The organism is Alkalihalobacterium sp. TH-98, from assembly GCF_057473385.1.
This window is the reverse complement of the sequence record NZ_JBYCKM010000045.1, coordinates 173015-230685: the sequence shown is the minus strand read 5'-3', so window position 1 is coordinate 230685 and position 57671 is coordinate 173015. Positions and strand designations below refer to the sequence as shown.

At 36.9% G+C, this 57671-nt stretch carries 58 protein-coding genes (2 of these 58 running past the window's edge); 21 read left to right on the top strand and 37 right to left on the bottom strand.

Translation table 11 applies throughout. The features are described from left to right. The 3 genes from AC2VNP_RS16745 to mecA form a co-directional block, all read right to left on the bottom strand. On the bottom strand, positions 1 to 1008 hold the 5' portion of the coding sequence (locus AC2VNP_RS16745) for a competence protein CoiA (protein ID WP_486918431.1). The gene continues 171 nt to the left of window position 1, outside the view; the window shows 1008 of its 1179 coding nt (coding positions 1-1008); the start codon lies at positions 1006 to 1008; its stop codon lies beyond the left edge, outside the window. A gap of 115 nt (positions 1009 to 1123) precedes the next feature. Further along, positions 1124 to 2635 carry a cardiolipin synthase gene (cls, locus tag AC2VNP_RS16740; protein WP_486918430.1) on the bottom strand — a complete coding sequence of 504 codons (1512 nt, stop codon included), beginning with the start codon at positions 2633 to 2635 and terminating at the stop codon, positions 1124 to 1126. Positions 2636 to 2916: 281 nt separating this feature from the next. Then, positions 2917 to 3612, bottom strand: a complete 696-nt coding sequence (mecA, locus tag AC2VNP_RS16735) for an adaptor protein MecA (protein WP_486918429.1) — start codon at positions 3610 to 3612, stop codon at positions 2917 to 2919. A gap of 374 nt (positions 3613 to 3986) precedes the next feature. On the opposite strand from mecA, the gene AC2VNP_RS16730 reads away from it, so the two are divergent. Beyond that, positions 3987 to 4664: a TerC family protein gene (locus AC2VNP_RS16730; RefSeq protein ID WP_486918428.1), complete on the top strand. Its 678-nt coding sequence runs from the start codon at positions 3987 to 3989 to the stop codon at positions 4662 to 4664. A gap of 51 nt (positions 4665 to 4715) precedes the next feature. Here AC2VNP_RS16730 and spxA read toward each other — a convergent pair whose 3' ends face one another. Beyond that, positions 4716 to 5111 (bottom strand): transcriptional regulator SpxA, encoded by a 396-nt coding sequence (spxA, locus tag AC2VNP_RS16725; protein WP_486918427.1) that lies wholly within the window; start codon positions 5109 to 5111, stop codon positions 4716 to 4718. A gap of 378 nt (positions 5112 to 5489) precedes the next feature. On the opposite strand from spxA, the gene AC2VNP_RS16720 reads away from it, so the two are divergent. Beyond that, complete coding sequence (locus AC2VNP_RS16720) at positions 5490 to 6716, top strand: efflux RND transporter periplasmic adaptor subunit (protein WP_486918426.1); 1227 nt, start codon at positions 5490 to 5492, stop codon at positions 6714 to 6716. A gap of 8 nt (positions 6717 to 6724) precedes the next feature. After that, entirely contained in the window at positions 6725 to 9793 is a 3069-nt protein-coding gene (locus tag AC2VNP_RS16715; protein ID WP_486918425.1) for an efflux RND transporter permease subunit, read from the top strand. 190 nt (positions 9794 to 9983) lie between these two features. On the opposite strand, the gene AC2VNP_RS16710 is transcribed toward AC2VNP_RS16715, so the two are convergent. Beyond that, entirely contained in the window at positions 9984 to 10112 is a 129-nt protein-coding gene (locus AC2VNP_RS16710) for a hypothetical protein (RefSeq protein WP_486918424.1), read from the bottom strand. Positions 10113 to 10137: 25 nt separating this feature from the next. Beyond that, positions 10138 to 10707 carry a GNAT family N-acetyltransferase gene (locus AC2VNP_RS16705; RefSeq protein ID WP_486918423.1) on the bottom strand — a complete coding sequence of 190 codons (570 nt, stop codon included), beginning with the start codon at positions 10705 to 10707 and terminating at the stop codon, positions 10138 to 10140. Between the two features lie 301 nt (positions 10708 to 11008). On the opposite strand from AC2VNP_RS16705, the gene AC2VNP_RS16700 reads away from it, so the two are divergent. Next, complete coding sequence (locus AC2VNP_RS16700) at positions 11009 to 11188, top strand: hypothetical protein (RefSeq protein WP_486918422.1); 180 nt, start codon at positions 11009 to 11011, stop codon at positions 11186 to 11188. 205 nt (positions 11189 to 11393) lie between these two features. Here AC2VNP_RS16700 and AC2VNP_RS16695 read toward each other — a convergent pair whose 3' ends face one another. Beyond that, complete coding sequence (locus AC2VNP_RS16695) at positions 11394 to 12605, bottom strand: putative glycoside hydrolase (protein WP_486918421.1); 1212 nt, start codon at positions 12603 to 12605, stop codon at positions 11394 to 11396. A gap of 58 nt (positions 12606 to 12663) precedes the next feature. After that, on the bottom strand, positions 12664 to 12894 hold the full coding sequence (locus AC2VNP_RS16690) for an excisionase family DNA-binding protein (protein ID WP_486918420.1): 231 nt from the start codon (positions 12892 to 12894) through the stop codon (positions 12664 to 12666). A 214-nt stretch (positions 12895 to 13108) separates the two neighbouring features. On the opposite strand from AC2VNP_RS16690, the gene AC2VNP_RS16685 reads away from it, so the two are divergent. After that, positions 13109 to 13645, top strand: coding sequence for an HD domain-containing protein (locus tag AC2VNP_RS16685; RefSeq protein ID WP_486918419.1), 537 nt, complete (start codon positions 13109 to 13111; stop codon positions 13643 to 13645). Positions 13646 to 13916: 271 nt separating this feature from the next. Beyond that, on the top strand, positions 13917 to 14912 hold the full coding sequence (locus tag AC2VNP_RS16680) for a sodium:calcium antiporter (RefSeq protein ID WP_486918418.1): 996 nt from the start codon (positions 13917 to 13919) through the stop codon (positions 14910 to 14912). A gap of 349 nt (positions 14913 to 15261) precedes the next feature. On the opposite strand, the gene AC2VNP_RS16675 is transcribed toward AC2VNP_RS16680, so the two are convergent. Then, the gene (locus AC2VNP_RS16675) at positions 15262 to 15819 is read right to left on the bottom strand and encodes a peroxiredoxin family protein (RefSeq protein ID WP_486918417.1); all 558 of its coding nucleotides are present in this window, start codon (positions 15817 to 15819) and stop codon (positions 15262 to 15264) included. Positions 15820 to 15893: 74 nt separating this feature from the next. On the opposite strand from AC2VNP_RS16675, the gene AC2VNP_RS16670 reads away from it, so the two are divergent. After that, a complete protein-coding gene (locus AC2VNP_RS16670) occupies positions 15894 to 16061 on the top strand; it encodes a hypothetical protein (RefSeq protein ID WP_486918416.1) in 168 nt (55 codons plus the stop codon). Positions 16062 to 16066: 5 nt separating this feature from the next. On the opposite strand, the gene AC2VNP_RS16665 is transcribed toward AC2VNP_RS16670, so the two are convergent. Continuing rightward, on the bottom strand, positions 16067 to 17194 hold the full coding sequence (locus AC2VNP_RS16665; RefSeq protein ID WP_486918415.1) for an MGDG synthase family glycosyltransferase: 1128 nt from the start codon (positions 17192 to 17194) through the stop codon (positions 16067 to 16069). Between the two features lie 204 nt (positions 17195 to 17398). Here AC2VNP_RS16665 and trpS point away from each other — a divergent pair, with 204 nt between their 5' ends. Continuing rightward, complete coding sequence (gene trpS / locus AC2VNP_RS16660) at positions 17399 to 18388, top strand: tryptophan--tRNA ligase (RefSeq protein WP_486918414.1); 990 nt, start codon at positions 17399 to 17401, stop codon at positions 18386 to 18388. An 862-nt stretch (positions 18389 to 19250) separates the two neighbouring features. On the opposite strand, the gene AC2VNP_RS16655 is transcribed toward trpS, so the two are convergent. The 3 genes from AC2VNP_RS16655 to AC2VNP_RS16645 form a co-directional block, all read right to left on the bottom strand. Beyond that, positions 19251 to 19997 (bottom strand): DUF3603 family protein, encoded by a 747-nt coding sequence (locus tag AC2VNP_RS16655; protein ID WP_486918413.1) that lies wholly within the window; start codon positions 19995 to 19997, stop codon positions 19251 to 19253. A gap of 102 nt (positions 19998 to 20099) precedes the next feature. Beyond that, positions 20100 to 20315 (bottom strand): YuzI family membrane protein, encoded by a 216-nt coding sequence (locus AC2VNP_RS16650; RefSeq protein ID WP_275117251.1) that lies wholly within the window; start codon positions 20313 to 20315, stop codon positions 20100 to 20102. Positions 20316 to 20419: 104 nt separating this feature from the next. After that, positions 20420 to 21253, bottom strand: coding sequence for a DUF2268 domain-containing putative Zn-dependent protease (locus AC2VNP_RS16645; protein ID WP_486918412.1), 834 nt, complete (start codon positions 21251 to 21253; stop codon positions 20420 to 20422). A 132-nt stretch (positions 21254 to 21385) separates the two neighbouring features. Between AC2VNP_RS16645 and AC2VNP_RS16640 the strand changes: the two genes are divergently transcribed. Then, on the top strand, positions 21386 to 21661 hold the full coding sequence (locus AC2VNP_RS16640; RefSeq protein WP_486918411.1) for a hypothetical protein: 276 nt from the start codon (positions 21386 to 21388) through the stop codon (positions 21659 to 21661). 19 nt (positions 21662 to 21680) lie between these two features. On the opposite strand, the gene AC2VNP_RS16635 is transcribed toward AC2VNP_RS16640, so the two are convergent. Continuing rightward, a complete protein-coding gene (locus tag AC2VNP_RS16635) occupies positions 21681 to 22565 on the bottom strand; it encodes a diacylglycerol/lipid kinase family protein (RefSeq protein WP_486918410.1) in 885 nt (294 codons plus the stop codon). A 539-nt stretch (positions 22566 to 23104) separates the two neighbouring features. On the opposite strand from AC2VNP_RS16635, the gene AC2VNP_RS16630 reads away from it, so the two are divergent. Both AC2VNP_RS16630 and AC2VNP_RS16625 read left to right on the top strand, forming a co-directional pair. Further along, entirely contained in the window at positions 23105 to 23470 is a 366-nt protein-coding gene (locus tag AC2VNP_RS16630) for a Na-translocating system protein MpsC family protein (RefSeq protein WP_486918409.1), read from the top strand. A gap of 140 nt (positions 23471 to 23610) precedes the next feature. After that, positions 23611 to 24621 carry a sodium-dependent bicarbonate transport family permease gene (locus tag AC2VNP_RS16625; RefSeq protein ID WP_486918408.1) on the top strand — a complete coding sequence of 337 codons (1011 nt, stop codon included), beginning with the start codon at positions 23611 to 23613 and terminating at the stop codon, positions 24619 to 24621. Positions 24622 to 24899: 278 nt separating this feature from the next. On the opposite strand, the gene AC2VNP_RS16620 is transcribed toward AC2VNP_RS16625, so the two are convergent. Both AC2VNP_RS16620 and AC2VNP_RS16615 read right to left on the bottom strand, forming a co-directional pair. Continuing rightward, positions 24900 to 25970, bottom strand: coding sequence for a D-alanyl-D-alanine carboxypeptidase family protein (locus AC2VNP_RS16620; RefSeq protein WP_486918407.1), 1071 nt, complete (start codon positions 25968 to 25970; stop codon positions 24900 to 24902). A gap of 140 nt (positions 25971 to 26110) precedes the next feature. Next, positions 26111 to 26923, bottom strand: a complete 813-nt coding sequence (locus tag AC2VNP_RS16615; protein ID WP_486918406.1) for a CAP domain-containing protein — start codon at positions 26921 to 26923, stop codon at positions 26111 to 26113. A gap of 367 nt (positions 26924 to 27290) precedes the next feature. Here AC2VNP_RS16615 and AC2VNP_RS16610 point away from each other — a divergent pair, with 367 nt between their 5' ends. Next, entirely contained in the window at positions 27291 to 27884 is a 594-nt protein-coding gene (locus AC2VNP_RS16610) for a cell wall hydrolase (protein ID WP_486918405.1), read from the top strand. Between the two features lie 52 nt (positions 27885 to 27936). Here the strand turns inward: AC2VNP_RS16610 and AC2VNP_RS16605 are convergent, their stop codons facing one another. Together AC2VNP_RS16605 and AC2VNP_RS16600 are read right to left on the bottom strand one after the other, a co-directional pair. Continuing rightward, the gene (locus AC2VNP_RS16605; RefSeq protein ID WP_486918404.1) at positions 27937 to 29535 is read right to left on the bottom strand and encodes an aspartate:alanine exchanger family transporter; all 1599 of its coding nucleotides are present in this window, start codon (positions 29533 to 29535) and stop codon (positions 27937 to 27939) included. A 209-nt stretch (positions 29536 to 29744) separates the two neighbouring features. Next, on the bottom strand, positions 29745 to 30083 hold the full coding sequence (locus AC2VNP_RS16600) for a DUF3221 domain-containing protein (protein ID WP_486918403.1): 339 nt from the start codon (positions 30081 to 30083) through the stop codon (positions 29745 to 29747). A 151-nt stretch (positions 30084 to 30234) separates the two neighbouring features. Between AC2VNP_RS16600 and AC2VNP_RS16595 the strand changes: the two genes are divergently transcribed. From AC2VNP_RS16595 to AC2VNP_RS16565, 7 genes are all read left to right on the top strand, one after another. After that, positions 30235 to 31134 (top strand): ABC transporter ATP-binding protein, encoded by a 900-nt coding sequence (locus AC2VNP_RS16595; RefSeq protein ID WP_486918402.1) that lies wholly within the window; start codon positions 30235 to 30237, stop codon positions 31132 to 31134. Continuing rightward, a complete protein-coding gene (locus tag AC2VNP_RS16590; protein ID WP_486918401.1) occupies positions 31127 to 31957 on the top strand; it encodes an ABC transporter permease subunit in 831 nt (276 codons plus the stop codon). The genes AC2VNP_RS16595 and AC2VNP_RS16590 overlap by 8 nt, the downstream gene beginning before the upstream one ends. A gap of 100 nt (positions 31958 to 32057) precedes the next feature. Next, positions 32058 to 32705, top strand: coding sequence for a hypothetical protein (locus AC2VNP_RS16585; RefSeq protein ID WP_486918400.1), 648 nt, complete (start codon positions 32058 to 32060; stop codon positions 32703 to 32705). A gap of 48 nt (positions 32706 to 32753) precedes the next feature. Further along, positions 32754 to 35327 (top strand): CBS domain-containing protein, encoded by a 2574-nt coding sequence (locus AC2VNP_RS16580; RefSeq protein WP_486918399.1) that lies wholly within the window; start codon positions 32754 to 32756, stop codon positions 35325 to 35327. A 76-nt stretch (positions 35328 to 35403) separates the two neighbouring features. Next, positions 35404 to 35934, top strand: a complete 531-nt coding sequence (gene sigY / locus AC2VNP_RS16575; protein ID WP_486918398.1) for an RNA polymerase sigma factor SigY — start codon at positions 35404 to 35406, stop codon at positions 35932 to 35934. After that, positions 35921 to 36259, top strand: a complete 339-nt coding sequence (locus tag AC2VNP_RS16570) for a YxlC family protein (protein ID WP_486918397.1) — start codon at positions 35921 to 35923, stop codon at positions 36257 to 36259. The genes sigY and AC2VNP_RS16570 overlap by 14 nt, the downstream gene beginning before the upstream one ends. After that, positions 36252 to 36467, top strand: coding sequence for a sigmaY antisigma factor component (locus AC2VNP_RS16565; RefSeq protein WP_486918396.1), 216 nt, complete (start codon positions 36252 to 36254; stop codon positions 36465 to 36467). The genes AC2VNP_RS16570 and AC2VNP_RS16565 overlap by 8 nt, the downstream gene beginning before the upstream one ends. A 24-nt stretch (positions 36468 to 36491) precedes the next feature. Here AC2VNP_RS16565 and AC2VNP_RS16560 read toward each other — a convergent pair whose 3' ends face one another. Then, on the bottom strand, positions 36492 to 37778 hold the full coding sequence (locus AC2VNP_RS16560) for an acetyl-CoA hydrolase/transferase family protein (protein ID WP_486918395.1): 1287 nt from the start codon (positions 37776 to 37778) through the stop codon (positions 36492 to 36494). A gap of 218 nt (positions 37779 to 37996) precedes the next feature. Here AC2VNP_RS16560 and AC2VNP_RS16555 point away from each other — a divergent pair, with 218 nt between their 5' ends. Further along, positions 37997 to 38986 carry an LCP family protein gene (locus AC2VNP_RS16555; protein WP_486918394.1) on the top strand — a complete coding sequence of 330 codons (990 nt, stop codon included), beginning with the start codon at positions 37997 to 37999 and terminating at the stop codon, positions 38984 to 38986. 65 nt (positions 38987 to 39051) lie between these two features. Here the strand turns inward: AC2VNP_RS16555 and fabF are convergent, their stop codons facing one another. Then, the gene (gene fabF, locus AC2VNP_RS16550; RefSeq protein WP_486918393.1) at positions 39052 to 40290 is read right to left on the bottom strand and encodes a beta-ketoacyl-ACP synthase II; all 1239 of its coding nucleotides are present in this window, start codon (positions 40288 to 40290) and stop codon (positions 39052 to 39054) included. A 58-nt stretch (positions 40291 to 40348) separates the two neighbouring features. After that, complete coding sequence (locus AC2VNP_RS16545; protein ID WP_486918875.1) at positions 40349 to 41281, bottom strand: beta-ketoacyl-ACP synthase III; 933 nt, start codon at positions 41279 to 41281, stop codon at positions 40349 to 40351. Between the two features lie 480 nt (positions 41282 to 41761). Here AC2VNP_RS16545 and AC2VNP_RS16540 point away from each other — a divergent pair, with 480 nt between their 5' ends. Then, positions 41762 to 42058 (top strand): hypothetical protein, encoded by a 297-nt coding sequence (locus AC2VNP_RS16540; protein ID WP_486918392.1) that lies wholly within the window; start codon positions 41762 to 41764, stop codon positions 42056 to 42058. 258 nt (positions 42059 to 42316) lie between these two features. On the opposite strand, the gene AC2VNP_RS16535 is transcribed toward AC2VNP_RS16540, so the two are convergent. From AC2VNP_RS16535 to ctaG, 16 genes are all read right to left on the bottom strand, one after another. Beyond that, positions 42317 to 42613 (bottom strand): penicillin-binding protein, encoded by a 297-nt coding sequence (locus tag AC2VNP_RS16535; protein ID WP_486918391.1) that lies wholly within the window; start codon positions 42611 to 42613, stop codon positions 42317 to 42319. 84 nt (positions 42614 to 42697) lie between these two features. Beyond that, complete coding sequence (locus tag AC2VNP_RS16530) at positions 42698 to 42886, bottom strand: ComZ family protein (RefSeq protein ID WP_486918390.1); 189 nt, start codon at positions 42884 to 42886, stop codon at positions 42698 to 42700. Between the two features lie 17 nt (positions 42887 to 42903). Next, positions 42904 to 43860, bottom strand: coding sequence for a BMP family ABC transporter substrate-binding protein (locus AC2VNP_RS16525; RefSeq protein ID WP_486918389.1), 957 nt, complete (start codon positions 43858 to 43860; stop codon positions 42904 to 42906). Positions 43861 to 44197: 337 nt separating this feature from the next. Then, the gene (locus AC2VNP_RS16520; RefSeq protein ID WP_486918388.1) at positions 44198 to 45112 is read right to left on the bottom strand and encodes an NAD-dependent epimerase/dehydratase family protein; all 915 of its coding nucleotides are present in this window, start codon (positions 45110 to 45112) and stop codon (positions 44198 to 44200) included. Positions 45113 to 45252: 140 nt separating this feature from the next. Further along, positions 45253 to 46008, bottom strand: a complete 756-nt coding sequence (locus AC2VNP_RS16515) for an alpha/beta hydrolase family protein (protein WP_486918387.1) — start codon at positions 46006 to 46008, stop codon at positions 45253 to 45255. A 101-nt stretch (positions 46009 to 46109) separates the two neighbouring features. Then, a complete protein-coding gene (locus tag AC2VNP_RS16510) occupies positions 46110 to 46232 on the bottom strand; it encodes a hypothetical protein (RefSeq protein ID WP_486918386.1) in 123 nt (40 codons plus the stop codon). A gap of 170 nt (positions 46233 to 46402) precedes the next feature. Then, positions 46403 to 46582, bottom strand: coding sequence for a YjzC family protein (locus AC2VNP_RS16505; RefSeq protein ID WP_216828324.1), 180 nt, complete (start codon positions 46580 to 46582; stop codon positions 46403 to 46405). 230 nt (positions 46583 to 46812) lie between these two features. Beyond that, entirely contained in the window at positions 46813 to 47772 is a 960-nt protein-coding gene (argF, locus tag AC2VNP_RS16500; protein WP_486918385.1) for an ornithine carbamoyltransferase, read from the bottom strand. Positions 47773 to 47784: 12 nt separating this feature from the next. Next, positions 47785 to 50961, bottom strand: a complete 3177-nt coding sequence (gene carB / locus AC2VNP_RS16495) for a carbamoyl-phosphate synthase (glutamine-hydrolyzing) large subunit (RefSeq protein WP_486918384.1) — start codon at positions 50959 to 50961, stop codon at positions 47785 to 47787. Beyond that, complete coding sequence (locus tag AC2VNP_RS16490; protein ID WP_486918383.1) at positions 50954 to 52033, bottom strand: carbamoyl phosphate synthase small subunit; 1080 nt, start codon at positions 52031 to 52033, stop codon at positions 50954 to 50956. Before AC2VNP_RS16490 ends, carB begins: the two co-directional genes overlap by 8 nt. A 109-nt stretch (positions 52034 to 52142) precedes the next feature. Further along, positions 52143 to 53276 carry an acetylornithine transaminase gene (gene argD / locus AC2VNP_RS16485; RefSeq protein WP_486918382.1) on the bottom strand — a complete coding sequence of 378 codons (1134 nt, stop codon included), beginning with the start codon at positions 53274 to 53276 and terminating at the stop codon, positions 52143 to 52145. Beyond that, positions 53273 to 54052 carry an acetylglutamate kinase gene (gene argB / locus AC2VNP_RS16480; protein ID WP_486918381.1) on the bottom strand — a complete coding sequence of 260 codons (780 nt, stop codon included), beginning with the start codon at positions 54050 to 54052 and terminating at the stop codon, positions 53273 to 53275. Before argB ends, argD begins: the two co-directional genes overlap by 4 nt. 23 nt (positions 54053 to 54075) lie before the next feature. Next, the gene (gene argJ / locus AC2VNP_RS16475; protein ID WP_486918380.1) at positions 54076 to 55311 is read right to left on the bottom strand and encodes a bifunctional ornithine acetyltransferase/N-acetylglutamate synthase; all 1236 of its coding nucleotides are present in this window, start codon (positions 55309 to 55311) and stop codon (positions 54076 to 54078) included. Positions 55312 to 55342: 31 nt separating this feature from the next. Then, entirely contained in the window at positions 55343 to 56383 is a 1041-nt protein-coding gene (argC, locus tag AC2VNP_RS16470) for an N-acetyl-gamma-glutamyl-phosphate reductase (protein WP_486918379.1), read from the bottom strand. A gap of 359 nt (positions 56384 to 56742) precedes the next feature. Continuing rightward, positions 56743 to 57375, bottom strand: coding sequence for an SCO family protein (locus AC2VNP_RS16465; RefSeq protein WP_486918378.1), 633 nt, complete (start codon positions 57373 to 57375; stop codon positions 56743 to 56745). Between the two features lie 72 nt (positions 57376 to 57447). After that, positions 57448 to 57671: the final stretch of a cytochrome c oxidase assembly factor CtaG gene (ctaG, locus tag AC2VNP_RS16460; RefSeq protein ID WP_486918377.1), read on the bottom strand. Its footprint extends 706 nt past the window's final position; only the last 224 of its 930 coding nucleotides appear in the window; its start codon lies off the right edge, out of view — the gene reads right to left on this strand; the stop codon is at positions 57448 to 57450.

Genomic DNA, 57671 nt, shown 5'->3' with positions numbered 1-57671 from the left:
ATCGAAATAGGTCAGTGTTCTTGTACTGCATACTCCTCTTTCTATTAACTCTTTCATAAAGCGGTAAACATCTTTAAAAGTAAAATGGGTTTCAATTGCGTAGGTGGAAAGGTGAATGAGGATCAACGTCTGCCAGATATGAGGTGAAGTCTCGATCCATTGATGATTTTTAGTCGGCCAGCCGGCTTCGATTGGGTATAGGTAATGGGATATCTTTTGTTGTAAACAGTATTGACGAAAAAACTTCTGAGGGCCAGTCGGATAAGGTGTAACGCTATAGCGCCATTTCTTTTTAATCGTGAGCCATAATTCGTTCGAGGGTTGTTCCAGTGAGAATTCGCCTTTAAGTATCGTTTGAAAAGGAACTTCACGGATTTTTCTTGTAACTAGATGAGATAACGTAGATTGGGATGACAGTGACTTACTGTTCATTAAGGACAAAAATTGCTTTGTGTCAGGACAATAATAGTGCAGAAAATTATTCAATTTAGCATGAGGCTGTAGTGCTGCCCATTCAATGGGAGATAGTGAGAAGAGTGATGAGGATTTACGTGTGATGCGATTACCGCCAAAAATCCAAATGGGGATTATATCTTGTTGTAAGTAGCCATGTGTTCTTTTTTCAAAAGTAGTAAGAGGGAGAGGTGAACATTGATATTCGATCGCGTAGTATCGTCCGTCATAATGAACGAAAATATCAGGCCTTTGATTAATAGAGGATAAATAGGGCTCAAGTAAAGCTTGAATGTGTTGAGACTGAATCCAGTCATAAAGTTGTTCCTTACCTGACAAATGATAATCAGATTCAGCTTCTAACTCAATTGAACATTTTACTTCTCCATAATGAGAAAAATGCCATCTTCTTTTCGTACCTAGCTTTAGTCTCACAGGTTTCTTACAGACCGGACAGACAAAACGGTAATTGAGACGAAGATTTTCTAACTGTTCCTTCTTCCAGCCTCGGACTAAACTAATTCGTTTTCGATCTTCTGTATATGCGACGAGCAATAGCCTTTCCTCCTTAAAATTAAAGTCAGTTTTACTTTCTACTGTTCATGTTCAATTCCTCCTGTCTTTATAAAACTTTACAAATATAAAAGACTTTCTTAATAAAGAAAGTCTTCTATAGCAGTGGGCTTAACAATCGACACGTTGATTCCATCAATCGATGTATAACCGACCGCTTCTTGAACAGTTCTAAATTCATTTGATTCGAGTGCTCCAGATCAAAAATATAATCACTTACTAGTTTTGTCACACTTTTTGTACGATATAAATATGCATTGACTTCAAAATTCAGGTGAAAACTTCGCATATCCATATTTGCTGTTCCAATCGAAGCAATTTCATTATCTACAATTATTAGTTTACTATGCATAAAGCCGCGGTTATACTCATAGATTTTTACTCCTGCTTCAAGGAGTTCAGGAAAGTACGAACGAGATGCGTAGAACACAATCCGTTTATCAGGACGATTTGGTACTAATATTCTAACATCGACACCACTTAAGGCTGCTATTTTTAAAGCACTTAAAATATCATCATCTGGTATAAAATATGGTGAGGCAATCCAAATCGATTTTTTAGCAGAAGATATCATCGAGAAGAACAACTTTTTAATGACTTCCCAGCGCGTATCTGGACCGCTGGCAATCATTTGTACGCCGCCTTCATCATTTCGTTCAACAAGTACAGGTGAAAAATACTCCGGATCAAGAACAGCTTCCTTTGTTACATAATACCAATCTTTTAAAAAAATAAGCTGAAGTGTTCGTACGGCTTCTCCTCTGACATATAAATGCGTATCTCGCCAATACCCGAAATATTGATCTCTTCCTAAATATTCATCACCAATGTTAAGTCCTCCGACAAAGCCAACATGGCCATCAATGACAACAATTTTCCGATGGTTACGATAATTAATTTTATGAGTGAAGTAAGGCAATTTAACTGGAGCAAAAGGGCGCATTTCTACTCCGGCTTCCCGCAACTCCTGTATATATTTTTTGGAGAGCTTCCAACTTCCAACCGCATCATATAAAAATCTTACCTTTACTCCTTCTTTCGCCTTTGCAATTAATACATCCTTTATTTCTTGCCCTACCTCATCGTGTCGTACAATATAGTAAACGAGATGAATGTGCTGTTTAGCCATTTTCAATGTTTGTAAAATATGGGCGAAAGTTTCTTTACCATCGGTTAAAACTTTAGTTTCCGTAGAAAAAGAAATTGGATTATTTCCTAACCGATGAGCTAATCGAAATAACAATTGTTGATGTCCGCCCATTTTTTCGAGCCGGGCTTCATCAATTTGTCGGTTTCCTTCAATATTTTCAAACGCTTGTTCATCATGAATGGCCTTTTGTATAAAGGAACGCTTTTTGCGATAATTCTGACCAAATAAAAGATAAAAGAAAAAACCAACAACTGGAAATACACCTAAAACCATTAACCATGTAAGCGTCTTGGTTGGGTGTCGGTTTTCAAAAAAGATTACAATTGCAATAAATAAGACAGACATAGAAAATAAAATACTAAATGCCCCTACAATCCAACCTTCCCAGTAATCTCTAAACAAATAAAGAACACCAATAAGTAACAATAAAAAAGCAATAACATTTAACCTAGTTTTCATAATTTTCTCCTTTAATGAAATTGCAATTTGGAGAGACATACATCAATGCTTAAAAACTTCCCATCTATAACTACATAGCCTTTGTGTAATTACTTTCAGTTAATCTTGACGTTGGCTATACAGTCAACCGATAATCAACAAGTCCGATGATAAAAAAGAGGCTGACTCTTATATTAAGTATCAATCTAACCACATGTCATACATAGAAGGAAATTCCTATAATATGATATGCGAGAAAAGAAGACACTTATGAGTCGGCCTCACTAAACTCTAAACTATGATCACTCTTTAGTTTGGGAGTGGTTTAAATTAAAGTGGTTACGTACAGTTGTTAATGCACAGTCTTTCATAACTAACTTGCCGTATTCTTGAATACGATAAATCGTAATTTCAGATTCATAGCCAAATTCTAGAATTTGACTTAACATATCATCTTGCTCATCCTCATCATAACGTTCGTCGTTAAATAGGACATGAAGATAATATTTCCCATCGTAATGATAAAGTTCATTTTCCATTCCTTCAGGAACAAAACTATGACTTAAAGCAATCAAGTCTTCGAAATCTGCAAAGCCAATAACGAGTTCTAACAGCTCATTATAATCTTCTTCAAAGCCTTCCTGAGACTCTCCATTACCAAACTGGGCATCAAGCATTTCAACTATGTTTTGGTCTACTGGAATATCGGCCATTTTATCATTTGAAAAAGGAATTTCTAATTTTACATGACCATCTGAAATTTGACCTCTAGTCACAACAATCTCTAACCCTTTATCTAAAGCTTGTACCTGGATCCACAACGGACCTTCAAGCTCAAATTCTTCACGATCATGTGCCTCACTCATCATTTCAAAAAAGAGTTCTTCGCCTCTTTCTCTGTTATACCAAATTTCATCCCGATCGAAACCACGGGACTCGATATCCTTATACGTAATATAAAATTTAATCGTCGATTCATTTACTCTTTCGATTTCCATAACTCTCTCCCTCCAGACATTATCAATCAATAGAAGAGTTCCTTCTGATTGATATTCATAGCTACCAAACGACGTAATCCTAACTAAATTTCAACTACTCATTGAGGGTGTATTGTAAGTTAGAGTTTATCTATATTACTTCTATTGTATGACAAAATCAACGGAATTGGAAATTAAAAACGGGACAATTTTATTTTTTTTTAGAATTGTACGTCAGCCCGTTTAGATTTATGTTCTGAACTTCAACTATGACGTATAGACTAGCAATAAGACAACCTTCTAACCTTAATATCAGGCTATGCTTAGTATTAACTATTTATTATGAGTGATTACGGTTTGTTTTGTCAATGAAACAGATAAGGATGATTATTTAAATGGATATTGATTTTTTAATTTCTCTCTTAACTATAATTGGTATCGATATTATTTTAGGTGGAGATAACGCCATCGTTGTTGCTCTAGCTTGTAGAAATCTTCCAAAAGAGCAACGAAACAAAGCGATTGTACTAGGAATAGGACTTGCTTTAGTTATTCGTATAGCCTTAACCCTAGTTGCCGTTCAACTTCTAAAAGTACCATTGTTATTGGCTATCGGTGGAGCATTATTAATTTATATTGCATACGATCTGATTTCACAAATGAATAACGAACATAATGTACATAGCGGGACGAGTATATTAAGTGCCATAAAAGCAATTATTATTGCTGATTTTATTATGGGTGTAGACAATGTAATTGCTGTTGCTGGTGCAGCACATGGCTATCCCTCTCTTGTTATTCTTGGATTAATCATTTCAGTACCGATAATTATTTTAGGCAGCAAGCTCATCCTGGTCATTTTTGAACGGTTTCCATTCGTGATATATATTGGTGCAGGGATCCTTGCATTTACTGCCGGCAGAATGATTACCCACGAGGAAAAACTAGCTCCATTATTTGAAAGTCACCCTATCATTACTGTTATTTTTCAACTATCTGTTATTATCGGCGTACTTCTTGCTGGTTATTTTAAACGACACGGTTTTCTTACCAATTTCTCAACTAGATACTAACGAAAAAGAATACAAAAAGAGGCTGAACGATCTATCAGCCTCTTTTTACATTTAGTTGACCATCTTTTGTGCTTCCATCAAATGGAATGTTCTTACTTTTCTTGGTAAGAAGCGACGAATTTCTGCCTCGTTATATCCAACTTGTAATCTTTTATCATCAAAGATAATTGGACGACGAAGTAATCCTGGGTTTTCACTAATTAACTTAAATAAAGTTTGTAGCGGCAAAGCTTCTAGCTCAACATCAAGATCTTGAAAAACCTTTGAACGAGTAGAAATGATTTCATCTGTGCCGTCCTCAGTCATTCTAACGACCTCTTTTACTTCATCCACAGTTAACGGTGCAGCAAAAATATTTCTTTCCTGAAACGGAATATTATGTTCTTCTAACCAAGCTTTCGCTTTTCTACAAGATGTACAACTCGGTGATGTTAATAGGGTTACCATAAATGGACATCTCCCTTCAACAATGTATATCAACATCATTACAATAAATTTTTCCTTACATAAAGCATTATACAATAATAATTCTAATTTGAATACCCCTATTGAAAATATTATGAACACAAATTATACAACATGCTCACGTTAGAAACATCCCTCTTTACAAAAGTCTTTTCCCTCCTGTCTTCAAGAATAAACTTCCCTTTTTTTAACCAAGCTTCCTTCATTTATATAAAAATGACATGAAAATAACATAGTTGTCACATGATTGTCACATCATATTAAAGTATTCTAGTTTATTCAGTCTAACAATATATAGTAATTTGAATTATATAAATATTTTAAAATGGTTGTTAAGATCAAGTATTAGGAGTGACTGTCGTGTATAGAACGAGGCAATTTAAGTTCGCTTTAATTTTTTTTCTACTACTATTATTTACAGGGTGCGCAACAGATGATATTACGAGTGATAGTGCAGAAAGACAATCATTATTAGTTTCTGTTGATCAAGCTAAGCAATCAAAAATACGTCAGTCTCTAGAATTAAATGGTCAAATATTACCGAAAGAACAGGTCACGCTATTCACAGTTGCACCTCTTGAAGTGAAAGAAGTACATAAAAAAGTAGGTGAAGAAGTTAACAAAGGTGATTTATTAATTACCCTAGATGCAGAATTGGCAAGAGAACAAGTGAGTCAAGCTAAAAAAGCAGTAACTGAACTTGAAAAAGCTCTTAATCAGGCCAATGAGTTAAATCGCACTGCTCAAAACGAAGCACAAAGACTTCAAGCCCTTCAACAAGAACTTGAACAATCTTTAAATGCTACGAGAAGCGTGATTGAAAACCTTGATGAAGAAAATGCGGATGTAGCATTACTTGAATTTATTCGCAATTCACTTGAACTGAGTCTTAAACAGGCTGAACTTTCTCAAGCAGCTGGCACAATACAACAAGTTCCGCGAATTAATACGACTGAATTAGAAATTCAATTGGAAACGGCTAAACATAATGTAAAGCAAGCTGAACAAGGTGTACAAGCCACAAAACTTCACGCACCCATTTCTGGTGTAATTGCACAAATGGATGTAACCGTTGGTCAAATGGCAGTACCTAACGCTCCACTAGCTGTCATTGTTAATTTGGATCCTGTTGTGGCTACTTTTTCTGCAAACAGCTTTCAAATTTCAAAGATCCAACCCGGTATGGATGTATCCATAACAATTAATGGGATAAACCAAGCCTATAAGAATTTAATTACAACCGTTTCTCCTGTTGTTAATCTACAAACCAATACTTTTACTGTAGAAGCAGAAATAGATAATCCTGAACGTATCATTAAAGGCGGCATGCGTACGACTGGAGTCGTTGATTTAGGAACGATTGATGAAGCGATTGTCATTCCGATAGATAGTATTTTGTATGAGGACAATGAAGCCTTTGTTTTTAAAGTTAATGATGCTACTGTTGTCAGACAATCCGTTGAATTAGGTTCAAGGGAAGGCAATCTTATTGAAGTTCTTGAAGGAATTAAAGTTAATGATACCGTCGTAACGACTGGAAAAGAGCGTCTTACGGAAGGTGCACAAATTACGATACGAAACGAGTGAAACACACTATGAAGATTGCGAAACTATCTGTTCTAAGACCCGTTGCGATGGGAATGGTTATTTGCCTAGTCCTCATACTGGGCATCGTTTCATTACGGGATTTATCTGTAGACTTATTTCCTGAGCTTAGTTTTCCTATCGTTGCCGTCACAGCCTCCTATGAAGGTGCGGGGCCTGAAGAAATTGAACAACTTATTACACAACCTATCGAAGAAATGATGTCTAGCCTGCCTAGGGTAGAGTCTGTTTCTTCTACATCAAGGACGGGTGGGGCTCTAATTCTGGTCGCCTTCGATTGGGGGACGGATATGGATTTTGCTACTCTTAATATGCGTGAACGGATAGATATGATTCGAGAAGGATTGCCAAATGAAGTGCCAACTCCACAAGTACTTCGTTTTGACCCAAGCCTCCTCCCCATTGTGCAGCTAGCTGTAAGTGCACCAGATGGAAATATTATTGAAGCTAGAAAATTAGCTGAAAATGATATTAGTCCGCTGTTGGACTCAGTGGATGGAGTCGCTTCGGTTCAAATTGAAGGTGGGGCTGAACAAGAAATTCAACTTCATGTTGACCCTAATCGCTTAACCGCGTACGGATTAACTTTAACTGAACTACAACAAATCATTGCTAGTGAAAATTTAAACCTTCCTGGTGGGCAGCTTCAAGATTTTAACTTGAATTTACCTATTCGAATAACAGGGCAATTTACTTCAATCTACGATATAAAGTCGCTGCCAGTCCCAACCAGAGAAGGAATATTACCATTATCCGATATCGTTCATGTCGTTGAAACTTTGAAGCCAACGACTCAAGCAAGTTATTTAAATGGACAACCAAGTGTAGGAATTTCTGTTCTAAAAGCTTCCGGAACAAACACTGTCGCTGTTGCTCGTAATATCAACCGGCAATTAGAAGGATTAGAAGATCTTCTGCCAGACGGTGTAGAAATTCGAACAATATTTGACCAAAGTCGTTTTATTGAACAATCCATCCGTGCTGTCGCATGGAATATAGTGCTCGGAAGTATTTTAGCTGGTACCGTTCTTTACCTGTTTTTACGTAATTTACGGAGTACAATGATTATTGGATTTTCAATTCCAATATCAATTATCACAACTTTCTTATTTATGTATTTTAGTGGTCAAACCTTAAATGTCCTAACACTCGGGGGACTCGCACTTGGCGTAGGGATGATGGTCGACAATGCCATCGTTATTTTGGAAAATATTTATCGGCTCCGTCAAAAAGGCCTGTCAATTAAAGATGCTGCCATTGAAGGTACGACTGAAATTGGTGGTGCAATCATTGCGTCCACGCTCACTACTATTGTCGTCTTTTTACCAATTATATTTGTTGATGGGCTTGCGGCTCAATTATTTAAACCACTCGCTTTGACGGTTGCCTTTTCTCTATTTGCATCTTTATTTACTGCTCTAATCATTGTCCCTTTACTATCCTCCACTTTTATGAAGGTCAATGAAGATTCGTCATTTTTTCAGCAGGGGTTCCAAAGGTTGTCTGCATTTTATAAAAAAGTTTTAACAAAGTCTCTTAAGCGTCCCAAAACCGTCCTATTTGGTACTTTTGCTTTATTTGCAATATCTCTTGCAGGTATTCCTTTTATAGGAACTGAATTTCTTCCTGCTCAAGATCAAAGTTTTATAAGCATAGACACACGACTGCCAGCTGGAAGTTCACTTGAAAGTACTCAAGAAGTAGCCAACGAAATTGAAGAACGAATTAAGGAACTGCCAGAAATTGATTTAATCTATGTTACTGTTGGCGGGACTGATAATTTTACGATTGGGGCAGGTACACAAACGAACCGGGCCTCGTATAGTATTTTGTTGAAAGAGCCTAACAAACGAGCAAAAAGTGATTTAATTGTCGCTGAGGACATTCGAAATCTGCTACAAGATATCCCTGGTGCTGAAGTTTCCGTATCAGCAAGTGATACAGGATTTACTGAAAATCCTATTTCCATTACGGTAAAGGGTCGAGATTTACAAACATTAAATCAGTTATCTAACGAAGTCATTCGTTTAATTTCAACGGTTGAAGGTGTCAGAGAGCCGTCTTCTAACTTTACTGTTGGCAGTCCTGAAATTACCGTTTCGGTTGATAGAGAACGAGCGGCTAACTTCGGGGTTGGCAGTGCCCAAGTTGCTAGTGCCGTAAATAATGCTACGAGAGGGATGGTAGCGACACGATTAGCAAGAGGTGGAGATGAACTGGATGTAAGGCTCGTCGTCGAGGAACGATATACGGCTTCTGTCGAAGAATTGAGTCAACTGCTGATTGACACTCCAACAGGTGAACGGATTCCGCTTGAAGCAGTAGCTACCATTGCAAGAGACCAAGGACCAAGCACCATTCGACGTGCTGACCGTCTTCGTGAAGTAACGGTAACAGCGTCTATACTAAACAGGGATTTGGGCAGTGTCGTTAATGATATTCAAGAAGTACTAAAGGAAGAGCTTGCTCCTTTATTACCTACAGGCTATCGAATAAGTTTCGGCGGACAAAACGAGCAAATGAATGATGCTTTCTTTAAGTTAGCCGGTGCCATCGCTCTAGCTGTCGTTTTAGTCTATATGGTAATGGCTGCTCGCTTTGAATCGCTGTTCTACCCTTTTATTATTATGTTTAGTGTACCGGTGACACTCATTGGCATCGTATTTGGTCTATTAGTAACCTTTCAGCCATTCGGTGTAGGTTCTTTAGTCGGGATTTTAATCTTAACCGGGATAGTTGTTAATAACGCGATCGTATTAATTGATTACATTAATACTTTAAAGCAAAAAGGCCTTTCAAGCTTTGATGCTATCGTTGAAGCAGGTCCTACCCGCTTACGCCCCATATTAATGACGGCTTTAACAACGATACTCGGTCTCATACCGCTGACGTTAGGTTTTGGAGAAGGAACCGAAATACAGCAACCAATGGCTACCGTCATCGTATTTGGACTAAGCTTTTCTACGTTTATAACGTTAATTTTAATTCCTGTGATTTATTACGCGTTTGACTTAAGAAAACAAAAAAAGCAGTTAAAAAAGCAAGAAATGCAAACATAATACGTAAGTAGTTTTTTGTAGCAGTTGGACCGTTTTAAAAAGCTTCTGTCTTTCTTTACGTTATAGTGTAAGAACGAAGCTTTTGCATTGATTAACGGTCCAATAGTTTACAGCCAAAATTATTTTAGAAAAGAGGCTAGAAAAAAAAGCAGATCTCAACAACATGTATTGAGTCTGCTTAAATACTTTACTATGCAATTGTTTTCGTATTGGTGGCGGGTCTACGCTTTGGAGCTTCTCTTAAGTTCCTTAATTTTTTCCGGAGCATTTCTTTTATTAGTTCACGCTTTCTTCTTTTGCTCTTCTCTCTCCCCTTCATCGTTCTCACCACCTTACATAGCAAATTAGATTTGTTCTTGCTGTTCAACTACCTCTTCATCAAAGGTTAGTACATCATCGACTGGACTATAAGACTGACCATACAATTGCTTATCTTTGTAAGTGTGAATTGTTTCATACGTTTTCTTCATTTTATCATAAATACTTTCTTCCGACTCATCCGTTGGCGACCAATATAGGATCTCAAGTTCGTTAATTTCGTTTGTTGCAAGTGAACGTCGACGATAACCAATGGATTCAGCATGTTTAAAACCTTCTCTTGCATAGAACCGCTGTCTTTTTTGTGTATCTGTATCTTCATAATCAATTGGTTCTACTTCAAGAATAATCGGTTTTCCTTTCTTTTTCAATTTATCAATTAATTTTTTTCCTGTCCCTTTTCCCCTTGCATCTTTAGACACGAACAAGTAGTCGATAAAAACAAAATCTTCCATTTCAACATACATGAGAACGTGTTCTTTACTCTCATCTTTAAAATAAATATCCGATTTTTCGGCTAGTAGCAACTCCATGTGTTCCTTTGATTTCATTTCTTCAATTGGAAAGTACTGATTTAGTTTTTCATACCAATTCACTTGACTATGACCTCCATTTGTCTTTAGTCTCTTTATTATATGCAAGAATGTTACAACGATAAACGGTACTAACAGGAGGTTATTGCCAACATTTAATAATATTTTATCATTATCAGGTCTCTCTTCTCTTTCTTATATAAATCCCTTCATTTCCTCGCAGATGTTAGCAATCTTTCCCTTTTTGTTAGTACATTAACGAACTGAACAATTAAAGCGATCTCCTTTTTTGAAATCCCTTTCATTTTTCGCTTACCTTCTGTACAATAAATGGTAAGAGGAATCATCAATAGGAGGATGGAAGATGGCTAACTTAGTTATCGACTTTATTTTACTTGCACTTTGTATCATCGGTTTAACTGCGTTAATGGGTACTATTACAAACGTATTTGGAATGAAAGTATTTGGACGAGGAAATGTCGACAAATTCAAAACAAAATCGTCAAGCATCCAATCCGGTTGGAAAAAAGTCGGCGGTAGGTAGGAAAAGTGGAGGTGGCCGTTTAGCGACGTATGGACTGGAGCCCTCCGTATGAGATAAAGGATACACGGTGACGCAAGGAGCCGATGTTGACTTATCGTAAGGAGGAGAGCGAAGTCCACTAGCCGATGGCCGCTGGAACTAGACTGAGAAAAGTGGAAACGCTCGTGTAAAAGGGTGACCGAAACCATTTCGGTCACCCTTTTATTTATGGAGTATAATTGACACCTGGCGTGTAACGATTACTTGCATTCCACAAAAGATATTCGTTAATCCCATTGTCTTTCAATGCTTTGATCTGTGCTTCAACTTCGTCTTTGCCGTAGCTTTTATAATTGCCTGCTCCTAACCAGCTAGCAGTAAAATCTTGGATCCATGGCCTTGATACAGGAGGCGTGTCTAATTGGCCTAATAATTCATTTTCAACTTTTGCATAGGCGTCAACGAGCTCGTATGGATATAGATCAGGCTTATCAATTCCAAAATACGAGGTCCAGTGACTTGGATAAATCATTGAAGAAATAACATCAACATTTTCAGATATCTTCAAAAAGTTCTGCCCAATGCCTGGAGCTTCGGGAATTGTCGCTGCATAGCCAAAGATATCAACAGATACGTCAACATCGTATGGTGCTAATTGTTCCCTCGCGTAGGCAACAAAATCTGCTACTGCAGTTACTCGCTTTTGTACGTTATCTCCGTCCCCACCTTCATATTCTCCGACACTATATTTTAACTCCTCATCTCGGCGTTCAAATCCTTCAGGAAAGCGGACATAATCAAATTGAATTTCTTTGAAGCCCATCTTTGCTGCTTTTTCAGCGATTGCTACATTATAATCCCACACTTCTTTTAAAAACGGATTAACAAACGCTTCACCACGACGGTTTTTCCATACTTTTCCGTCAGCAGTCTTAAAAGATAACTCCGGTTTCTTTTCTGCCAATACAGTGTCTTTAAAAACAACAATTCGAGCGATTGGATAGATTTCCCTTTCTTCCAATGTTTTCATTAGATCTTCTGTGTTTTTAATATAGTTTTGTGAAATGTTATAAAACGGTGAGTCATCTTCAGGTTTATAAGTTAAATACCCATGATCATCTTTAATATCGATAACCATTGCATTCAGTTCAGTGGAATCAATTAATTCCAATAAACTGGTCATCCTCTCGCCACCTGCTGAATTTCCAGTCACATATATTCCTCTAACAGCGTCAGGATATTTGAACGTAAAACCTGAATCAAAGACAAAGCGTGCCATACGGTCTGGAAATGCCAAATCTTTTTTTACGATTTCCTTTACCGAATGATCTTGAACCGATTTACCCTCGTTCCCTTCAGCGTGTACCTCTTGTACAGTTACAAAAAATGAAAAAACAACCATATTAATAAAAAGTAGCTTTAATATTTTTTTCCCCATCTTCTCACGCCTTTCATGCCTTTACAGTTAGGATTTGTCCTTTTTTTATATGTATGTCTCAATCCTCGTCTTTAACATCAATATCTTCTGGGATTTCTTCCAATGCTTCTCTTCGCAACTCCTCAAACTTTAATTCCAGTTGCTGTTTATGCCATTCGAATTGGTCTTTATTCACTAGATACTGTTGTCCGTCAAAGATAGCTTTTACATTCCCTTTCCGAATCTGTTCAATTAAATACTCATCGGGTAAGCTTAAATATTCTGCAAGTTCTTTTACTGAAATATACATAAATATCTCCTCCAAGGAAATTATATCCTTAATCATACAGGATGACCATGACAAAAAGAACTACCATAATAGAACTAATGATGCATTTTGTGGTATAGCTTGTTTTTTTGTCCTATAAACAATTTATGGTTGCAAAATGAGTCCTTCCTCAATATAATAGAAAAAATACCTTGAAAATGTAAGAGAAGATCTAACCATGAGGAGGGAAAGTAAAATGAGAAATGTTACACTACTGGAAATTTATAGTCATCCTATAACTCAAAAGTATGTAAAGCGTTCTGGTTTAGCACATGCAATTGCAACTGCATATAATGCCCTCAAGCTTTCAATAAAATATGATGTTAATCCCGACTTAGCAACGAAAGCTGCCTTTCTTCATGATATCGGACACTACACATGGTATAAAGATGGTGAATGGGACTTTGAACTTTATAAAGAAAATGATATTCACGCTATTAAAGGTGCAGAGCGAGCTCATAAATTGTTAGTTCGACTCGGTGAAGATCCCCGAAAAGCAAAGCAGATTGCTTTAGCTGTACTCCTTCATACGGACTCGTATCTGCCTGATGGACAACTGGAGCGAAATAATTTACAAAAAGTTGTAGCAATTGCGGATGAAATAGATGAGGAACCAAATGGAGAACATCATTATCGGCAAATTAGTAATGAAAAAGCTTTACAACAAATTAAGCATTTAGATGCTTTAGTTGATGCACATATTGCTGAGCACTTATATAGGAAGTCTGTCTGAAAAATCTTTGGTGGCTAAGCCAAAGATTTTTTATTGACGATGAAATGGATCGTATGATAAATTGGACTTAATCACATATGCCCTAAAAAGGGGAGTAGCGACCTTTCAAGGTTAATGAGTCGTCATTACGGTGGTCTTCCACTCGGTTCATTAAGCTTTGTTTTGAATAACAGACAAAGTACGCAAGACCTTTTTATGAGTGTTTAATTTTCAGGGTAAACTCTCATAAAAGGGTCTTTTTTGTGTGGAAATATAGAGAGGGGAAACGTTTATGGTATTTATCATTTTTATCTTATGTGCAGCTATCACAGTCATCTGTGCCATTAAGCTTTCCACATATGCTGACGCTTTAAGTGAAAAGACAGCATTAGGCGGTATGTTAGTTGGTACGATTTTTTTAGCAGGAGCTACTTCACTTCCAGAAGTAACAACAAGTATTTCAGCGATCGTCCTTGATAATCCAGATATCGCAATTGGTAATGTTCTTGGAAGTAATATGTTCAATTTGTTAATCTTAGCTAGTTTTGATTTATATTATCGAAGAAAACAAATTTTTAAAGGTGCTTCTGGAGAACATTTTTACACTGCAAGTATTGGATTATTACTAGCTGTAACAACTCTATTAGCCTTAACATTAAGACTAAATATTACTCTTCTTGGAGTAGGAATTGATACACTCATAATAGTAACAATATATGCTGCTGGGATGTATGTGCTCACCAATCGAGCGAAAAAAGATACGGTAGGATATGAAGAACCTGAGATTGAAGAAGAAAATAAACTAAACACATCAGCCATTTCACTAAAAAGAGCCATCTATGGATTTATTATTGCAGCGGTAGTTATTTTAGTCTCAGGTTCCTTTTTAACCATTACTGGTGACCGGATTGCAGTCATTACAGGGCTTGGGTCCAGCTTTGTAGGAAGCTTTCTCATTGCTGCAACAACTTCTTTACCAGAAGCTGTTGCTGTATTAATTGCTATCCAATTAAGAAATTATAATTTAGCAATTGGTTCGATACTCGGTAGTAATCTTTTTAACATGTTGATCCTAGTAGGTACTGATGTGTTATATCAAAAAGGTGCTGTTCTTTCTTTTGTTTCACCTGTAAACCAAATCACCGCTGCAGCTGTTGCCGTTCTTTCTGTGATCGTACTTTATTCATTATTAAGAAAGAGCTATCATTCAGCGACATCGTATGCTTTTCCTTCGGTCCTGTTAATTATTATTTACTTTGTTTCGTCTTATCTTATTTTTGTTCATTAAATAATGATTTACACTTAGTCCAAACGTCTAAGGAATTCCAATAACGTGGAAAGAAATAACAATATAATTAGTACACAAAAAAGGTTGGGTTTTTCTTGAAAATTACCCCAACCTTTTTTTATTTAATGTGTATTGCAATTATTTAATTAAAAATTAAAACACCCATCAGATCGTTATCATATGAAGGACACTTCATTCCAAGTTCTGCTTTGGTTTATCCTTCATTGGCTTTATGAAGGACATTGCACTCCAAATACTGCCTTAGTTTGTCCTTTATCCTCTTTATGAAGAACACTACGTCTTTCATACACTGTCATAATGATTACTACGTTAGAGTTATACGGTCGATTTATTTTTCCCCAAGCAAAATCGGTATGTGATTCGGCGTGACTATTCCATTAATTCTTTTTTCAATTATTCCTTTTTCGTTTACTAGAAAAGTTGTTGGGATACCAACAATATGGTACTTTTTCATTACTTTCCCGTCTACATCAAATACGACATCATACTCAGCTTTGTATTGCGATAAGAATGGTCGGACATCGTTTGCGTTTCTCTCTTGACTCGTCATATTTACACCAAGCATAACGATATTTTTATCCTTTAACTGATCATCTAAATTAACTAATAGAGGCATCTCTTCCTGACACGGCGGACACCATGTTGCAAAGAAATTTAAAATTACTTTTTGACCCCTATACTCTTCTAGGGAGACTGTTTTACCTTCTAAGTTTAATAATTCAAAGTTTGGTGCTACTTCATTTTCAAATGCCCCAACTTTTGAAGTCGCAGCTACTGCTTCATCTACCTGTCTAAATATGTGATGTGACCCTTCATATAGATAGGCAACACCAAATAACAGAAAGAATAAAAAACAACTATATATTGCATTTTTTCGATGTTGCATCTCTTCACCCCTTTTTTACGAACTGTTTTTTGTCTGTTATACTAATTTATACGTCTAATGAAATGAGGTTAGTTATGAATATCCTTCAACTTGCAGCACTTACTATGACCATCATCTTAGGATTATATGTTATTATGACGAACCAACTAAATTACACTAATGATTTATTGTTTTTTGTCCTCCTTCTAATTACGATAGGTACTTTTTCAACCCACGTATGGAAAAAGAAACGAAAGCGGTAGTTCTGTTATCTGACCGCTTGTTGCTTTTGCTCTAAAGCTAAAATCATCTCCTCAACTATTTTTTCAGCAGCTGTAGGTTTCTTAATCTTTCTAGCCGAATGTTGCATCTCTTCACTCAGCTTTTTCTGAAATAAAACTCTTTTAATAATTAACGGTAATTCTTCATCATCCTGTATTTTTACTGCTGCTCCTTTTTCAACTAAATATTGGGCATTATGTTCCTCATGGCCTGGAACAGGTTTATATATAATAATTGGTGTTTCACAAATTAGCGCTTCTGACATCGTTAAGCCGCCTGACTTTGAAATCACCACATCACTAGCCCGTAAATAGTCTAAGAAACGATCGGTAAATGGTAGTACTTTCAGACGATGCTTGCTTTTATAACTTTCTATTTTTTTTGCTGCTTTAGTATTGGTCCCTGTCATACAAATAATTGTTAATTCTTCATTACTTTTTTCTAGCGCTCGAATTACCTTTACATATTTAGCAAGACCAAATCCCCCACCAGCAATCAAGACAATTTTTTTATTCTCATCCAATCCTAGCAGCTCACGGCTTTTGGATTTCGTTGATGTAAATGCGGGATGACCTGGTACAGGAATCCCTGTTAAACAAAAGCGATCAACTGGATAGTTATTCTTTTTAGCAAAATGAAAAGATGTTGGATCAGCTGTGAAATACCGGTCAACGCCTTCTCTTAAGTATGCTGGGTGCATTAAAAAGTCAGTGATCACATAATAAATGGGAATATTTATATTCCTTTTCTTCTTTACAGTTGTCAGAAATGGTGTAACAAACGGATGTGTTGAAATAACAAATGGGACATTCTCTTCTTCTGCAATCAGTCTATGAAGCCGGTCCGTAAATAATGTGCTAAATCGATCAATATACAGAAAATATGATTGTTTTTCCGCATTAAAATAAATCTTCCTCCAAACTGCTGGGCCTAATTTTAATAAGTTTAAATAACTCTTTACAATACAATGATGCAATAGTGGACTCAGCTTATAAAACGTATCAATGATTTTTGGGGAATACCCTTTTTTTTCAAGCTCAGTGCACAGAGCTTTAGCAGCTTGTTGATGACCTTGTCCAATTGAAGCTGAAAAAATTAATGGTCTGGCCTTCATCCTGTTTTCCCTCTTTCCCTCAACTAAAATAGTCGATAACCTTCTCTTTCAACAACCTTTATTAAAATATTATTCGTAAAAGAAGAGAAAACATACCCTATTACAAATTCTTGATAATATCTTAATATGAGTAATCTTATTTACTCTTACGTCATAATTCGATAAGATGGTGTATACATACGTTTTTTGGAAAGGAAGAGATAGATGAAAACTGTTTTCTCTGGTATTCAACCGAGTGGAACGTTAACATTAGGAAATTATTTAGGTGCAATGAAACATTTTGTTGAATTGCAAGACGATCACAATTGTTTTTTTTGTATCGTAGATCAACATGCAATTACAGTGCCACAAGATAAAGCGGAATTACGAAAAAATATAAAGAGTTTAGCTGCACTTTATATTGCTGCAGGGATTGACCCTGAAAAGTCAACATTATTCATTCAATCTGAAGTTCCTGCCCATGCACAATTAGGGTGGATCATGCAATGTGTATCCTATATCGGTGAGCTTGAAAGAATGACACAATTCAAGGATAAATCCGATGGAAAAGAAGCTGTGTCAGCAGCGTTACTTACATATCCTCCATTAATGGCTGCTGATATCCTTCTTTACCAAACCGACATCGTACCTGTGGGTGAAGACCAAAAGCAGCACTTAGAATTAACTAGAGATTTAGCCGAACGTTTTAACAGAAAATATAACGATATCTTTACTATTCCTGAAGTTCAAATTCCTAAAGTTGGGGCTCGTATTATGTCCTTAAATGACCCTTCTAAGAAAATGAGTAAATCGAACCCGAATGCAAAAAGCTATATTTCAATGCTAGATGATGAGAAAACCATCATTAAGAAGATGAAAAGTGCTGTAACAGATTCGGATAACTCTGTTCATTATGATAAGGAGAATAAGCCAGCTATTGCAAACTTAATGTCGATCTATTCCCTATGTTCCGGTAAATCATATGAAGAGATTACTTCGATGTATGAAAGCAGTGGATATGGAGAATTTAAGGAAGATTTGGCAAATGTTGTCGTAGAGACATTAAATCCAATCCGTGAGCGCTATGAAGAGTTAATTAATTCACCTGAATTAGATGACATTTTAGATCATGGAGCAGAAAAAGCAAACCGCGCTGCTACAAAAATGCTCGCAAAAGCAGAACGTGCCATGGGATTAGGAAGAAAAAGACGTTAAAAAAACAAGGAGTAGAGAACCCTCTACTCCTTGTTTTCTTATAGAGAATGTTCAAAAAGTTTGTCCTCCTTTTTAAACACGCACTTATAATGTATGATTGCATTAATATCCTTTTTGCTTCTTCCAAATCGCACCAACTAAGAAAGAAACTCCAAATGTTCCAACTACTACTACAACTGTAAGAAGTTGCATTAGAAAGTGTACAAATCCATCCACGACTATCCCTCCTACCAAAGATTTAGAACATCCATACACAGTTCTATAGAGATCTACTATTATATTATAGAGAACAAAGACTATCGTGTAAATGTCTGAAAGAACGTTTCCAAAAATGCTCACAATTTAAGAAAACTTTAGGTTCATTAATTAAAGATAAAGATCCCGTGGTTGGAGCAACATCCTACTGGTAAAAACACATGGTTACCTATATAAATCTTAATCCAAGCCTGTTTTTGCAATATTAGGAAATTCCAAGGTTTTAAATGCTCATTCTGGTTCATTTTTTACAGTACTAGGAAGATCTGGGGTTATAAACGCTCTTTCCGGCCCGCTTTTTACAGGATTAGGAAGATCCGGGATTATAAACGCTCTTTCCGGCCCGCTTTTCACAGGATTAGTAAGACCCAGGATTATAAACGCTTTTTACAGCCCGCTTTTTACAGGATTAGGAGGAATTGGTCCAGAGTCCGCTTTTTTTCTGTCCAACTTCATACAGATTAGAAAGTAGGTTAAGTCTCTGCTTGTTCCTGTCCTAATTTTTTTTACAATCCTAGTCAAGGTCAGTTTCGCTCATACCGTCCTCAATACTTAGTTTGAACAAAAAAAGGAGAACAAAGTGTCCTCCTCTTTACTTTATGTAACATTACTTTACGCTTTCACCATGCTCAAGCTCCCACAGTTTTTCAAAGAAGGGTTGTCCTTTTACAATAGCCTCACACAGGTGATAATGTCTCTTTGACCAGCCATTTCTCACTTCTTCAAAGAGGCCGTCCCAAACCTCTTCAAAACTCATCGCTTGAATTTCCATGTATTTTGCAGGTTCCCACTCCGTATACCAGTATCTGATTTCAGCTGCATTTCCAGTGGAATAAAGTTGATCGAGTGCCATAAAAAGCAATTGCTTAAGTTGACGTTCTTTCCTCGTCAATCCCCTCATCTCTTCAGGACTAGGAGATAATATATGGTACTCTTTTTGAAACTCAACTTCATCAAGGTCATATACTTCCATAGTTTCTGACTCGATTAATTCTAAGACGATTTGTTCTTGTCTTGGTGTTAGTCTGCTTTTACGGATCGGTGTTTTATATCCGATCGTATCGACTGCCATAATACGTTCTCCATCAGTTGCTATAAAGCAATAATCGAGTTGAATACGCGACATATTTTTTCTCAGATAACTTTTTCGATGGACATCTTCTAACAATTTTTCTGGTAAATCTGCAAGATTATTTTCAATGTAACTAAATAATTGTTGAGATACCTTGACAACAATCGCTTGATCTAGCACTTCGATCCTGTCATCAGTTCTCCATTCATAAAAATCACACACATTGTAACCATTTTCTTCACCTTCGAACCAATTAATCCAAACATCCCGAATGTGGACCAACAAAATCGCCCCCCTCACGTATATGTGCTTGTACCATCAGTATAGTCAGAGGTTAGGCAATTTATTCCACAAGTACTATATTCATTCCAAATAAAAATTATGCTACTTTTTTCGATGGGTTGGCCAATATATAGATAATGTTATAATAATTGCGCCGATGATAACCATATAAAGTTCAATCCTTGTTGAGATAAAGCGGAGATACGTCACGAAATCGTATCCAGCAGTTAATAAATTTAAATACGCAAGTAAGCTGACTCCACCTGCTACAGCTAAGCCAAATCCGACTAATAAAGAAAACACCCTAAAAATTCGCATCTCCTCCCTTCTTCTAATAGGTGCTCGTCCGTACCTAACTGTTCTCTTTTTTATATTGGCTGTTAATAGAAAAAACCCTCTTTACAAACTAAAAAGAGGGCAACTTAATCTTTAAAATCGGAATGTTTTAAAATGATTTCTGAGTCTAGTGAAAGTAATTTTTGTATACTAACCGGTTTCTGTTCCATCATCGAGAGGACCATTTCAAATCCCATAGCATACCCAGACCATAAAGGGATACCTAAAGACTCGCTTCCGAATAAAAAAGGACGGTGATAATACTTACCTTTCACTCGTATTCTTTCTTTATAGAAATGATCCCATAAGGTCTGCAGCTTATCTTTGGTGAATTGATTATGCCATTTTCCGAGTGCTCGTTCCCCGCATTTTACTTTGACCGCATATTCAGCCATTCCTTCAATTAGGAGGGAATCAAGTAACGTTAATTCAGGTTCTCTTTTACTTAAGTGCATTAATCGACAACTGTGGTTATATTCATGTGTTAGAAGTGTTTTAAGGTCGAAGTGATTCGTTTTGGTTGTTACAAACAATATCACCTTATCTTGAAATCCGATTCCCATTTTTCCGCCTAAATCGTTCATAATAACTTCATTATCTTCATTTCCTGGTAATAGAATGACTTTAACTGGCGGCCCTTCCCATTCTTGTTTCAGTTCAAGATATACTTTTTGGACATATGCCCACATCTTTAGTTTTTTCATGTGCATATAAATTGAATTCACTTCTTGATCTGGTGAAAACAGACCCTGTTCAAGTAATGAACGGTGAAGAATATGAAGAGGTAGATGATAAAAATGACGCGAAACGGGTTCAATGATCGTTTTCATTTGAACATTCCAGTTATTGTATCTAAAAGAAGCTTTGCTTGATGCTTCAATAAACCCCTTAATCCATCGGTCAGTTGCAACTGTTCCCATATCAACTCTTCCTTTCTTCACATTACTATTGTATGCATTCACGTAAAGTTTGCTAAGGTGTTTGCCCTGAAACTATTGACATCATCTACATCTTATGTAAAAAAAGAAAGTAAGTGAAAGGAGATACCGTACATGAAAACAGAGCGTGAAAAACAATTTGAAGCTTACTATAGACAAATCGTGGAGGTTGAACAAAGTATAGAAGGTCTAAACGAGAAAGCCGCGCATCTAGGAATTGAAACTCGTTTTATTTCTTTTAAATTATTTAAAGAACAAGTTGAACAGCTTGAAGAGATCCAAGCTTATTTTAATGAAGTAAAAATGGCTCCAGACCAAAATACGTCTGAAGCCATCCTTACAATTTCTTTAAAACAATTTCATCAATTTATTCAAAGTTTAAAGTCTTGATTCGCCTACTTTTATTAAGTTATACGATATCTAGAACATCTTTTTTTACTGTAACTTCAATAGGGGTTTCCCCAATGATTTCACCATCCCCATGGATAATAACAGGAATATCAGAAATAACTTTGATATTTTTTCCTTTTAAAACAGTTACGGCTGGATGATTAATATGCTGGCCTAAAAATACTTTAGGAAAGATTTGCAGGATCTTAAACTTTGAGACGTTATTCACGATACACACATCAAAAGCTCCATCATCACTTATCGCATGAGGACAAATGTACATCCCACCACCATAGTAAGGTAAATTAGCCACTGCGATTAACCAGACTTTTTCATATTCATAAGTGACATCATCAAGCTCTACTGTAACTTTCGTTGGTTTATATTTAAATAATAGTTTTAGTACGATAATCAAATAAGTAAATTTTCCAAGGCCTAGACTATTTAATATTTTTTTTGATTTTGACTCATTAGCTAACTGTGCGACTTTTCCATCAAAGCCGATGCCAATGACCGTCATACATATACGTTCCCCAATATGAAGTATATCAATTTTTTTCTTCTCACCAGATAAAATTCGTTCAAGTGCAAGTTCATAATTTTTAGGAATTGACATTGAGCGAGCATAGTCATTGCCCGTCCCTGCTGGAATGATTCCTAATGGAATTTTCATATGTTGCAAGCAATTTACTACATCATGTACCGTTCCATCTCCACCTACAACGACAACTGCCGTTACTGAGTCAGCGTTTAAAGATTTGACAATTTCGGCTGCATGAGCTTTATCTCTGGTCAAATGGGCCTTAAAGTTTGTTTTTTTATTAATTAATATTTTTTCAATCGATTTCCAAACGATCTCCCCTCTTCCATTTCCAGAAATAGGGTTAACAATAAACACATACATGACGTCACGCTCCCGACAATACCAAACTGGACACATCTTAATAAACGTTCAACTTTATATATTAGTTATAATTTTTATTTCCATTTTTTCCGTATACATTTTATTTATTCGAAACTTAACGGTATATACATATAAACTTTGTATTAAAAATAAGAAAGCCTCGCGGTAATAAAGGTAAGAAATCATAAATAAAATTTGAAATTCAGCATCAAAATCAACCTATTATATATAAAGATACCATAAAGTCTTTTAATTTCACTGTAAATTATGACATAAAAAGTTTTTATTGACACTTTTTCGCCATAGATTATATAATAAAATTAACTGAAAATTTTAAACCGAATTGTTTTAAAATACTTACTTATTTTTCATAAAGGGTTAGCAGTGCATCGCTGTGAGTATTTCGCAGAGGTGAAATGAGAACCTAAGTGTAAAAGATAAGTAATGGTTCGAAATAATCGGTATATTTCTTTTTTTTAAAGAGATATACCGTTTTTTTACGTAACTTTTGCTATACTTAGGAGATGGAGGTGGGTGCTATGAAGAAGAAAGGACTTCTTGAATCTGAGATTAGCAAAACATTAACGCAATGGGAAAAGGAATACTTAGGTAGAGGCTCTGTCCAAGTTAAGACCGACATTCTAAGAAATCTACTAATTATTCAACTAAAAGGTATTCTAACACCTGCTGAACAAGCGTTAACAAGATCTGAAACAGGTATGTTAGCCGTCAAACGCAATCGATCAGAACTGATCGAAACAGGGAGTGCTGACTTAAAAAAACTCATTCAAGAGATGACGGGTGTCGAAGCAAGGTGCTTCCATACCGATATAAGCACTAGAAGTGGCGAGCGGATCATTGTGTTTACTTTGGCTGAAGACTTAGAAGCCAAACTAGAGAACTAATTTAATATTTTGGGAGATTTATTTCAATATCAATTGATACGGAAATGATAGACCAGCCTGTTTGTTGAAACTTACAAGGCTGGTCTTTTTCTGTTTAAATGGTTCCCTAAATCATGAAACAGTAAGGAGTGGAGAACATAATGTTACAAATGGTTATAGAGAATTTACTAAACCCGGCTGTACTCTTCTTTGTCCTCGGTATGGTAGCGGTTGCCCTTGGCTCTAATTTCACGTTTCCTAAAGCTCTTGGGGAAACATTGAGTTTATATTTATTAATTGCGATTGGTTTAAAAGGCGGGATTGAACTTTCACAGTTTTCAATTACAGAAGTTACGAAGCCAATACTAGGTACTATATTTTTAGGTACTCTTACTCCGATCCTCACTTTAATTTACTTAAGAAAAGTTGTTAAGCTTGATACCAAAAATGCAATTGCTTTAGCTGCGACTTATGGATCTGTAAGTATTGTCACGTATGGTGCAGCTGCAGCTTTTCTAGAAAACCGAGCCGTCAATTATGAAGCGTTTATGAATGCAATGGTTGTGTTAATGGAAATACCCGCAATTTTAATAGCACTCGTTTTACTTGAATTTTTAAAGGACCGAAACACCGAAGAGACTTCAGTTCGTAAAGTTGGTATTGTTGCACCTGCCTTTTCGTTTAAGTTAAGTAAAGAGCAACTACGTGAATGCTTCTTAGGTAAAAGTATTTTGTTACTAGCGGGAAGTTTAGTCATTGGGATGATTATTGGATTAGATGGAAAACCGCTAATTCAACCATTATTTATTGATTTGTACCCAAGTATGCTGACATTGTTCCTATTAAATATGGGTCTTATCGCTGGACAGCGGTTAGCCGTTGTTCGTAAACATGGCTTAAAATTACTTTCTTTTGCTATATTCATGCCAATTGTTTATGGAGTGTTAGGTGTATTTGTCGGTATGGCTTGTGGATTATCAGTTGGAGGAGCAACACTTATGGGCGTATTGGCAGCTAGTGCCTCGTATATTGCAGCACCAGCAGCTATGAGCACATCGGTTCCAGATGCCAATCCTTCGATTTATTTAGGGTTAGCACTCGGGATTACATTTCCATTTAACTTAACTTTAGGTATCCCTATCTTTTACTCAATTGCACAGTGGTTATATTAAACTAAAATCATTGGGTAAAAGTATCAATTACTAAAATAATACCCTTTATTGCCTGCAAGCTTTAAAGTAAAGGGGTAATTTGGGAAGAAGAAACCATCCGAGAAATCGCACCACCCAAATTCTCTCAGCAAAAAGACTTGAGATTTTATATCTCAAGTCTTTTTCTGATTTATTTCTCGTATTGGTTGAAGTGTGATTATTTTTTCCACGTTCTGCAAATCACCCTTACCTACATGGTTCTGATGCTTTAATCCCAGCAATCATTATCCTTCCTTTACTCACCGTCGTTCTATGCTTGCTAAAAACTCGGGAGTTCTTTTCGCAACTTGTTCTTCCATTCTTTGCAAGCCTCGGATCCCAACTAATTGATTATTTTTCCCTACTACTTTTAAATACCCATAAATACTCACATCTAAAAATAGTGCATCGTCTTTTTTCACCGTAACATACAAATCATCAGCTAGCCTATACTTCCTTCCAAATAGATCTTCAAATACTTGATCTTTAGCAATAAGCTTAGTTTCAAAATTATCAAATCCATAATCAAATAAACGGTACATATCACGATACGCATGTTTAGATGACGGTGCATTTAATGTTACTGCGATTAATTCCGTTTCTCCTTGTTGAACAGAAGTAACTAACGTGTAACCTGATTTTTGCACATAACCATTTTTTATTCCAGTAGCTCCTTCATAGTTCCAAAGCATCCGGTTATGATTATAAATCGTTGTTTCCCAACCTTCACCGATCCAAGGCAACTCTTTCGTACTGACAATTTCTCGGAACGTATCGTTTTTCATCGCATATTGCGCGATTTTGGCCATATCGTATGCAGTCGTGTAATGGTCCTCATCGAATAAGCCATGGGGGTTAGTGAAGTTCGTGTTATTCACTCCAACTTTTTCGCGCACAAATTGGTTCATTTTCCTTGCAAAGTTCATTTCACTTTCTGAAATGTGTTCAGCTATAGCTAACCCCGCATCATTACCTGAACTTATTAATAGGCCTTGGACGAGTTTTTTTAACTCGACTTCTTCTCCTTCTAAAAGGTATACACGGGTGCCAATTACTTCACGTGCATTTTTACTAACAATAACGGTATCGGATAAATTAGCTTCCTCTATCGCAAGGATGCCAGTAATAATTTTTGTAATGCTAGCAGGATACATTTGCTGCTCACTATTTATTTCATAAAGTACTTTACCAGACTTCCCATCTATTAATATAACAGCCTCACTAAAAAGGCCCTCCGAAAAATCAACTTTTACAGAAGCGTCAACTGTTCCATTTCCAAATAAGTATAAAGATAAATATAAGATCAACACACCACTCATTCTCCTTAACATGCTTTCCCTCCTTTTACCTAAGTTATAGTATATTAAAAAAATAGTGATTTTTGTGTTAATTTATGATGACACTTTGATTACAAAAAAGAAGGCTGACTCATTAATGTCAGCCTTCTAAACTATTTTTACTTACTCTAATATTATCCCTTAAATAATTGAACGAACATTTTTCCATACGGTCCACCATTAATGATCCCAATTCCTACTTCAGTATATTGTTGATTTAATATGTTAGCTCGGTGTCCGCTTGAGTTCATTAATGCTCGATGTGCACCCTCTACTGTTTGATTTCCTGCTAAGTTTTCTCCTGCCGTTCTGTACGAAACCCCATAGTGTTGTAACATATCAAAAGGAGAGCCGTAAGTCGGTGACTGATGAGCAAAGTAATTGTGATTAATCATATCTTGCGCCTTTACACGTGCCACTTTGGTCAGCTCTGTATTTACCTTTAAAGGAGGCAATCCGACTTTAGCACGTTCTTCATTTACTAAGTTAACCATTTGTTGTTCCTCAGCTGTTATTCCTGTTTGAACTTGTTTACTTGGCTGAGTCGGCTGCGGTTGATTAGGTTGTTGTGATGTCGGTGTGTTCACTGTAGATTGATCAGGCTTAGCCGCTTTTGGTTGTTCTTTTTTCGGTTGCTCGACTTTTATCGTCTCTTTTGACTGTTCTGTATGATTTTGATTTTGTTGAAGCGGTTCTCTCTTCACAGGTTCCACTTTTACATTTGGAAATTTCGCTTGGATTCTTTCTACAATCATTTGAAGATCTTGATTGGAATTAAAATCTCTTAATAGATTGTCTAATTGCTGTTGATTCATAGTATTAGAAAAAACTTGAACATGATAGTTAGTTGTTACTTTTGTTTGCTTCTCAGTAGAAGCATTTGCACCTGTTGCAAAAAAACTGGTCATTAAAAGGGCAGCAAATGATGTTGTTAGTATTTTTTTCACTGTAATTCCTCCATTTACTTTGTTTTAGACGAAGAGCCTTCGACTACTTCAATGTAGCATATAAAAAGGTAAAGTCGATGTCACCTTTTCCCATTTTTACGGATTTCACAATATCCCACAATTCGACCGATCTATATAAATAAAAGAATACATTGTACTTTCAATGTTTTTGTTTCTCTTAGTTTTCTGAAACTTTTGAGACAATTACACAATTAGTAATAGATTCGTAATATTACTCTCAACCACTTGTCCTATAAAGGTTTTTTAACCGGTCTCTATCAATTGGAAAAGATCTACTAAGGTAATCGACTCTAATTCTTGTTAGCCTAGGTTGAGAGCTTGCTAGAACAAGAGGAGGAATTACAACATGAAAAAAAGAATATGGTTATCTAGTTTTATCGTTACTGTTACTTTATTAGTATTTGGGTTTACATCAACTGCAGATGCAAATTCAACTCACACTGTACGATCTGGAGAAAGCTTATGGACGATTGGAAACCATTATGGTGTTCCTATAGCATCTATCCAAAGAGCCAACAATAAGACTTCAAGTACGATTTTTGCTGGAGAAAGATTAACGATCCCTGCCAGTGTTTCTGCTAGTGATAGAGATTTAATGGCACGCTTAGTTCGTGCTGAAGCTGAAGGTGAACCGTATGCCGGGAAAGTCGCAGTTGCAACGGTTGTTTTAAATCGTGTAGATCATAAAGATTTCCCTAACACTGTTCGTGGCGTTATTAACGAAGTATCAAACGGACATTACGCATTCTCACCGGTACAAAACGGACGAATTAATCGGGCAGCTGACGCTCAATCTATTCGTGCTGTTAATGAAGCTTTAGCATTTAGAGGACAAGGCTCAGGGTCTTTATTCTTCTATAATCCACGTATCGCAACAAACCATTGGATCGCTACTCGTCAGCATACAATTACAATTGGTAATCACGTATTTGCAAGATAAGCGATTTTAAAGGCGCATTGGATTTATTTTTCCTCCAATGCGCCTTTACATATTATAAGAAAAAGATAATTAACTGAGATGCAATCGCTACGAATATTAGTGCAAAAGGATAGGCTGCTGCATAAGCTATCGCAGGGTCATTAGAGTCAATGAGTTGATTTACAGCACCTAATCCAGGGGTACTTGTCATTCCCCCGCAAAGTGCACCTAATGAGTGAATAACACTTAGCTTAAATAAGCTCCTCGCAATAAAATAGCCTAAAATGATTGGGGTTAATGTAATCACTGTTCCCCCTAATACAAGTCTTAGACCTTCGGTTTGAATAACTTCTACAAGCCCTTGTCCCGCAGTTGTTCCAGCCCCCGCTAAAAACAGGACGAGCCCGAGATCGCGTATGACGGCATTAGCAGGTTCATAATACCGTGCTTGTATCGGTCCTAACTTGCCAAAGTGGCCGATAATCAACGCAACAAATAATGGACCACCCGCAACACCTAGTGTAATCGTACCTAGACCAGGCAGATAAAATGGTACCATCCCAACTAAAATACCGAGGATTAAAATTATACTTAGAGAAAAGATATGTACGTTTGTAACTGTTAATTTTCTTCTAGTGAATAACTTCTCGACATTATCTAGTCGATCTTCACTACTTACGATTGTTAATACGTCTCCGCGTTCTAAACGCATTCTTGGACTTTGGTTAAGCTCAATCCCGTTTCGCTCAACACGAGTAACAGTGATACCATAATCTCTGCGTAAGCGTAATTCCCTAATACTTTTTCCAATGATATCATCTGATGCAACCATAACTTTACGAAGTTTAATGTTATCCGCATTATTAAGATCTACATCTACTTTTTTACCTACGTATTGACAGAACTTCTCAAGGTCTGTTTTTTTTCCTACCGTAACGAGTTTATCTCCTATTAATAAAACTGTATCGTTTAGCGCAATAATTGTTCGTTGGTTACGAATCACACGACTAATCACAACAGAACTAACTTTTGGAAACTTCAATTCACTTAATGTTTTTTTGTTAATTTGCGAATTAGTGACTTCTATGGTCATGACTTCTGGTGATTCATTATTACGAACTGGATTATTAGCCTCATTTAAATCTTGAACAAGGTCAATTTTGCTCAATCTAGGTAATAACTGAACAAATAATACAACAGCTAAAACACCAAAAGGATAGGCAATTCCGTACCCAACTGAAGCAAGTGGGTCATTGGTTGCTTGAAGAGCAGCTGCTAATCCCGGAGTACTTGTTAAAGCACCTGTCATTAGACCGACACTAAGTGCCGGTGACAGATTAAATACTTTTGATACGATAATTGTCGTTACAACAGAAACGAAGACAACCAGTAAAGCGATTATACCGAATACTAAACCATTTGTTCGCATCATTCTAAAGAAACGTGGTCCTGCTTGTAGACCTACAGCAACAATAAATAAGCTAAGTCCGAAACTTTGGACAACCTGTGACACCTCATATCCAAAGTGACCAAATACCATCGCTACAAGAAGCACTCCTGCTGTTCCTAATCGCAAACCTTTTATACTTAACTGTCCGAACCATGATCCTAAAAATAATATGACAAACAATAATAGCAGTGGTTCTTGAAGCAATGCAGCGACGAATGTCATTTTGATTTCCTCCAAATTTGTTCAATGATGAAATATAAATCGAATTCAATTTCCCTTTTTTTAACTTTATACTGGAAGAATGTATTTTTTATGAATTTCTCCAAAACTAATCTTTTTTAGTGCATATCTCATTAGTAAAATTCAACTTTTTGACAAAAAAGAAGAAACGAAAATCAATTAGATTAACGCTTCCATTTTTCTCTTCCTTATTATTCATCCAATTTTATAATACTAACCACTTTAGATTGACCGGGGTATGATTCTAGAACAATATCATATTCTACAGCTACTTTATCTCCAACGTGTAAACTTTCAAATAACTCTTGTTCCTCAACCTCAAACCAAATCCCTCCATGTCCTTGGTTAAGTAGTTCATCTAAGTCAAGTCGATCAAGTTGATCTTTCGTCACATTTTCAATCACCAATATCCGATTTACTTCTTTTCCTACAATTATCCCTGTCATTTCTGATAAGTCGGTCTCTTCACTTTGCCCGCATCCAACGAATAGAAAGGCAAAAACAAGCAATAATGACCATAGCTTCCTCATGAATATAACACCCCTTTAAATTAATCTCTATATATATTGACGTATTCAATATGGCAAAGTTACAAGTCAGAAAAAAATTTTTATTTGCAGTGAACGTTTTTACCGCTGTGATCGTATTAGTTCTACATAGTATATAGGTGGTGAACAATCTATGATTTTAGTTGAACAGTTAAACAAATCATTTGAAACTCACAAGGTGATAGAGAACATAAGCTTTTCCATTGCGGAGGGGCAAATTGTTGGTCTAATTGGCCCCAATGGTTCCGGTAAAACAACATTAATACGCTTAATGAACGGTATTATCGGGACGAATGGCGGAGTGATACAAATTAACGGCTTATCTCCAAATGAAAATGGTGATGACGTCCGGTCCTTTTGTGGGACAATGACAGAAAATGCCGGTTTGTATGAAGAAATGACAGGACGCGATAACTTAATATTTTTTGCTTCTCTTTATCTAAATGTAGATCGAGAAAGGATAGAAGAATTAATTCATCTTTTTCATTTAGAACCTTTTATTGATCGGAAAGTTGGAACGTATAGTACAGGGATGAAAAAACGGCTTGGTCTAGCAAAAGTTCTACTTCATCGACCGAAAATTTTATTTCTTGATGAGCCAACAAATGGACTAGATCCAGACGGAATTCGTCTCGTTCTCTCTTATTTAAAACGATTAAATCAAGAGGAGAATACGACCATCGTCATCTGTTCTCACGTCCTTGAACAGTTGGAGAACGTTTGTGACCGCTATATTTTTATTGAAGAAGGTAAAAAAATTGAAGAAGGCACAAAACAAGAGTTAGAGAAAAAGTATCTACATGAAATTCAATTAAAGATTACCGGTGATTTTCCGCTTTCTTTGCTAACAGACTTACAAATTCCAGTTACTAAAGAAGTCGACGGAATTCAAGTTTCCCTTCCAGACCTTGAAACTGTCTCTAATGTTTTGAAGCAAATTACAGATCGTGGAAAGCTGTATTCTGCTGAAATTTTAAACAATAACTTAGAAGCATTGTACTTTACAATAAGAAGGAGTGACCACCATGAATAATAAAGCGATGTGGTCCATTGCTATAAAGGATATGAGAGCTATTACTTCAAACATTCAAATCTGGTTACCGATGCTCATTGTTCCGCTCATTTTAGGGGTCGTCCTTCCTAGCGCCCTACTGATCACGGCTAGATTTTTTGATTTATCGATGGTAGGAAATACAAATATGATTGTAGACGTTATTCAAGATCTTCCTGAAGGTGGATTAAGAGAGTCACTTGAAGTCCTCCCCACTCTCAACCACCAACTCATTTATTTTTTCATGATCTATGGATTTACACCATTTTTTATGCTTATTCCAGCAATGGCTTCAAGTGTGATTTCTGCGAATAGTTTTGTCGGTGAAAAAGAACGAAAGACGTTAGAAAGTTTGCTTTTTGCTCCAATCTCAATGAAGACTATTTTTGTTGGAAAAATACTATCAGCATTTATTCCTGCTGTTACTATTACTTTTTTTACATCCATCTTATATGGTATCGTTACAAATATCATTGCTTATCCTTTGTTTAACCAAATGATTTTCCCTACATGGGGATGGGTCATTCTAATTATTTGGATTACCCCATTGCTAAGTTTACTAGTCATTTTGTTTAATATTATTATTTCAGCTAAAGTAAAAGGGTATCAAGAAGCGTATCAGCTTGGCAGTATCATCGTTCTTCCGATTGTTGCACTAGTCGTCAGCCAATTAACAGGTTTACTTTTTCTGAGTAATATTGTTTTGGTTTTAATCGGATTTATTATACTGATCTTGAACTTCATCTTTCTGCATTTTGCGGCTAAATGGAATGATCGATTTCGTTTATCTGAACAACAAATTTAAGGAGCTGTCTCTCGCAGCTCCTTAAATTTTCTCATTTTTTTCTTTTTTGCTTCAACGATTGCCCCCATCTTTCGATAAAATAAATAGAGGGGGGAAAGTTATGAACCGAATTACAAGAATTTCTTCTTTACGTGCCAATCGAATTCGTGCAAACTACGTCAATCGAATGAGTGCACAACATGTTAGTAAGATAGAACCGTTAGCTCCTGTGGAAAAAGGGAAAAATAACAGTGAACAGCCTTCAGAGAATTATTTAGATTCCTATGACCGTTACTATGAAAAGCTCAATGAGTTAAAAAAAGAGTTTAAAACCTTTTATCATCGTGAACAAGAGTTACTAGCTGCGATATACGACTTAGATAGTTATCAACAAGAAATTGTTAAACATACAGATAGTTTAGTTAAAAAGTATAATCAAGCACTCAAAGCCCTCTATACGTTTGATCAAGCGGTCAACGGTCAACACGTCATAAACGTTCGACAAACGTTACAAACGTTTCAGTCAGAAATGAAGCAGTTAGGAATTAATGAAGATGAATTAGGTTATTTATACTTTGAGCCTAAAAAGTTTGTAAACTTTATTCGAAACGATGAGTCTAACTTTGAAGAATTACTTATTCAATTCAGACAGTTGATCATCAAAAGCTATAAATCATTGACAAAAATTCGCATTAATAGTGAACAGAACAACCCTTACGAAGCGAAACCATTCGAATATAAAGGTCTCATTATTGAAGAAGAGACATAATATGCCCAAATCGATAGCTTGATTTCCAATTTCGGGGAGGTTAAACCATTGCAAATCATTATTTCACACGTAAATACAGATTTTGATGCATTAGCATCCATGCTAGCCGCAAAAAAACTTTTTCCCAATGCAAAACTAGTCGTTTCAGATAAACAAAATGCAGCTGTTAATCAATTTTTAGCCATCTACCGAGATAGTATCGACTTAATCCAAGACCATCTCATCGAATGGTCCGCCGTTACAGAGCTCATATTAGTAGACGTTGCTTCACTTGAGAGAACAGGCAATTATGCTAAAGAGATCAACATAGAAGATGTCCAAATTACAGTCTATGATCATCATCCACCTCAAGATGATGATGTAAAAAGCCTGAATGGTACAATTGAACTAGTTGGCGCAACAGTAACTTTATTAATTGAAGAAATAAGAAAACGATCGTTACCTGTTTCGTCCTTTGAAGCGACTGTTTTTGGTTTAGGTATTTATACTGACACCGGCTCATTTACTTATTCGAACACAACTTCAAGAGACTTGGCAGCAGCAAGCTTCCTCATGGATCAGGGAATGAATTTAGAAATCATTCAACGCTTTTCTGATCAAATGTTATTTCAACAACAGCAAGAAATATTTAACCACCTTCTTCTCCAGTCAACGGAATATGAAATGGACGGTTTAAACATTATAGTCAGTTCCTATCAACAGAAAAAATTTCAAGGCGGCCTAGCAACATTGACGAGGAAATTATTAGAAACTACAGGTGCTGACGCAGTTCTAACAATTGTAGAAATGCAAAAGCGTGTTTATATCGTCGGAAGAGCTAGTTCTGACCGAATTAACTTTCTTCCTCTCGTTACCGAATGGGGTGGTGGCGGACATGAAAAAGCAGCATCAGCAACACTGAAGAAAGTAGACTTAGAAGCTGTCGTTCCGCAAGTCATTAGTAAATTAGAACAAATACTCAAGCCCGCTATTACAGCTCGAGTTATCATGGCGAGTCCAGTTAAATCGATTCCTCCAGAAATGACAATCGAAGAAGCTGCGAACTTAATGTACCGTTATGGACATACAGGTTTCCCGATTGTAAAAGACGACGAACTAGTCGGCATTATATCCCGTCGTGATTTAGATAAGGCAACACATCATGGTTTAGGACACGCACCTGTAAAAGCATATATGAGTTCAAAAGTGATCTCTATTCATCCTGATACATCTTTAGAAGAAATTCAGACGACCATGATTAAGTATGATATCGGTCGATTACCAGTTGTCGACCAAGGAAAGCTAGTTGGAATTTTATCGCGTACAAACGTCATTGAAATTTTACATAATCAGGCGTTAAAAGAAGACTTGCAGCAATCTGCAATCAATGAATTGCATAACAACATGCGGGCAAAAATGAAAAATCAATTACCACAAGCGGTGTTTCAGTTATTAAAAGAAATTGGGACTACAGCTACTCGTTCGAATACTTCCGCTTTTTTGATTGGCGGTATCGTTCGAGATATTATTTTAGGGCGACCAAACGACGATATCGATATTGTTGTAGAAGGAGACGGTATTCGCTTCTCTCATCAATTAGTTAAGGACTACGGTGGTGAAGTCAAAACACATGAAGATTTTGGAACTGCAACCTGGACTCATTCAACAGGGCTTAAAATTGATATTACCTCTTCAAGGCTCGAATTTTATGACCATCCTGCTGCCTTACCTGACGTTGAGCACTCAACATTAAAGGAAGATTTATACCGTCGGGATTTTACGATTAATGCGATGGCCATCTGTTTAGATCAAAAAAAGTTTGGTCAACTTGTTGATCCGTTTCAAGGCAAAACACACCTTGAAGAAAAAAAGATTAAAGTCTTATATAATTTAAGTTTTATTGAAGACCCCACTCGGATTTTACGAGCAGTTCGTTTTGAAACCCGTTTTCAATTTTCAATGGACGACCATACAAAAGATTTGGCACTCATTTCAATAGATAAAATGAAGGCGTTATCAGCAACTAGAATTAACCATGAATTGGAAAAGCTTTTTACTGAAGATCATCCTTCACAAGCAGTAAAACGATTATTCGAGCTTCAGTTTTGGCAGCAATTCGGCATTCAAGCATCTCATCTAACAAAGTGCTTTAAGCACGGTCAGCAGCTTGAAGAGTTTTACAAACACAAGCATGCCTATACAACACTAAGCCAGAAGCCAAGTTGGTTTATATACTTTTTACTCCCGTTTTATTATGAAAACGACTTGAAAGGAGCTCAACGATTTGCATTAACAAAAAAAGATAATAAGTTATTGAAAGAAATTTCAGATTTAAAAGCCCATAATCCTTGGAAACACCTTTCTGATATTGGTGAACTGCACCGACTACTAAAATCATATTCCGTGGAGTCTATTGTATTTTTTATTACAAATGAACTACCGTACGATGAACGTGTTATAAACTATTTACAAACCCGTGAAAGTCTTCCAACTTATTTAACAGGCGAAGATTTAAAAAGCTCAGGCCTTAAACCAGGTCCCTTATTTTCATCTGTCCTCCTAGACCTTGAAATCGCCGTTTTAAATAATCAAGTTCAAACTAAGGAACAAGCATTCAAATGGCTTAAAGAAAAAATCAAATGAACGAAACGAACATGTTCTTCGTATAAGAAGTAAACCAACTTGTTTTCTTTCCGAATTCAAAAAAGGAGTATCTTTCATGGGAGAAGACCAATTAATTAAGGAAGCCAAAAAAGGAAATAAAAAGGCTCTAGCCATGCTTTTACAACAACATTATTCTTTTTTAAAGCATTATTTGATCAAAGTGACTTTGCAGCCTTCTCTCGCAGAGGACCTCACCCAAGAAACAATGATTAAATGCATTGAAAAAATACATCAATATAATGGAAAAGCAAAATTTTCAACTTGGCTCATCCAAATTGGAACTAACCTATTTATTGATTCCCTTCGAAAAAAAAAGACAGAAAGCAAATGGTTAAAAGAACAGCAATATGGTGAACTCATTAAGAAATCATATACCCGTCAGGATCCGAAATGGTTTGAAACCATGGAACAACTGTATCAATTGTCCGAGGAGTTCCGCGTTCCAATTATTTTGAAACATTATTATGGCTATTCTTACGATGAAATCGGCCGTCTTCTTTCTATCCCTGAAGGTACGGTAAAGTCAAGAGTTCATAGTGCTATTCAACAGCTAAGGAAGGAGTTGAGTAAAGATGAAACATCCTAACAATGATAAAGAATTAGAGCCATTTGAAAAAGATGTACGTGATTCGTTATTAAAGCTTGAACAAAATGTCGACGTTACTCCACCTTCTATTCTTGAACTTGAACAGCTCGTTGAAACCGTACAGTCTGACCAAAAGAAGAAGCTCTATCAAGAGTTACTCCTTTTTTGGGGAATTGCTCTTGTCATTGTCTCAATCGTTCTTTGGGGGTATGCCAACTTCTTTTTTATTACTTTCGTTGGACAAATTGCGGTTATTGTTTGTTTATCCGGCTATTTCTTCTATCGGTTGAAGCCTCCCATAAGAAAGGGGTTTCAAAATGAATAATTTACAGGAATTAACGATTTACCACTGGCTTTTGATTGCTGCTTTACTGATCATTCAAAGTACTTGGTTATTTATCGATGCTAGAAAACGAGGACATAATCGCTGGTTTTGGGGGATTTGGGGACTTATCCATACACCTCTTCCTTTAATCGTATATTTATTATGGTCGAGAGTTTTTGTTAAAAAACTTCATAAGAAAAGAGGCTGATTCAGTATCAGCCTCTAAATTCTTTTAGAGTAGAAAGCCCATCTTCTTTGCCTCAAAAGTTAATTCCTCTCTGAATTTTGGATGAGCGATATTAATTAAATTTTGCGTTCGTTCACGAATCGTTTTTCCTCTTAGTTTTGCAACTCCATACTCTGTCACTACATAATCAACATCATTTTTTGAAGTGGTAACAACCGCACCTCTTGGTAAGGTTGGAACAATTTTTGAAATCTCACCATTTTTAGCAGTAGAATGTAAGCAAATAACGCCGCGTCCTTCTTTCGCCATTCTAGCTCCAATCCCAAAATCCCCTTGACCACCTGTCGACGAATAATAGCGGCCACCAATTGTTTCTGAATTACATTGACCGAGGAAATCTACTTCAACAGTTGCATTAATCGTAACCATTCGGTCGATACTCGCAATATGACGAACATCATTCGTTTCATCGACTGGCAGCATAAAAACATCTTCGTTTTCATGCATAAAATCATAAAGTCGTTTTGTACCATACGCAAAAGTTGCCGTCATCTTTCCAGGAGCAAGTGGATTAGAACGGTTCGTCACTGCCCCACTTTCAAAAAGGTCTACCACTTGGTCCGGGATCATTTCTGTAAAAATCGTTAAATCTTGATACGCACTAAGGTCGTTCATAATCGCATTCGGAATTGCACCAAACCCGATTTGTAATGTATCCCCATTTTTTATTAATTCCGCAATTGAGTTGCCAATTATTTTATCTTCATCACGAAGTGGAATTGATGGTGTTTCCGGCAACGGTTGATGGTTTTCATAAATGGCATCAACCTGGCTGATATGAATTTGATTTTTACCGAATGTCCTTGGCATCTGTTCATTAACTTCTACAATTATTGTTGAATTCTCATTAATTAAGTAAGGAATATAATCACAATTTGTTCCAAGTGAAAAATACCCGTTTTCATCCATTGGTGATGTTGTAACCATTAACACACGGTTAGTTGTCATTTCATTTAAAATATATGGTAAATCTGAAAAATGATTTGGTAACAGATCAATCTCATGATCATAAAATGCTCTTCGTTCGTCTTTATTTAAAAACATAGAAACAATTTTTACTTTGTTTTTATCTACATTTAATACGGGCCTTAAGGAAAGCATTTGAAATAAACGATTTCCCTTTAGATGATCTGCTCGTGGCAGTGAATCTAATAAACCTGGTGGCTCTCCAACAGCTAAAGGGACGATGATATCAGCTTTTGGTCGAATGACAGCAATTGCCTCATCACTCGATGCTTTCCGTTTCTGTTCATACAAGTTAGTAATATTCATAAATCCTCCAACAACTCACATAAAAAATTTTTAATAGGTAATGAAATTCAACAAATACTATAATTACTTCAGAGTTAATACTTTACTGAACAAAGAACTTACCGTCAATTTAATTGAAATTAGTTTTATTATTTCGTTTTTACTCAATTGTTATTATTGTTTAACTTTTTATTCTTCAGATCGAGCACATCCACATGAAAGGAGGGCGCGTGTAGTATATGAGCTCACGTTTGGATGAACGAAATCGAAAAAAACGTTATAAACGGAAAAGAAGGTTTGCGATTATTACTTCACTTTCTTTCCTCCTATTAATTGGATTTTTTGCTTATGGGAAAATTGGTTATGAAACAGCAAGAAAACATTCGTTGCAAACAATAGAGGAAACTTCAACAATCGACCCCAATATGGAGAGAGATCCTATTATTTTCCAGGCGGAACAACAAAAGAAGAATGAACCCATTCATATCTTATTAATTGGGGTAGATAAGCCTGTAGGAGACCGTTCAAGAACAGATACGATTATGATTGCTCAATATCATCCTAATAACGGTACCGTAAAAATAGCTTCCATAATGCGGGATAGCTATGTTAAGATCCCTGAATATCAGGATAATAAAATAAATGCCTCATTTTTTCTTGGTGGGCCAGAATTATTACGAAGAACTATTAAAGAAAATTTTGATATAGACCTTCACTATTATGCAATGGTTAATTTCGAAGGATTTGAACGTCTCGTTGATACAATTGCTCCACAAGGTGTTGAAATTAACGTAAAAAATAGAATGTTTAAATCATCGATGAAAATGGATTTTCAACCAGGAACGCATACTGTCCACGGAAAAGATGTGCTAAAATATGTTCGCTTTCGTGATGACAGTGAAAATGACTTTGGACGAGTTCGCAGGCAACAAGAGGTTTTGTCTTTATTGAAGGATGAGATCTCAACCATTCGGGGCGTTACAAAAATCCCACAGTTATTTGGGTCGGTTGAACCGTATATCGATACGAACCTTAACACAAGAAAAATGTTAAGTCTTAGTAAGGACTTTTTTCTTAATCCAGTTGGTGATATTGAAACATTAACGATACCTGTTGAGAACAGTTTTACTGACAAACGATACTCGCACGCTGGCCTCGTCCTAGAATTAGATATAGAAAAAAATGAAGAAGCCCTACACCAATTTTTTGATTTCAATCGCGATGAATGAAAACTATAAATGATAAAAAAAATGGTACCTTTAGTTAACTAAAGGTACCTGCTACCGGTTCGGTTTTATTCAGCGAATTTTTTTAGAACGATACACGCATTGTGTCCACCGAAGCCTAAGGAGTTGCTGATTGCTGCTCTAACTTCAGTTTTTCTTGCCTCATTTGGTACGTAATCTAAATCACATTCTGGGTCTGGTGTATCATAATTAATCGTTGGAGGGATAATTCCTTCAGCAATTGCTTTTGCTGTAAGAATAGCCTCTACAGCACCAGCTGCACCTAAGAGATGACCTGTCATTGATTTTGTTGAACTAATGGCAAGGTTTTGAGCATGGTTCCCAAACACCGTCTTTATTGCCATTGTTTCAAACTTATCATTATAAGGTGTACTTGTACCATGTGCGTTCATATAATCAAAATCTTCTGGTTGAAGACCCGCATCCTCAATTGCTTGACGCATAGCTCTAACCCCACCTTCACCTTCTGGTGCAGGCGCTGTAACATGGTAGGCATCACCTGTTGCCCCGTAACCAACGATTTCAGCATAAATTTTTGCTCCGCGTTGTTGTGCTGACTCTAGGGATTCTAATATTAAGATACCCGCGCCTTCACCCATGACGAATCCGTCACGATTTAAGTCAAATGGTCTTGAAGCAGTCTTTGGATCTTCACTTGTTGAAATCGCTTTTGCTGCACTAAACCCTGCTACAGCCATATCTGTAATTGGCGCTTCTGCCCCACCTGTTATCATGTAATCAGCGTCTCCACGCTGAATTACTTTAAATGCATCTCCAATTGAGTTCGTACCAGAAGCACAAGCCGTTACGGTACAAGAATTAATACCTTTTGCACCTGTAACAATCGAAACTTGCCCTGATGCCATGTCTGGGATCATCATCGGAACGAAAAATGGACTAACACGGCGGTAACCTTTTTCTTCAAATGTGCGGAATTGTTGTTCATACGTTTCCATACCACCAATACCCGAACCAATCCATACGCCTACTCGTGCTGCGATTTCATCTGTAATTTTTAAATCTGCATCTTCAAGTGCCATTAATGAGGCTGCAACTGCAAATTGAGTAAAACGGTCCATTTTACGAGCTTCTTTTTTATCCATAAATTGAGTCGGATCAAAGTCTGAGACTTCCGCTGCTACTTTCATAGGAAATTTTGATGCATCTACACGTGTAAGTGGACCTACGCCTGAAACACCTGAAATCGCATTATCCCACATTGTCGCAACATCACAACCTATAGGTGAAACTGTTCCTAAACCTGTAATTACTACTCGTCTTTTCATTTTCTTCTCTCTCTCCTTTAATAACGTCATTTAGTACGTATATTCAAAATCTGAAAGATTATCGACCCCAACGGATTGCGACTGCTCCCCATACAAGACCAGCACCAAATCCAACTAGGACTACTACATTATCATCCTTAATTTTACCAGCTTTCAATTCTTCAACAAGTGCGATAGGAATAGAAGAAGATGATGTATTTCCATATTTATTGACCGTTACTGACATTTTTTCAATTGGAAGTTCTAATCTTTCTCGAGAAGCTTCCATAATACGAATATTGGCCTGATGTGGGACTAAGAAGTCAACATCTTCTTTCGTTAATCCTGCTTTTTCTAGAACTCTCAGTGACGATTCACCCATTTGACGAACAGCAAATTTAAAGACTTCTCGTCCATTCATATGAATGTATTCTTTTTGATGAATGTGCATGGCTCCACTGCCATCAGCACCTAGCTCAAACGATAAAATACCTCTACCTTCTGAAACTGGTCCTATCACTGCAGCTCCTGCACCATCACCGAAAAGCACAGCTGTATTTCGGTCTGACATGTCAGTAACCTTCGATAACTTTTCTACCCCTACAACAAGTATATGCTTGTACGCTTCTGTTTGGATAAATTGTTGTGCCGTTACGATACCATATATAAACCCAGCACAAGCTGCGCTAATATCCATAGCTGCAGCGTTTTTTGCACCCAATTGATCTTGAATCATTGCCGAAACAGAAGGAAATGGCATATCAGGAGTTACCGTTGCTACTAAAATTAAGTCAATTTCTTCTGGTGCCACACCAGAGTCTTCAATTGCTTCTTTGGCAGCTTCAAGTGCCATATGAGAAGTGTTCATTTCTTCAGAAGCAAAGCGCCTTTCCTCAATGCCTGTTCTTGTTTTGATCCATTCATCCGTTGTATCAAGAATTTTTTCAAGATCTGCATTCGTCATGACGCGGTCGCCAACAAAACTGCCCATACCTAATATTCCAGCATTTATTTCTTTTCCCATTTTCCTTCCCCCTTAACAGATGGCAAACCTATATCCCTATTTTCATTTTATATCAATTATTATGACCTAGTACTAATTTTATCTTAAAAATATGGTAATGTCTATAATCCTTATACACTACATCTCAGGAAAAGGGCGTTTGAACTAAACACTAATCATTATGTACTAGCATATTTATTACTATAAGGGGATGTTCAAAAAGTCCGGGAAAAATTTTTGTCGGTAGAAGACCTTCGACTAAGAGCCCCACGTCCTGTGGGAACGTCGAAGTCACCACATCCTGTGGAAGCTCGTTGGTTTGCTGCTGCGTTCCTCACGTATTAATAACATACGCTGTGGTACTCGCAACTGCACCACCTCGAACTTCTTGGATCTTTTTGTCCTCCTTTTTGAACAAGTACTATAAGGGGCAATTCAATTAAATTAGTATTTTTTATTAGACTTTTTTAGGTAAGGAGGAATTGTAGGATGGAACAAGAAAAAAAGGAGGCACCTGAAGTCCAAGGTGATTTCTTTGATCAGCTTATGTTTGGGCCGCCTCGCAGTCCAATCTCAGAAAACGAACAACAAGCAGCTCCGGAAAACGACGAGTCACCTAATCTAAACTTTTCTGATCCAACCAATGTCGAAACTGAACAAATGTCCAATCAAGAAACTAGTCAATTAGAGCATATCATCCAAATTGCTCAAGTAGTTGGCCCATATCTCTCAAAACTTTCACCCATGCTTTCTAATCTTCAATCCTTTTTCTCAAATAAAAAATAAAAACACGCAAGCGCGCCCGCCCGTTAAGCAACGTACGGACTAGAGCTCGCCGTATGAGATAAAGGAAACACAACCACTAGTGAACCGATATTAACTTATCTTAAGGAGGCGCGCGAAGTCCCGCTAGTCGTTGGGCGGTGGAGCTAGACATGAAGAAAGAGGCTAACGCTAAAGTGTCGGTGCCCTCAGCTTAACTAACTTCTGAGGGGATCGACATTTTTTTATTAGCATCAGCCTCTTACTATTAATATTTATTTATTACCAGAAACCCCCGCCGAATTGGCCGCCATGGCCGAATTGTGGACCAAAACCAGGACCGTACTGTGGACCATAACTTGGGCCAAATTGTGGGCCGTATTGTGGACCAAAGCCAGGGCCGTATTGTGGACCATAATGAGGACCGGCAAACCCACCACCGCCGAGTCCACCAAATAAGAAAGGACTTACTGCTAATCCTGCCAAAAATGGTAGTACAGGAGCGAATTGACGATGATAACCATGACCATGACCATGGCCATACCCTGAACCATCTCTAAACATCGGATAGTAGTTCATGAGGCAAAACTCCTTCTTGTGTGTTTTCACTACTTATCCTATGTACTCGCCCTCTCGAATGAGCATGTCCAAATTATGCAAATTTTATTTGCTGCTTTCTTCTTTACCTAATTCATACGCTTCATTCATTACTTTTACAAGCATGTTTACCATCGGTTGAAGATCATCCATGTTCAACTCGATGCCTTTTTCGTCAAGCATCGCTTTACCTTCAGGCATATACTTCATCGCAATTTGCATAAATTTCATTTGTAATTCTGGATTTACATTCATATTATTCACCTCGTCGATTAGTCTTCTATAGGTAATTTACCTGTATTTACATAGCTCTCAATCGCTGAATGAATTTCAGCTTGAAACTCTTCAGGGATAATCGAACTAAATTCACCTAACGTAATGACTCCATCTTCAAAATCATAAAAAAGATTACCTGTTTCTAATTCACCGCGATTAAAACGCTCTGCTACGACTTGATATAAATTATCCACATGCTGAACGGTACTCGTTAAAACAGTTGAGTCTCCTAGATCAGACTGATCACTTACAAAGCCTATAGCGAATTGGCCATTTTTCTTGATCTCCTCAACGAGAGGAATATGAAAACCGTCACCCGCCGGGTAATACACATCGATACCGTCCTCATGCATTTTTGCTAAAAGGTGCAGCGCTGTATCGACATCTGCCCAGTCTTTAACATAATCCACACTCACATCGATTTTGCTATTCTGATATTTGGCTCCCTCTACAAATCCTTCAATTTCAGGTTGCCAAGAAAAAGCGGCAATTACACCAATTTGGTTTGATTGCGTCATCTCGGCTGCCACCATCCCTGCAAAAAAGCCCATTGCATGACTGTTGAAGTGTAAGCTAGTTACATTGTCCCCAGATACTGTTCCGTTAAAACTAACGAAATGAATATCAGGGTACTTACTATTAATCTCACTAAAATAATCACTAAATACACGACCATGACCAAAGATTAAATTAACACCTTGTGCTTGATACTCGTTTACCGCTTCTATAACTTTGGGGAGTGAGTCTATTTCTTCTTTAAAATAAACATCAACATCAAGTTCTGAATGAATTTTTAACAACCCTTGATATCCTTTGAAGTTCCAACCTTTATCATCAATCGTATCTTCAAGTAATAATCCAACCTTTTGTAAATTAGAAGTTGCCGTGTTGCTTGCACAACCACTTATAATTAAAGTAACAAGTAATAATAAAATGAACCGCATTTTCTTCATAGTGTAGTCACCTTAAGTCAATAACTTGATCATTTCCATAAAATAGTATGTTAATTGACTTGCTATAATCCTTTCTAGATCGTTTTCTTACGATATAAATATTCAATTAAAAATCCAGCTGCTAAAGAGATAATAACTACAATTCCATCGTTTATATCAGTCATAGAATCTATGAGGAGAAAACTAGTAACTGTAGTTATTGAGAAAAGCAAAAAACCTATAATTACTGTTTTTGTGTTCAATTGTTTCCCCCATTATTTTATACTACTTCAATTTTACCTAATATTTTAATAGAAGGAAAGCTAACCAATGTACCAAAATTGTCCTATTCACAAATCTATTGGTTTCGATCTAAACGTTTTTTTATATATTCTTCTTGTTTCTTTATGCCTTCCTCAACAGTTGTACATGGGTTAAAACCTAATTTCTCTGAACTTTTCTGATTGGAAATGTACACTTCTTCCCTTGCATTTTTCCATCCCTTATCTTCTATTCCAGTAATCATTTCTTTACCTTTAAACCACTGCCTTTTTTTCCCTGAAGAGAAATTATAAACTTCATTCACAAACTTTGTTTCTCCTGCCAATAGTAAACCTTCAACAACATCTTCAATATATAATATATCATAAGTTGATCGATCAACAATTGCTGGAAAAGGTTTGTTCTGAATTTTTGCTTCTAACAGCTGGTGAAAAGCCATATCTTCGCGTTGTAGGGGACCATATACAGTTGGTAATCTAACAATAACAACATCTAAATCACTTTTTTTACTCTCCTGGATTAATAGCGATTCTCCCGCCATCTTCGTCAGACCGTAGGGGTTAATAGGATTAGATGGTGTTCGTTCTGTAATCATACCTGTCCGTTCCCCGTACACTTGAACCGTTGAACTATAAACAATTCTTCCTTTACCAGTTACAGCTTTAATGAGATGCTGGGTAGCCTCCACATTGTGATAAATCGTTTCTCTTAAACGATTCCATTGATGATCCGTTTGGGTAGATGCTGCTAAATGAAACACCACTGTATCCTCTTCTAACATGGATGCATAATTAACAGCTTCAATTGGTTGTTGAATATGGTGGAATAAAGAATTTCTTCCAATATGAAGCAACCTTTCTTGCCCTTGTTTTTGTTGCCTATCATTAATCAAAGAGTCGATTCCAAATACTTCGATTCCTTCTTCTATCAATCTAGAACATAAGTGAATACCTATAAACCCAAGGGCTCCTGTTACAATTGCTTTTTTCATATAATTCCTCCATTCTTTAGGAAAAGCACATTGTCGCTTTTAAGATAGATGACCGTAAGGAGATGCGCTCCTAGACGCTGAGAGCTTGATCTATAAAAGTTCAAAGAATTATTTGGAACAAATCCTCTCTAATGAACCCATCAGAGAGGACTTGATAATTTCTTTTCATATTGATGTAAAAACGAGAATATGGGCTTACTAAAATATGAAATTGATTTTCCAGGTAAATATAATTTTAAAGTGATAGGACTGTTTTCTTGTAATCGATACTTTTCATACCGTTTACTGTGTTCCTCAAACCTATACTTTCGGAAACTTGTTTCATGAAATATATACAGGGGGATATTATTGTGAAGCTTCCATACATTATTTTTCTTTAAAACTTTTTCCTCGACTTGTTCTTTCTCGATATTATGTGCAGCCGATAGTTCGGTGAGTAATCGCTTATAAAACAAACGATTGTTACGTTCATTTTTATAATAGCGATAAAGGTGTAAGCACGGATTAATCATAATAGTCGAACGAATATTATTCTTCATTTTTTCAAAAAGTTTCAGAGCTAAAAGTGCGCCCATCCCTTCTGCAATAATATGAATATGAGGATTTAATATTTCACGCTTCAAAATATAATAGTATAGGTTTTCTGCTAACTCACAAGCTTTTCTACTCCCCCAATGCCTTCCATAGAAATTTGAAGTAAAGATCGTATATCCTTCATTTCTTAACGTATCTATAAACTTTAAACGTTCTGGATGTTGCAGCCATAATGACGTTTTTGCATTTACATAGTGATCTGTATCGCCTATTAAAAGGATTGCAAATCCATTCGGTTTTTCTGGTAAATGGACAACGCTCCACTGTTCATGGATACAAAAAAACCGTTCGCTTACGCTCATTTTTTCCTCATCCTCATGAATTAATTTCTCGAAGCCACTCTATTTAATTTATGCAACCATTCGAGAAATGCAATAACAGAACGTCAAGATTGGTTATGAGGCTACTCTTCTTCACCACTAATTAATTCTTGTAAAAGTATCTCTAACCGATTTTTCCCTGCTTCCGTCAAATTACTTTCACTTTGATCTAACAACGCATTTAATTCAGCTTTTAATTCTTCCATAAAATCCTCCACGATATGTCCCTACTTCTTATTATTCATATGTATAATCCTTAATAAAATGCTCCAAATGTAAATTTTATGTTTTATTTTGTACTCTAAAAATGATAAGGGTGACTCAAAAATCGGACTATTCTCACCAATAGTCTAAACATTGAGTCACCTCTTCTAGCCTATGGTTTGCGCTTTGGCATCCATTTTCTGTTTTGGTTTGATGCTTGAGGGAACGTATCTCCAGCTTTTAATTTTATTGACTTTGGATTTTGTACCATGCTTCCTGTTTCACCTATTTCGACGTATATACCGTTATTCGGAACTTTTTGTCCAGGTACAAATTGGTGGTTTTGTCCCATCATTTTCCCCCCTTTTCAATGTACATTTTTAATATAACCACTTGATGTTTGTTTTACGTACGGTGTTATAAATTAGCGTTTTTTAAATATTGAAGGATCTCTTTGGAAATAATAAAAAGCGTAACGGTTTATATCATCCGTTACGCTTTTTCTTTCACTTTAATTTCTATCAACGTGTAAATTGAGGGAAAACATTGTCAATCTACAGTGTACACGAGCACTATATTTATTTACTTAATTATCGATGCAAGAATTGCCTTTTGAACATGTAAACGATTTTCAGCTTCATCAAAAACGACAGAATGTTGGCCATCGATAATTTCTGCTGTTACTTCTTCTCCACGGTGCGCAGGAAGACAGTGTAAGAATATATAATCGTTCTTTGCATCGCTTACTAGTTCGCTATTTACTTGAAATGGTCCAAATGATAATTCACGGTCTTTTTGCTCTGATTCATATCCCATACTTGCCCAAACATCAGTATAGATAATATCAGCATTTGTTACAGCTTCGATCGGGTTATTTGTGATTGCAATCGTTGAACCTGTTGACTTAGCCACTTCATACGCTTTTTCGACAATGTCTTCGTTCATTTCGTACCCTGCCGGTGTTGCTATCGCAACATCCATCCCAACTTTGGCAGCTGCAATAACGAGGGAATGGGCAACGTTATTCCCATCTCCAACGTATACGAGCTTATTTCCTTTAAATGTACCCTTTTGTTCATAAATCGTTAATAAATCTGCTAATGCTTGGCATGGATGGTAGTAATCGGTTAGCGCATTTATAACAGGAACTGTTGAATACTTGGCAAGTTCTTCTACTTTTTCATGACTATTCGTTCGTACCATGATTGCATCAACATATCGTGATAAAACTTGTGCTGTATCCGAAATCGGTTCTCCACGCCCAATCTGTAGATCACGGGGACTTAAAAATAATGCATGTCCTCCTAGCTGGGTCATACCAACCTCAAAAGAAACACGAGTTCTTGTCGAAGCATTTTCAAAGATCATTCCTAAGGATTTTCCTTGTAAAACATTCGAACCTTTTCCTTCTTTTTGTTCTTTCTTCATTTGACTTGCCAATTCTAATAAGTAAAAAATTTCATCCGAACTAAAATCAAGTAATGTCAAAAAATCTTTTCCTTTTAGTTGATTAGCATCGATTTTCGTTTCATATTGAAGCATACGATCACATCCTTATACACTTGATTTTGTACGGTGCATCCATTCTTGAATGGAAATTACCTCGTCCGCTTTTCCATTTATACTATTTAACATCATCGCTAACGTTGTCGTCTCTGTTATGACCGAGACTCTGTGCTTCAAAGCTTGCTGCCTTTGTTCTTTCCACGTTTTATAGCCCTTTTTTGGAATGCTAATATAAGCTGTTGCATCATCCTGCTCCACCCACTCTTGGAAAGGAAGCTGTCTGCTAGTTGGCAGCAGTTGTTTTTCTTCAACAATTGTAAAGCCTAGTTCGATAATCCTTTGCGCAAGAGGTTGGAAATCTGCCAGTTCTTCCTCAGCAACATCAACAAACATTGTTCCTTTTTGACGATATACAGGTGGAATATGTCCCTCACTCCAAGCAAATGCTTTCTTCATTGCCTCTTCAACGGTATTACCTATACTGATTAATTCTCCCGTTGATTTCATTTCAGCTTCAAGAATCGGATCTAAACCAGACAGTTTACTGTAAGAGAAGATCGGTGCTTTCACAGTGTAGTAATCTGTTTCAGGCAGATAGCCTGTCGGTAAGCCGAGACTTCGTAACGATTGACCTAATAAAAGTTTTACAGTTACATCCACCATATTTAAACCTGTTACTTTACTTAAGATCGGAACCGTTCGTGATGCACGCGGATTAATTTCAATTACATAGAGTTGATTTTTATAAAGAACAAACTGGATATTGAAAATCCCTTTAAAATCCATACCTGAAGCAATCTTTTTTGTATAGTCATATACCAATTGCTTTACTTGTTCAGTTAATGAAAAAGGCGGAGTTACTGCCATACTGTCTCCTGAATGAACACCTGCTTTTTCAATATGTTCAAACATGCCTGGAATTAAAATGTTATCGCCGTCTGTTAGAGCATCTACTTCTATTTCAATGCCAGGATAATAAGCATCGATTAAGATTGGAAAGACAATCGCTTGATCTTCTGTATTAATATAATCAATCATTTCTTCACGACTTGTGACAATCACCATTCCTTGACCACCGATAACATAAGATGGACGTAGTAAAACTGGATACCCAATTTTACCCGAATGCTCTAGCAATCCAACTTCATCGTAAACTGTAACACCTGGAATATGTGGAACGTTTACACGTTTCATAAAATCATAAAAACGTTTTCGATCTTCAAGCTGGTCAATCGTATCCATCGTCGTTCCATAAAGCTGAACTCCAGCTTGCTCTAGCCCTTGCACAAGAGAAATTGCTGTTTGCCCGCCTAACTGTACGATGACACCTTCTACATTTTCTAGTTCCACCACATTTAAGACATCTTCAACAGTTAGCGGTTCAAAGTATAATCGATCTGCCATTTCATAATCCGTACTTACTGTTTCAGGGTTATTATTCATAATGATGGCTTCATAACCGAGATTTTTCAAACTAATCGCACCATGAACCGAACAATAATCAAATTCTATTCCTTGCCCTATTCGAATTGGCCCTGAACCAACTATTAATACTTTCTTCTTTGTACTTGAAACATCCACATCATGCTCACCATGCCAGCTTGAATAATAATAAGCTGTATTCGCTGTAAATTCAGCTGCACACGTATCAACCATTTTATAAGAAGGGAAAATACCGAATGCTTTCCTCTTCTTTCGAACGTCGTGTAAAGATACGTTCCAAACTTTACTTATCCATTCATCAGAAAACCCATAGCGTTTATATTTGATAAACTCTTCCTCTTGTACTTCATTTAAAGATGTATTGCTAATTTCTTCTTCAATCTCTATAAGTTGCTTAAAACTATTTAAAAAGTATAAATTAATCTTTGTTCTTTCATGTATACTATCAATCGTAATTCCACGACGTAACAACTCTAATATGGCAAAAAAACGGCGATCATCTGCCTTTTCGACAACTTTCCACAGCTCAGGATCCTCCCATTTTTTTAGAGCCGGTAAAAGCAATCCGTCTGCTTTTATCTCTAATGAACGAACTGCCTTCTGGATCCCGCTTTCTAAATTTCTTTCAATCGCCATTACTTCACCCGTTGCCTTCATTTGGGTTCCTAACCGACGGTCAGCAAGCACAAACTTATCAAATGGCCATCTTGGAAATTTAACGACGACATAGTCAAGGGCAGGTTCAAAGCTTGCGTATGTGTGTCCAGTTACTGGATTAAGAAGTTCGTGAAGATGATAACCTATACTTAACTTCGCCGCCATGCGAGCAATCGGATACCCGGTTGCTTTTGATGCAAGTGCTGATGACCTGCTTACACGTGGGTTTACTTCAATTAAATAATACTGTTTACTTTCAGGATCCAGCGCGAATTGAATATTACATCCCCCAACAATACCTAACGCTCGAATGATTTTAACTGAAGCAGATCTAAGCATCTGGTATTCAACATCTGTTAACGTTTGTGAAGGAGCTACAACGATCGAGTCACCTGTGTGAATACCAACTGGATCAATATTTTCCATATTACAAACGGTAATGCACGTATCGTTATCATCACGCATCACTTCATATTCAATTTCCTTAAACCCTGCAATACTTCGTTCGATTAAGCACTGCGTTATCGGGCTGGCAGCAAGACCACCTTTTACGATATATCGAAGCTCACTTTCATCTGCCGCGATACCTCCTCCAGCACCACCTAATGTATAGGCTGGGCGAATAATAATCGGGTAACCGACAGAATTGGCAAATGATACAGCATCTTCTTCTGTTGAAACGATTTCACTTTCAGGAACGGGCTCGTTTAGCTCATTCATTAAGGTGCGAAACTCTTCCCTGTCTTCCCCCTTCATAATAGAAGCAATAGGTGTACCTAATAGTTGAACATTATACTTTTCTAGGATGGCTGCTTTATGAAGAGCTAGCGCTAAATTCAGTCCAGTTTGACCACCAAGTGTTGCTAGTAGACCATCTGGCTGTTCTTTTTGAATAATTTTCTCAATACTCTCAACTGTAAGCGGTTCGAAATAAACTACGTCTGCACACGCTTCGTCAGTCATAACAGTTGCTGGATTGTTATTTACGAGAATAACGCGAATTCCTTCTTCTTTTAGTGCGAGACATGCTTGTGTACCTGCATAATCAAACTCTGCGGCTTGCCCGATGACAATTGGACCCGAGCCGATTACAAGCACTGACGATATCGACGTAATTTTAGGCATAAGCTTTTTCTCTCCTCTTGCTGCTCATTTCTGTTATGAAAACCGAAAATATTTCTTCACTATCAGACGGTCCAGGGTGTGCCTCAGGATGAAATTGTACAGAGGCTACTGGTAATTCCGTATGAATAAGTCCTTCAACCGAACCATCATTTATGTTTTTATAACGTGCAATTAATCCCGTCCCTTGTAATGAAACATCTTTCACTACATAGCTGTGATTTTGTGACGTCATATATACTCTTTTCGACTTTAAATCTTGGACAGGTTGATTCGCACCGCGATGACCGAAGCGAAGCTTCTCTGTATCAGCTCCAAATGCTAATGCTAACAGTTGATGTCCTAAACATATACCGAAAGTTGGATAGTCCATCGCAAGTTTTTTGATATCATGGAGTTGACCTGTCATCTGTTTCGGGTTACCAGGACCATTTGATAATAAAATACCATCTGGTTTAAGACCTGCGATTGTTTCATACGGTGTATCATAAGGTACGACCGTCACTTTGCAGTCAAATTTCAGCAAAGTATCAACGATTGATTTTTTAAATCCGAAATCAAGGAGAACGACATGTGAATCCCCTTCACCATAAGTAACAATCTCTTGAGTAGAAACTTCTTTTACAAGGTTTAAGTTTTCAATCGGCTCATATTGTTCAAAATCTACTCGACTTAAATCAGTCGTTAAAATAGCCCCCATATCACCAAGTTCACGGATTCGTTTAACAACTGCGCGCGTATCAACTCCAGTTAGCATAGGAATACTCGATTGCTGGCAGTTGTCTTGAAATGAGGATTTTGATTCATAGTGGAAACCACTTGAATTACACTCACTCATAATCACACCTGAAACTTGAGGTTGATGACTCTCATTGTCTATATCATTCACTCCGTAATTGCCGATCAGCGGATACGTAAATACAACAATTTGACCTTTAAATGAAGGGTCGGTAATAACCTCTTGATAGCCAGTCATACCCGTAAAGAAAACGACTTCCCCATACACATCCGCTTCAGTGCCGATCCATTCTCCTTCGAATGTTTCCCCTGTCGAGAGCACTAAATAGCCTTTCATTCCTTTTCCTCCTCAGTACACTCAATGTCCGTATATTTATTTCTGTTAAGGTATTTTTATTCAATTAGCTGTAAAAAAAATTCTCTTTCCCTCTAATTTTAGTCCTGCTTTATAGAACTTCAGCTAAAATCGTTGCTGCTTGTTCCAGTTGCTCATTCGTCACTGTTAACGGCGGTAATAAGCGGATAACATTTGGACCAGCACTTAGTGCAAGAAATCCCTTTTCTCGCATCTTTGTTATCAACGTTCCGACTTCACCGTCACATTCAATACCAATCATTAATCCTTTACCTTTAATTTCTTTAACGAAATTAGAAGAGGTTAATTTTTCATTTAGTAATTCTTTAAAATAGTTACCTTTTAATTCTACTTTCTGAAGAAATTCAGGTTGGAACACTTGTGACATAACAGCAGAAGCGGCAGCAGTTGCTAATGGATTTCCGCCGTAGGTTGACCCGTGGCTTCCTGGACCAAAAGCTTCCTTTAGTTTTTCTTTTCCGATAACTGCACCAATTGGAAAACCGTTCCCTAGTCCTTTGGCTGAAACGATAATATCTGGTGAAAGATTATAGTGCTCATAGGCGAACGCTTTCCCCGTTCTTCCTATACCTGTCTGTACTTCATCCACAATCAATAATATTTCATGATCCATACATAGCTGTTGAAGTTCTGCCATAAATTGTGGGTCTGCAGGGTGAACTCCACCTTCTCCTTGAATGACCTCAATCATAACGGCAGCCACTTTGTCATCTATTAAACGCTTAACTGACTCAATGTCATTGAATACGGCATATTCAAACTGTGGAAGTAGTGGGCCGTAACCTTCATGAATTTTTTCTTGGCCTGTTGCAGACATCGATCCGAATGTACGACCGTGAAAAGACTGTTTAAAAGATATGATCTTCCACTTTCCCGTATATTTTCTAGCGAGTTTGATCGCTCCTTCATTTCCTTCAGCCCCACTATTACAGAAAAAAACATAATCGCCACAAGAGTGTTCGGTTAGCATTTGTGCTGCTTGCTCTTGAGTAGGTATATGAAATAAATTAGAAACGTGCCACACTTGATCTAACTGTTCTTTTACTTTTTGATGAACGACTGGATGGTTATGACCTAAATTACATACACCAATTCCAGAGGTAAAATCTAAATATTCTTTTTCGTTCGCATCAATTAATATTGCCCCTTCGGCTTTTTGGACAGTTACATCCCATCTAGCGTACGTTGGAAAAATAGAACTCATGTTAAAGCCACCTTTTCTTTAATAACTTTCGTTCCTACGATTGAGCCGTGTTTCGTTAATGAAGTTCCTTTTCCATTCACAATCATCACCGCTTCAATCTTTCCTTGTAGACTTTTTATGGCTGCTTTCACTTTCGGAATCATGCCACCGTATATCGTCCCAGTCTCAATTAATTGCTCGACTTCTTCTGTTGTCACTTGTTCAAGTAAAGTTCCATTTTTTAAAATGCCAGGAACATCGGTTACAAATAACAACTGTTTAGCATTTAAAGCATCTGCAATCACGCCAGCCGCAGTATCAGCGTTAATGTTGTAACGTTCACCGTCTTCTCCTATTCCTATCGGTGCGATAACAGGAACTAAGTCACTTTCAATAAGCTGCTCAAGCAAACCCTTATTTATTGAGACAGGTTCCCCCACAAATCCAAGCTTTTCTTTATCAATCGGTGCAGCAGTTATTAGCTTCCCGTCACATCCGGATAAACCGATACTGTTTAATCCAGCAGCTTGTAATTTAATCACTAAATTTTTGTTTACTTTGCCGCAAAGAACCATCTCTGCCGTATCTAATACGTCTTTTGTTGTTTTACGTAAACCGTTAATAAATTCACTTTCTATTTTCATTACTGTTAATAGCTTATTAATCTCAGGACCGCCTCCATGGACGATCACTGGTGCTTTTCCTGCATCTTTTAAAGATTTAATACTAAGAAAAAACTCATCTGAAAGTTCCCCGATTGTACTACCTCCACATTTAACAACGACAATCTCTTTCATAGTTCTCCCCTCATCGTTATCGCTTACGTACGATAACCTGCATTTATTCTGACGTAATCATACGTTAAATCACAACCCCAAGCTTTACCAAAACCATCGCCGACATGTAAATCTACTTTAATAATAATATTTTCATTATTTAAGTAAGCAGTTGCTTCCTCTTCTGAAAACGAAACTGGTTGACTCATCTTTAAAGTTTCAATAGGTCCTAACGCAATATCTATTGTTTCTGGATCAATGTCAGCTCCACTATAACCAATTGCACAAATAATACGTCCCCAGTTTGCATCCGTTCCAAAGATAGCTGACTTAACTAAGTCAGAACCTACGATTTGTTTTGCAACCTTCCCAGCTTCCTCGTCACTTTTAGCACCCTTCACTTGAACTTCGATTAGTTTCGTTGCGCCTTCACCATCTCGAGCAATTTTTTTCGATAAACCTTCACACGTCTTCTCTAGTGCTGTGAGAAAATCTGACCAATTTGGGTGCTCTTCAGTCAACGGATCGTTATTCGCTAAGCCGCTAGCCATAACAACAACCATATCATTTGTTGACGTATCTCCATCAACAGTAATTCGATTAAACGTTTTGTCTGTTACATATGATAATGCTTTTTGTAAATCTTTAGGTTCAATATTTGCATCTGTTGTCACAAAACCAAGCATTGTCGCCATATTCGGGTGGATCATTCCAGACCCTTTTGCCACGCCGCCAATCGTAATTTCCTTCCCATCGACTATCGTCTTATAACACGCATGTTTCTTTACGGTATCTGTTGTTAAAATCGCCTCATTAAAACGATTGGCACCCTCAAATGATGCTTCAGGCTCTAATTCTGCTATACCTTTTCTAATCTTATCCATCTGTAAAAATTCCCCAATCACTCCAGTTGAAGTGACGGCTACTTGATGAACAGGTATGGCAAATTTATCTGCTCCAAGTTGACGCATTTCGTACGCGTCTTCCAAGCCTTTTTTTCCTGTGCATGCATTGGCATTTCCGCTATTAACAATCACAGCTCTTAGCTTTCCTTCAGTGGCAATGCTTTCTTTTGTTACTTTTAATGGTGCTGCTTGAACTTTATTTAATGTATATACAGCTGCACTACTGGCAGGTACTTCACAAATAATTGCGCCTAAATCGAGTCGTCTCTTTTTAACAGCTGTATACACTCCTGCTGCTGAAAATCCTTTTGGTGTAATAACTGTTCCACCGTCAACCGCAGTCACTGTTTCCACTTTATTACTTAATGAATTCATTCTGTAATCCACCTCTCGTTATCCCAATGGTTTAAGGGTAAGTCGGAATATAGTTTAATCCTGAAGTCTCCTCAAATCCGTTCATTATATTTAGGTTTTGAATTGCCTGACCTGCCGCGCCTTTCATTAAATTATCAATGACTGAAACAACCGATATTCTCCCTGTTCGATCATCATAAGTCACACCAATATCACAGTAATTTGTACCGTAAACTTCTTTTGTGGAAGGATACTCGCCTGTTTTTCTAATTCTTACAAATGGTGCATCCTTATAGGTTTCTTCAAAAAGGTCGCGCAGCTCTTTTTCAGTTAATTGGCTGTTAACACTATTCATATAAATGGTAGACATTATCCCTCTTGTCATTGGTACAAGATGTGTACTAAATGTAACAAACGGAACCTCGCCGCCATAAACATTTAATCCTTGCTCAATTTCAGGGATATGTTTATGTTGATTGACTTTGTATATTTTAAAGTTATCATTCATTTCACTAAAGTGAGTAACCGGTGAAGGCGACCTGCCTGCACCTGAGACTGCTGATTTTGCGTCAATGATAATGCTTTTATTATCAATGAATTCATTTTTCACAAGCGGTAATAAACCGAGTAGTGTTGCTGTTGGATAACATCCGGGATTGGATATTAATTCAGCTTTTTGTATTTTTTCTTTTTCCCACTCAGGTAAACCATATACTGCTTTTTCTAGTAGACTAGTATTTGCAGCATCGATTCCATACCATTGTTCATAGACTTTTCCTTCTAGTAGCCTTAAGTCGCCTGATAAATCAATGACTTTCAGCCCCGCCTCTAATAGTTGACCGGAAATGTCCCTTGATACTCCTGGTGGTGTAGATAAAAATACAACGTCAGCCTGCTGTTTAATTAGTAAAGGGTCAATGTCTTGTAAAACTAAATCTGTGATTCCTTGCAAGTGCGGGTAACTTTCACTTATCTTAATTCCTTGTTGTGAGGAAGAGTGAACAGAACTTAACTCAACCTCTGGATGATTATGTAGTAGCCGGATTAGATCTGCTCCGCCGTAACCTGTTGCTCCGATAATTGCTGCTTTCATTGGTTCTCCTCCTCCAAAAAATTGTCTAAAAATTTTCAACCAATTCCATATTCTTCACGTTGTGTATTATTATAAGTATGAATAAAAATAAATGCAACTGTATTTTTATTTTAAGCCGAATTTTCTTACACTTTGTTTTATTGATCTTTTACTAACAAAAAAAAAACATGATGAACTCGGACATCGCATACTGATTTATCGTCATTTACTTCTATTCTTTTTCATAATTTATACAGAAGCACAAAAAAACGTGTAGAAATCTCTACACGTTTTTTTAATAATTATAAATTTCTTTAATGATAGCAAGTTATAGTCTAGAAGATAGCTTTTAGAATGTTAGCCGTCAATGATCCTATTAATTATTGTTGTAAGTAGCGTTTCACATCATTAATAATTGGTTCTGGGTCTGCTTTTAAACCATCGTACGATCGAATGACATTTCCTTCTTCATCCACTAAATAAAAACTTGTCCCATGCATAATATCCTCACCATCTGGTAGTGGCTGAACGATCGTTTGGAAAGATTGATTTGCGATCTCTGTAATTTCGTCTTCTGAAAATCCAGTTAAGAACATCCAGCGAGAAAAATCAGCATCATTATTTTCACCATACTTGTGTAATCGTTCAGGGGTGTCATATTCAGGATCAACCGTAAATGATACCATCTTCACGTCTAAACCTTCTTCTTCAAGAGCATATTGCAACACTCGAAAATTCGGTGTCATTAAATTACAAACGGTTGGGCAGCGTGTAAATACCATATTCGCAATCCACGGAGTACCTAGTAAATCTTCATGAGTAACCGTTTCTCCAGATTCATTTACAGCTGTAAAAGGGATAATCGATAAGTCGGCTGGAGTAAGGTCCACAACTGTGTCATCTTTCTTATCTGTGTGATAGATCCAACCACAACCACTCAGGAGAACAGCGAATGCTAGTACTGGTAAGAGTATCTTACATTGTTGAAATAAATGTTTAAAATGAGGTTTCATAATAACAACTCCTATAATAAAACTTCAATAAGTGAGGACGTTACTCCTCACTCATTGACAGAATACTATAAATTAATTTTTAATCGTATGAGTAGCTGGAATATCACTGATTGAAGGTCCTTCAGATTGCTTTTCTTTCTTAATCCATTGCTTAAATACATAACCTAATGTAAACCCGTACGTAATTTCCTGCATGATTTTCATCAATATCCCTGCTAACTGCTGATCAGATCTAGGATTAATCGGTGAAAATGGATTGGCACCACTCGAAAATAGATTGTATGGAATTTCAGCAC

Excerpts from the sequence above, each read along its gene's own strand:
- cls (WP_486918430.1), bottom strand. The coding sequence starts at position 2,635 with ATGAAAACTAGGTTAAATGTTATTGCTTTTTTATTGTTACTTATTGGT.
- mecA (WP_486918429.1), bottom strand. The coding sequence starts at position 3,612 with ATGGAAATCGAAAGAGTAAATGAATCGACGATTAAATTTTATATTACG.
- AC2VNP_RS16730 (WP_486918428.1), top strand. The coding sequence starts at position 3,987 with ATGGATATTGATTTTTTAATTTCTCTCTTAACTATAATTGGTATCGAT.
- spxA (WP_486918427.1), bottom strand. The coding sequence starts at position 5,111 with ATGGTAACCCTATTAACATCACCGAGTTGTACATCTTGTAGAAAAGCG.
- AC2VNP_RS16715 (WP_486918425.1), top strand. The coding sequence starts at position 6,725 with ATGAAGATTGCGAAACTATCTGTTCTAAGACCCGTTGCGATGGGAATG.
- AC2VNP_RS16710 (WP_486918424.1), bottom strand. The coding sequence starts at position 10,112 with ATGAAGGGGAGAGAGAAGAGCAAAAGAAGAAAGCGTGAACTAATAAAA.
- AC2VNP_RS16700 (WP_486918422.1), top strand. The coding sequence starts at position 11,009 with ATGGCTAACTTAGTTATCGACTTTATTTTACTTGCACTTTGTATCATC.
- AC2VNP_RS16695 (WP_486918421.1), bottom strand. The coding sequence starts at position 12,605 with ATGGGGAAAAAAATATTAAAGCTACTTTTTATTAATATGGTTGTTTTT.
- AC2VNP_RS16690 (WP_486918420.1), bottom strand. The coding sequence starts at position 12,894 with ATGTATATTTCAGTAAAAGAACTTGCAGAATATTTAAGCTTACCCGAT.
- AC2VNP_RS16685 (WP_486918419.1), top strand. The coding sequence starts at position 13,109 with ATGAGAAATGTTACACTACTGGAAATTTATAGTCATCCTATAACTCAA.
- AC2VNP_RS16680 (WP_486918418.1), top strand. The coding sequence starts at position 13,917 with ATGGTATTTATCATTTTTATCTTATGTGCAGCTATCACAGTCATCTGT.
- AC2VNP_RS16675 (WP_486918417.1), bottom strand. The coding sequence starts at position 15,819 with ATGCAACATCGAAAAAATGCAATATATAGTTGTTTTTTATTCTTTCTG.
- AC2VNP_RS16670 (WP_486918416.1), top strand. The coding sequence starts at position 15,894 with ATGAATATCCTTCAACTTGCAGCACTTACTATGACCATCATCTTAGGA.
- AC2VNP_RS16665 (WP_486918415.1), bottom strand. The coding sequence starts at position 17,194 with ATGAAGGCCAGACCATTAATTTTTTCAGCTTCAATTGGACAAGGTCAT.
- trpS (WP_486918414.1), top strand. The coding sequence starts at position 17,399 with ATGAAAACTGTTTTCTCTGGTATTCAACCGAGTGGAACGTTAACATTA.
- AC2VNP_RS16650 (WP_275117251.1), bottom strand. The coding sequence starts at position 20,315 with ATGCGAATTTTTAGGGTGTTTTCTTTATTAGTCGGATTTGGCTTAGCT.
- AC2VNP_RS16645 (WP_486918412.1), bottom strand. The coding sequence starts at position 21,253 with ATGGGAACAGTTGCAACTGACCGATGGATTAAGGGGTTTATTGAAGCA.
- AC2VNP_RS16640 (WP_486918411.1), top strand. The coding sequence starts at position 21,386 with ATGAAAACAGAGCGTGAAAAACAATTTGAAGCTTACTATAGACAAATC.
- AC2VNP_RS16635 (WP_486918410.1), bottom strand. The coding sequence starts at position 22,565 with ATGTATGTGTTTATTGTTAACCCTATTTCTGGAAATGGAAGAGGGGAG.
- AC2VNP_RS16630 (WP_486918409.1), top strand. The coding sequence starts at position 23,105 with ATGAAGAAGAAAGGACTTCTTGAATCTGAGATTAGCAAAACATTAACG.
- AC2VNP_RS16625 (WP_486918408.1), top strand. The coding sequence starts at position 23,611 with ATGTTACAAATGGTTATAGAGAATTTACTAAACCCGGCTGTACTCTTC.
- AC2VNP_RS16620 (WP_486918407.1), bottom strand. The coding sequence starts at position 25,970 with ATGTTAAGGAGAATGAGTGGTGTGTTGATCTTATATTTATCTTTATAC.
- AC2VNP_RS16610 (WP_486918405.1), top strand. The coding sequence starts at position 27,291 with ATGAAAAAAAGAATATGGTTATCTAGTTTTATCGTTACTGTTACTTTA.
- AC2VNP_RS16605 (WP_486918404.1), bottom strand. The coding sequence starts at position 29,535 with ATGACATTCGTCGCTGCATTGCTTCAAGAACCACTGCTATTATTGTTT.
- AC2VNP_RS16600 (WP_486918403.1), bottom strand. The coding sequence starts at position 30,083 with ATGAGGAAGCTATGGTCATTATTGCTTGTTTTTGCCTTTCTATTCGTT.
- AC2VNP_RS16595 (WP_486918402.1), top strand. The coding sequence starts at position 30,235 with ATGATTTTAGTTGAACAGTTAAACAAATCATTTGAAACTCACAAGGTG.
- AC2VNP_RS16590 (WP_486918401.1), top strand. The coding sequence starts at position 31,127 with ATGAATAATAAAGCGATGTGGTCCATTGCTATAAAGGATATGAGAGCT.
- AC2VNP_RS16585 (WP_486918400.1), top strand. The coding sequence starts at position 32,058 with ATGAACCGAATTACAAGAATTTCTTCTTTACGTGCCAATCGAATTCGT.
- sigY (WP_486918398.1), top strand. The coding sequence starts at position 35,404 with ATGGGAGAAGACCAATTAATTAAGGAAGCCAAAAAAGGAAATAAAAAG.
- AC2VNP_RS16570 (WP_486918397.1), top strand. The coding sequence starts at position 35,921 with ATGAAACATCCTAACAATGATAAAGAATTAGAGCCATTTGAAAAAGAT.
- AC2VNP_RS16565 (WP_486918396.1), top strand. The coding sequence starts at position 36,252 with ATGAATAATTTACAGGAATTAACGATTTACCACTGGCTTTTGATTGCT.
- AC2VNP_RS16560 (WP_486918395.1), bottom strand. The coding sequence starts at position 37,778 with ATGAATATTACTAACTTGTATGAACAGAAACGGAAAGCATCGAGTGAT.
- AC2VNP_RS16555 (WP_486918394.1), top strand. The coding sequence starts at position 37,997 with ATGAGCTCACGTTTGGATGAACGAAATCGAAAAAAACGTTATAAACGG.
- fabF (WP_486918393.1), bottom strand. The coding sequence starts at position 40,290 with ATGAAAAGACGAGTAGTAATTACAGGTTTAGGAACAGTTTCACCTATA.
- AC2VNP_RS16540 (WP_486918392.1), top strand. The coding sequence starts at position 41,762 with ATGGAACAAGAAAAAAAGGAGGCACCTGAAGTCCAAGGTGATTTCTTT.
- AC2VNP_RS16535 (WP_486918391.1), bottom strand. The coding sequence starts at position 42,613 with ATGAACTACTATCCGATGTTTAGAGATGGTTCAGGGTATGGCCATGGT.
- AC2VNP_RS16530 (WP_486918390.1), bottom strand. The coding sequence starts at position 42,886 with ATGAATGTAAATCCAGAATTACAAATGAAATTTATGCAAATTGCGATG.
- AC2VNP_RS16525 (WP_486918389.1), bottom strand. The coding sequence starts at position 43,860 with ATGAAGAAAATGCGGTTCATTTTATTATTACTTGTTACTTTAATTATA.
- AC2VNP_RS16520 (WP_486918388.1), bottom strand. The coding sequence starts at position 45,112 with ATGAAAAAAGCAATTGTAACAGGAGCCCTTGGGTTTATAGGTATTCAC.
- AC2VNP_RS16515 (WP_486918387.1), bottom strand. The coding sequence starts at position 46,008 with ATGAGCGTAAGCGAACGGTTTTTTTGTATCCATGAACAGTGGAGCGTT.
- AC2VNP_RS16510 (WP_486918386.1), bottom strand. The coding sequence starts at position 46,232 with ATGGAAGAATTAAAAGCTGAATTAAATGCGTTGTTAGATCAAAGTGAA.
- AC2VNP_RS16505 (WP_216828324.1), bottom strand. The coding sequence starts at position 46,582 with ATGGGACAAAACCACCAATTTGTACCTGGACAAAAAGTTCCGAATAAC.
- argF (WP_486918385.1), bottom strand. The coding sequence starts at position 47,772 with ATGCTTCAATATGAAACGAAAATCGATGCTAATCAACTAAAAGGAAAA.
- carB (WP_486918384.1), bottom strand. The coding sequence starts at position 50,961 with ATGCCTAAAATTACGTCGATATCGTCAGTGCTTGTAATCGGCTCGGGT.
- AC2VNP_RS16490 (WP_486918383.1), bottom strand. The coding sequence starts at position 52,033 with ATGAAAGGCTATTTAGTGCTCTCGACAGGGGAAACATTCGAAGGAGAA.
- argD (WP_486918382.1), bottom strand. The coding sequence starts at position 53,276 with ATGAGTTCTATTTTTCCAACGTACGCTAGATGGGATGTAACTGTCCAA.
- argB (WP_486918381.1), bottom strand. The coding sequence starts at position 54,052 with ATGAAAGAGATTGTCGTTGTTAAATGTGGAGGTAGTACAATCGGGGAA.
- argJ (WP_486918380.1), bottom strand. The coding sequence starts at position 55,311 with ATGAATTCATTAAGTAATAAAGTGGAAACAGTGACTGCGGTTGACGGT.
- argC (WP_486918379.1), bottom strand. The coding sequence starts at position 56,383 with ATGAAAGCAGCAATTATCGGAGCAACAGGTTACGGCGGAGCAGATCTA.
- AC2VNP_RS16465 (WP_486918378.1), bottom strand. The coding sequence starts at position 57,375 with ATGAAACCTCATTTTAAACATTTATTTCAACAATGTAAGATACTCTTA.